Source organism: Acetobacter senegalensis, assembly GCF_001580995.1.
Lineage (GTDB): Bacteria > Pseudomonadota > Alphaproteobacteria > Acetobacterales > Acetobacteraceae > Acetobacter > Acetobacter senegalensis.
Genome location: NZ_LHZU01000130.1, coordinates 1 through 57,671, shown reverse-complemented (window position 1 = coordinate 57,671; position 57,671 = coordinate 1). Strand labels below are relative to the sequence as shown.

Sequence of the window (57,671 nt, the reverse complement as noted above, 5' to 3'; positions counted from 1 at the left end):
GTTGCGGTTCTCCCACATCAAGTCCGAACCATTCCGCCAGTCTGGGCCAGACGTGGCACCAGCGAAAGACGTCACCATTAGTAATGTTAAAGGCACCGTCCACATCTTTTTCGGCAGCCCACAATGCGGCCTCGCCCAGCACTTCAGTACTGACAATATTGACCAGCACGTTACGATAGGCGGCCTCCGGGCCGGGAAACTGCATGGCGGTCTTCGTCTCTCGACACAGAGCACCGTATAGCCCAATCAAATTACCCAGATTCATGGAAGAGCCCAATGAATGACCGATGACGATATCGGGCCGTAGAGCGGTCCATTTCAGTCCTTCGCGTTCCTGCGAACGAGCAAAGTCCTCATGTCGGAAATAAAGATTGGGCGGGAAGTGGCGGCTGTCGTCCTCTCGGGCTGGTGTCTTGTAAACACCCAGATGGGCGCCATAAACTTTGCCACCCTGAATGAAGATAAGCCGTTGAAGAGACGCGCCAGATTTTCTGAGGGCAGACACAAGGTTTTCCAACATCGCGGCATTCTCATCCGCTTCGATGCCTGGATCTGGGTTTGGCTTGAGAGCAGCATAAAAAAGATGCGTAACTCCCTTCAAAGCATTGCCCTGCGAGGTCAGACTTTCGGTATCCAGAAGGTCGGCACTGATGTGAGTGCCACTGCCGGGTCCTTTCGGTGCACGGCTGAGTGTGGAGATAGTCCATCCCGCATTCTGAAAAGCATCAAGCGCTGCGAGCCCCACGCCCCCCTGGGCTCCGGCAATCAGGACATGTTGAGCACTCATGACGTCTCCATAGATGAGGTCTTCTCTGCCGAGGCATGACGTTATTCCGTCGGCAGCCAAAGTAAAAACAGATCAAAATGGTCTGACTGATTATGATTTTTTGGCGTATAAAGAAGAATTGACTTTGGAGTGAAGGCATTATGCACTTTATATGCATGATGGACGTCCTTGCTCATATCCGTATCTTTCTTGACATTGCTGATAACGGTAGTCTGGCCGCTGTGGCACGGGCGCGGCGTCTTGCTCCCTCAGCCGTAACAGCCAGCCTTCGGCGTCTTGAAGAGTATGTTGGCGCAAGGCTGGCGCTTCGGTCCACCCCAAGGCTGTCACTAACCCCGGAAGGCGAGCAATTCGCGCGGCAATGCCGCGAACTGCTTCTGACGCTGGATGACGTCATTGATCAGGCAGGAGGAGACGGCCCCCTAAAGGGCGTTATCCGGATCACCTCCCTGAGCGATTTCGGGCGTACCCGACTGTGGGAAGTTATTGATGGTTTCATCGCACACCATCCAGCCGTGCGTTTTGACCTTTCTTTAAGCGATGACGTAACCGATCTGATCAAGGGGGGATATGATCTGGGCTTACGCACAGGCCCCTTGTCGGACTCACGCCTGAAGGCCCGCCTGATCATGCGCGGAGGACGGTCAGTCTGTGCCGCGCCATCTTACTGGGGCATTCACGGCAAGCCTGACCGCCCGGAGGATCTCGCCAGCCACAATTGCCTCGTCCTCTCACGCAAGGGGGATCCACAAAGTATCTGGCGTTTTCACGACGGCAGCACTCTGGTTTCAGTGAATGTGTCTGGTGATAGAACAGCCAATGATGGTGCCTTGCTGCGGCAATGGGCTATTGCTGGCGCTGGTGTCGTGCTGAAGACGGATTACGATGTCGCTGCAGATCTGCAAGCAGGACGGTTGGAGACGGCATTGGACGCTTTCAAGCAGGACGATATCAACATTTATGCCGTGCACGCTGCTGGTCAGAATCTTTCACGACGCGTGCAGGCCTTTCTGGATTATCTCGTTGACGTCTGCTGAGGGGAGGGATCAATATCCGGGCCTCATGGGGGACGGTTACTGTGGGACGTTTTTCTCTAACATCAGGAAACAGGCATGTTGTTTACCCCCTATCGCCTTGGCGAGCTTGCATTACCTAATCGGATTGTCATGCCGCCGATGACGCGGTGCAGAGCGGGTGACGGTGACGTTCCCACAGCGTTGATGGCTGAGTATTATGCGCAACGAGCAAGTGCCGGACTCATTGTCAGCGAAGGCACACCCATCAGTCCACAGGGGCGCGGTTATGCGTGGACGCCAGGAATTTACAGCGAGGCCCAGATAAACGGTTGGCGACTGGTCACGGATGCAGTGCATGCGAAAGGCGGGCGTATTTTTGCTCAATTATGGCATGTAGGGAGACTGTCTCATGTGTCCCTCCAGCCGGGGGGTGCTGCACCTGTTTCGGCTTCAGCTATTCAGGCCGAAGGAGTGAAAGTCTATGTGGATCTTAACCATAAAGGCGCAGCTTCGGGTGCCGGACAGATGGTGCAGAGTTCTATGCCGCGCGCCCTGACGCTTCCCGAAATCCGCCAGATCATCGCCGATTACGCGCAGGCTGCGCGCAATGCGATTGCGGCAGGCTTCGACGGTATCGAGCTTCATGCGGCTAATAGTTATCTTATCAGCCAGTTTATCTGCTCGGAATCCAATCATCGGGATGATCAGTATGGCGGAAGCCTCCGCAACCGGCTGCGTCTGCTTGAAGAGGTGACGGAAGCAATGATCGGGGCCATAGGCGCACGCCGCGTCGGGGTGCGCCTGGCGCCGCTTACGACCCATCAGGGCACGCGTGATGCCACGCCGCAAGCCACCTACGTTGCGGCGGCAAAACTGCTGGACGATCTAGGCGCTGTTTATATCCATATCGCAGAAGCGGATTGGGACGATGCACCGGACATGCCCGTGACGTTCAAGGAAGCCCTTCGGATCGTCTATCGTGGAACGATGATTTATGCTGGCCGTTACACGGAGGCGCGTGCTGAAAATGCATTGCAGGCTGGATGGGCCGATCTGATAGGCTTTGGTCGTCCGTTTATTGCCAATCCTGACCTGCCTTGGCGGCTGGAACACGGGGTTACCTTAAACCCCGTGCGGGAAGACTATTATTACGGTGGAACGGAAATTGGCCTGACGGATTACCCATTCGCCCAGGCTAAGGAAGGGGGAGATGCATGAAAATCGGCTTTGTCGGACTTGGCGCCATGGGGCATGCAATGGCGGAGCGGTTGCTCAAAGGTGGTCATGCTCTCGTCGTCTATAACAGGACACGTAGCAAGGCAGATGATCTGATCGATCAAGGGGCTGTATTTGTCGAGACACCTGCAGACGTTGCCCGTCAAGCTGAGGTAACTTTCTCGATGTTGTTTGACGACGCAAGCACGGAAGAGGCCACGTTTGGCAAAGACGGTGTCGCAACAGGGCTGTCTCAGAACGCAATCCATGTCTGCTGTAGCACCCTGTCTCTGGCGCAGGCGCGCCGTTTGCGAGATGGACACGCCGAGCGAGGCCAGACTTATGTGAGCGCCACTGTGCTGGGGCGCCCGCCGGCAGCTGCGGCGGGAGAATTGTTCGTCATCACGGGAGGCGCAGAGGAGGCGGTGAAGCACCTGCGCCCGCTACTCGAGTGTTTTGGAACCCAGATATTTGATGCCGGACGGGACCCTGTGCAGGCCAACCTCGTGAAACTTTCCCTCAATTTCATGATTTACTCCACGATTGAGCAGATGGCAGAAGTTTTTGCACTCAACGAGAAGGCAGGAACAGATCCGCGCAAGATCTTTGAAATCATGACCAATAGTTTTTATACGGCACCCGTTCATAAGAATTACGGAAAGCTGATGGTAGAGCATGAATACGATCACCCAGGCGCCCCGCCGGTAACACTTGGCCTCAAGGATATGAAAATGTTTCTGGAAGCTGGCGGCGACTATGACGTTCCTCTGCCTTACGCTTCCGTGGTGCGGGATCGTCTTCTAAGCGCTATCAGTGCAGGCGATGCCGATCGGGATTTTGTGGTGCTTATGGAACGGGCTCGGCAGGATAGCGGGCTGAAATAATCATGGTTTGTAATGGGTCTGTGCCGGCTTACGGGCCCTATCTGTTCGGTTGCCATCCTCCCCCCATGGCGCGAACGAGGTCAATCCCTGCAACCAGACGGCGTGTCATGAGGGTGATCATATCCTCACGTGCCTGCAGTTCAGCCGTCTGAGCAATAACAACCTGCAAATAATCCACAGCACCTTCACGATACTGGATTGAAGCCAGTTGGTTTGTACGAGTGGCGGCGGTAACAGCCTCGTTCTGGCGTGACGAAGCATCAGCCAGATGATTGAGCAAGGCGAGTTGATCTTCCACTTCCCGAAAAGCACGTAACGATACCTGCCGATAATTTGCGGCTGCTTCGGTGTAGGCGGCATGCATGGCAGCCAAATCGGCAAAACGTCGTCCACCGTCAAAAATAGCCAGAGTGGCGAGGGCAGGGCCGAGTGCCCACACACCTGTCCCGGCGGAAAAAAGTGTGCTGACGGTTGTTTCTGACCCGCCTGACGATCCGAGCGTAATGTTGGGGAAAAAGGCTGCTCGGGCCACACCGATCCGGGCATTTGCTGCTGCCATACGGCGTTCTGCTGCCGCCACATCAGGCCGCCGTTGCAGTAATAAAGACGGCGCAGTAATGGGAATGACAGGAACAGCCGCCAGGGACTTAACGGGCGGAAGCGAGAAAAGTGTTGGTTCTTCGCCAATCAATACAGCAATGGCATGTTCAAGCAGGGCACGATCGGCTGCTTGCTGTTCCAGTCGGGACTGTGTGGTCGCCAGTTGGGTTCTTGCTCGCCCGACATCAAGTTCACTGGCGGCTCCCCCCGTAAACCGATTGGTAGTCAGCTGGAGTGCTGCCTCGTAGGAGGAGACGGTCTGCCGCAATACCTCCATGCGAGCATCAAGGCCGCGAAGCTGAAAATAATCATCGCCCAGTTCAGCTTGCAGGCTGAGACGCATGGCCGCGAGATCATCTGCGCTGGCCTGAGCCCCTGAACGCGCGGCAGAAACGAGGTTGCGGATACGCCCCCAAAGATCTGGTTCCCAGGAGACAGTTCCTCCTGCAGCATAATTACGATAATCGAAGTAGGAACCGGTTTGTAAAAACAGGGTTTGTTCCCGTTCTGCACTCGCTGTAGCGTTAATCTGAGGAAAGAACTCAGCACGTGCCCTTCGCACCATGGCGCGTGCCTGATCGTATCGAGCAATGGCGGCCGCCAGTTGTGGGTTACCTGTGTCGATCCGTGCTTCAAGTCCGTTCAATTGCTCATCTTGCATGACGGTCCACCAGTCGGAAGGCGGTATCGCCATCTCAGGGCGTGTGGGCGTCCAGAGGCCACTTTCCTTGAATGTAAGCGGGAGGGCGGTCTGCGCCGGTTTTTGGTAATGCGGCGCAAGGTTGCAGCCAGAAAGGGCGGACAACAGCATAATCACAACCCCACGCCCTGTCAGATCGGCAGGCATGAAAATTCTCGCAAACCACAGGCGCTTTTTATACTTCTGATGCCGCGCGGATTGTCCTTGCCGCTCAGCCTCAACTGTCATGCCCATTCTCCTGAGGTTTCACCTCGTCACCGTCGCGCAGATCATCTCTCGGATTATCGATAATGGCGCTTTCAGAAGACAGTCCCGTGACCTCAAGCTCTGTGCCGAAATCGGTTAGAATGGTAATAGGATGGATCTTGACGTGATGATTGGCCTCCATGACCGCAATGGTTGGGCCTGCGCGCCGGAACAGAAGACTGCTGGCGGGAATGCGCACGGCGTTCGTGGTGCTGGTGCCGGGAAAGGTGAAGGCAATTTGTGCATAAGATCCTGGCTTCAGCAAATTCTCCGAGTTTTCGTAGAGAAGCTGAACAAGCATCGCACCTGATTGTGGGTCAACGGCATCAGAAGAACGAATGAGATGGGCCTGAAAGGTTCTGCCCGGATAATCTGGCACTGTGAACGCAACGTCCATACCCTCGCGCATACGGGCAATATAGGCCTGCGGAACACTGACATAGATGCGAAGCTGTGAAACATCCGAAACAGTGAACAGCGGCTGTGCAGAAGACGCGCCGGCGACGATCAATGCGCCGATATCCGTCGCGCGGCTGGTGACGACGCCCGTAAAAGGGGCCACGATATGTTTGAACCCGGAGAGGGTTTCAAGCCGTCCCACTTCAGCCGAAGCCTCACGCTGCATTGCCTCGCTGGCTGCAAAATTTCCGCGCCGCTCATCCGTTTCCTGTTGCGATACCGCATTCTGTGCGTTGAGGCGGTCCCACCGGCGGGTGGTAATTCCAGCCAGATTGCGCTGCGCGGCACGGGTTGCCAGCGCGGCGCGTGCCCCTTTCAGTTGCAGGTCCACATCTGGAGTATCGATCTCCGCCAGTAGCTGACCTTCGTGTACCTTTTGGCCGATATCGGCATACCACCGCAGGAGGTAGCCGTTGGTGCGTGCATAGACAGGTGCACTGTACCACGCTTGCAGCCGTCCCGGCAGAACCAGCTTATCTGGGGCCATGCCACCCGGATGGACAATGGTCACGGTAGGAATAGCTGCGGCAGCAGTGACTGCGTGAAGCTGATGGCGTGCATGTACGCGCAGAAAAACACCGCTGGCCAGAATCAGGCCAAACGTTAGTCCCGCAGCCAGAATGAACCAACGAAGGCGCGGAGGACGCCCTGTTGTTTGTGATCTGCTGTTTTCCTGTGAGGGGCGGGGCATGACATCAGGCATGGGGTGATGCTCCATGCTCTTCGCCCTGTCTACGGCGATGGTAGATGATGGCGAACAAGGTCGGGACCAGAAAAAGCGAGGCACAGGTTGCAAAGATAAGGCCACCAATGACAGCCCGGCCAAGAGGCGCGTTCTGTTCACCCCCTTCACCAAACCCCAGCGCCATGGGCAACATTCCGATAATCATGGCCAGAGCCGTCATCAGCACTGGGCGCAATCTGGTTTTTCCTCCCACCAGCGCCGCCTGCAATGCATCACCATGCTCGCTGAGTTGCTCACGGCAGAATGCTATGACAAGGATGGAGTTCGCCGTCGCGACCCCCATGCACATGATGGCTCCTGTCAGTGCCGGGACAGAAAGAGGCGTTTCAGTTGCAAACAACATCCAACAGATTCCGGCCAACGCCACCGGCAAGGCAAGAATGACGATGAAAGGATCTATCCAGCTTTGAAAATTGACGACAATCAGGAGATAAATAAGCACGATAGCGCCCAGAAGACCCGCACCAAGACCGGAAAAAGCCGTTGTCATGGATTGGTACTGGCCTCGTAATACGACACTTACTGTAGCTGGCCGCTGATGATCCAGCCGCGCCAGAACAGCTTGTACATCAGAGGCCACACCACCAAGATCACGTCCATCACTGCCCGCAAAAATGTTGATGAGCGGACGAATGTTATACTGCCCTTCAACAGGAGACGTTGTACCGCGGGTAATCTTGCCCAATGCCCCCAACACCTGAAGCCGCATGGTTGACACAACGCTGCCCGTTACAGGCAAGCCAATTACATCCGCCAGAGCCGCAATCCGGTATTCCGGCATCTGCACCGCAATGGGATAGGTCACATTGTTTTGCGGGTTCAGCCAATAGAGTGGTGCGGTCTGTGTCGTCCCCGCAATTGATGTTGCTATGCTGTTGGTGACATCGTTTTCCGTTAAACCAAGCTGACTGATCCGCGTGCGGTCTACATCAAAACGCAGTTCTGGATAATTGGCGGGTTGCTGAATGCGTGCGTCAACCAGGCCGTCAATGTGGCGTATCGCACGTAGCACCAGTTCAGCGAACTGGCGTGTTTCCTCCGGCTTGGGCCCGACAATCTGAATATCGATAGGGGCGGGTGCGCCGAAATTGAGGATCTGACTGGTGATATCGGCGGGAAGGAAGGCGAATTCAGCCTGAGGGAAAAGCCGACGCAGGTCAGCGCGCAATATGCGCACATAGTGTTGGGTGGGATGATGATTCTCCTTGAGCGCAATCAAGATGTCACCATCTTCCGGGCCGATCGTGCCGGAGGCGTTATACGCGACGTTGATGGCACTATTCGGCAGGCCGATCGTATCAGCAATAGAGTCTACCTCATCGGCAGGAATACGTGCACGGATCTGTTTTTCGATGTCGAGAAACAGGGCGCTGGTTTCTTCGATCCGCATGCCGATGGGCCCCCGCACGTGAAGTGTCATCGCACCTGCATCTACCGTGGGAAAGAAGTTGCGTCCCAGAAAAGGTAGAAGCGCCAGACTGAGAAACCCGAAACAGAGAAAGCCAAGCACAAATCGCCAACGATGCTCCAGCGCCACTTCCAGCACGCCGCCATAACGCTCTTTAAACGCTTCAAAGTAATGCTCGAACCTCTGCTGAAAGCGCGTGAAAATACCCGGACGCGCTTTGTTTTCCTTGTCATGCGGCCGTAGCAGGAACATGGCCATCGTCGGGACAAGTGTGCGCGACAGAAGGAAAGACATCATCATGGCGAATATGACGGCCAGCGCCATGGGCACGAAGAGAAAACCCGACACGCCGGGCAGATAGAACATCGGTACAAAAACAATGCAGATGCAGAGCAATGAAAGGAAAGCAGGAACGATAATTTCGCCTGAGCCGTCAATAATGGCGGCATGGACATCCTTACCCATCTCCAGATGTCGTTCGATATTCTCGATTGTGACCGTTGCCTCGTCCACCAGAATGCCAACGGCCAGCGCCAGCCCCCCCAATGTCATGACATTCAGTGTCTCGCCAAGCGATGAGAGAATGGCAATTGCGCCCAGAATAGACAACGGAATGGAGGTTGCTACGATCAGGGTGGAACGCCATGAACCCAAAAAGAGCAGGATCATTAAACTGGTCAAACCGGCTGCAATCGCCCCCTCACGCAGAACACCACTTACGGCAGCCCTGACAAAGAGCGACTGATCATTGACGGGGGTGACCTGAAGCTGTTTTGGCAGCCCGCGCACAGCATCGGGAATGGTTGCCCTGATCCCCTCTACAATGGCGATGGTGGAGGTTGCTCCCGACTTGAGAACAGTCAGCATGGCCGACCGCTGACCATCCACATGCACAACATTCTGCTGTGGCAGGGAGCCATCACGCACATGAGCAACATCACGCACACGCACCACCGCTCCATTCACGGTCTTGATAGGCAACATATTGAGTTGCTCGACAGACAGCGGAGCGTTGTTTAACCGGAAATTATATTGATATTCCCCAATCTTGACAAAACCGGCTGGGGTGATCTGGGTTTGCATCGCCAGTGTGCTGGCCACGTCCTGTCCAGACACACCACGCGCTTGCAATTGGGAAGGATCGAGATCCATCTGGATCTGCCTCACACGGCCACCATTAGGGAAGGGGAGGGCGGCGCCTGGCACCATGACCAGCCGGGTACGGATGAAGTTGAAGCCGTAATCATAGAGCTGCTGTTCGGTCAGCCCGGCCCCAGACAGACCAAGCTGAAGAATGGGTACGGTTGAGGCATTGTAATTCAGGATCAGGGGAGGGGTTGTTCCGACCGGTAACTGACGCAGCAATGTCTGCGCAATCGCGGTAACCTGAGCGTTGGCAAGGCGGATATCTGCGCCAGGCTGAAAAAAAATCTTGGTAATACCGATACCCGTCAGCGCCTGCCCCTCAATATGTTCGATGTCATTAACCGTTGTGGTCAACGACCGCTGAAAAGGAAGCTGGATACGGCCTGATACGTCCTGCGGGGCTAGGTTGGTATAGGTCCACGCAACCGCAACAACTGGAATAGCGATGTTGGGGAAAATATCCTTTGGCGTACGGATTGCCGATAGAACACCCGCAATCACGATCAAGATCGCCATAACAATAAATGTGTAAGGCCGCGAGAGCGCCAGACGAACAATGGCGTTCATGGCGACAGAAGGCTATTCCGTGGAGGAGGCTGTAACCGCACGGTGACAACGAACGCACTGTCTCCTGAGTTACAGGCCTGTTTGCCACTCCTTTGATGATGCATGAAGTGGTGTCTTTCGATGATGTAGAGAGAGGACCGTTTGCACTTGTGTGAGATGGTCCACTTTAAAGAGAGATGTCGACCCCAGTGCGTGGCACCTGATGATTCACCTCTGAACGATCATGGCGCATTTCCGATCATATGTAGAAGCCTCGTCTTCAATGGAAAGGCTTTGAGCGGGTTCACATTTGGGTGAAAAAATAGAGAGAACCTCGGCCTTCCATGAGCAACTTTCTCTCATCTATTCTTTACACAGAATGGGTTAAACGATTTTCCTGCGATCAATGCTCTTGGTGCACAGTGTCTGATCTGGTCTGACGGCAAGACATGATTGCCGTGAGGAAGAACTCTCGTGTCGATAGGTCGTTCCCCATAATCATGCCGCAGGAGCATAATAATGGACAAAAATGGACCTGCGCCTCTGCACCCAGAGAACTCTGCGTCTACTGGGGGTGAGAGCTTAAAAAATACAAAATCGACATCTGCGGCAGAGATAAGCTCAGCAGAAAGACTTTTATCTGCTCCAGTCTTTCCGGATTTAGCTGATAGTACTCTCGCCCGCATCGTCCAGGACATGAACCAGAACGGCTTCGGCATGGTGGAGAAGTGTATTGACGAGGCACACCTGTCTTCCCTGAGAGCCTTCATTATGCAGAAGGTTGTCGAGCAACGCGGCGAATATGGTCCTTTTGATCCCGGTCACTCTGGCAGCGATTCCTTACTGAACGCGCTGTCTCTCTCCTCCGAATTCAATCGGGCCTGCCGGACAATCTATAGATTAGGAACGGGAAAAACTGGTCCTGATCAAACATTTTATCACATCCTACGCTGGTTTTCCGGCGACACGGGGGAGCAGCACGCTTATTTCTTTCATTACGATTCCTATGTCCTTACAGTGCTGATACCGGCCATCATGCCATCAAGAGGCCCGATGGGCGATCTGATCATGTTTCCTAACCGACGACCGATCAGAAACACTTATCTGACTAATCTTTTCGATAAGGTTCTGCTGGATAATCGACTGACGCAACGCCTGTTGAAAAAAGCGATGCTTTTGAAGCTCATAAAACCGGTTCGCGTGCAGCTAGAACCCGGGAATGTCTATTTCTTTTGGGGATATCGATCCGTGCATGCCAACGAGCCTTTTGATCACGATCAGATCCGTGCCACAGCCGTCTTCCATTATGTCAATCCACATGCGGATAGCCGGATACGGGCTTTCATAAAGCGCTAGAAACCGGGGTAACGGGCGTAATATGGCTTTATACAAGGAGCAGAGCGTACCACGTGTTCTGCATGGGAAAAGCTATCAAATTTACAGCTTTAACAGCATGCTGGTCGCAAATTTCGTAAGATCGGTGCGGGACCCCAAAAAGGCCGATTTAGCGCGCACGTCTTCATACATATCCCCGTGAAAAGCGAGATTATCTCTTGAAACCTTTTCCTGACAAAAGGAAGACTGAAGGGGCAAGAGAAGGAGTATGAACAATGAAGAGACGCTTTTTCAATTCCGTCCTTGCCGGGCTTGGCCTTTCTCTGGGCGAGGGAGGCGTTCGTGCCGCAGGTGCGGCGACCCCAGTGCGGGTTGAAAGTTTCATTTTGCATCCAAATAGCTGGGTGCCTAACAATTCTGTATTACCCGTTATCCTCTATCGTAATGCGCTGCCCACAGGTGGGGATGATCCGGCTGCGGCGTTTGAAGAACTCTTTCAGAAGAATGGATGGCCGCCCCAGTGGCGGAACGGCGTTTATTCATTTCATCATTACCATACGTTGGGGCATGAAGTGCTTGGTTTTTCCAAAGGAACGGCGAAGCTCATGCTCGGTGGCCCGGGCGCGCGTGAGGTAGATGTGCAGGCTGGCGATATTGCGCTTCTCCCGGCCGGAACCGGGCATATGAATCTGGAATCGGATGCTGCGTTTGAGGTGGTAGGGGCCTATCCACCCGGCCAAGAGTTCGACATTGTCCGTCAGAAACCTGACGCTGCACAACGTCTTCGTTTGGAGAGTTTGCCGTTCCCGGCATCTGACCCTGTTGAAGGGGCGGGTGGCTCGGTCAGTAAATTATGGAAATACCAGTGACTTATATTACGCGACGAACAATGCTTGTCGGGCTATCCAGCCTTATCTTCCCATGGCTCTGTCGGGCAGAAAGCGCACCGTTAAAAATCGGATTGATTGGTGCAGGCCAGGTGGGCAGTACACTTGCCAAGTTCTGGGTGGACGCAGGATATCACGTCATGCTCTCAGCCCGATCATTGGATGAAGCGCAGCAGCAGGCGGCACAACTTGGCTCCCTTGCTTCCGCGGGTACACCGGAGCAGGCATCTGCATTTGGTGACGTTGTGGTGTTGGCCGTGCCTTACCGAGCAATTCCAGCACTTGGTAAGCAACTAAGTGGGGTAGTAAAGGGGAAAATTCTGCTTGATCCGAGCAATTTCTATCCGTCTCGGGACGGTGCCATTGCCGCTACTGCCGCGCATGATGGAGCAGGCATCACGACCCAGCATTATTTTCCCGGCGCTCGCGTCGTGCGCGGTTTCAACTCCATTGATATGAGCGTTCTGCGCACGGAGGCTCATCGTCATCCACCTCTGCTGGCTGTTCCGATTGCAGGTGACGATCCTTCTGCTGTGGGGATTGTCGCAAATCTTGTGCGTGCAGCAGGGTTTGACCCGGTTATCACAGGGGATCTGGCAAGCTCCATTGCGTTTCAACCCGGAGGCCCCGGCTTTGAAGTGAAAACGGACGCGACCAGACTGAAAGCTGTGCTTGCCCGAAAATAGGAGTGTTTTGCCCGCATTTCAGACCGCAGGCAGGAAAACTTAAGATGCTTTTGCCTAGCCCCCGATGTTGGGACGGTAACACTGACATTCTACTGATATGCACACTTAGGTTCTGTAGGTTCATGCGTAAACAACGAGAGACCAAGACTGCGTGGCGCTTAGAAAATTTAAGAATATCCCATTGAATTAAAAAGAAAAACCCGCCTCCCTCGAAAAAACAGTCTCCGTGCCAGGTAGAAAAGAGCCCGATTTCACAAAGTTGCCAGCAACTCGCCTGAAGGGAAATATGACGATGGACGAGAAGATTTCGGCAGTTCTCGATCGCTATCACGCACGGATGCACGAGGAGCGTGCCGGGCCCCGGACAGAAGCACCCGGAGGTCGCGATGGAGGTCAGGATCAGCGCATGCGTGCTATTGGGCCGGAGACCGGGCAGATCCTGAATATCCTTGCCCGAAGTCTGGAGAAGCCAACCATCCTCGAACTTGGCACGTCTTTTGGTTATTCCGGTATCTGGCTGGCAGACGCTGCTCGCGCGTCCGGAGGACGGCTGATTACGATGGAGTTGCACGAATACAAAAGCGCTTACGCAAAGAAGATGGCCGAACAGGCTGGTCTGGCAGGGTGGATCGATTTCCGTATTGGCGACGCCGTGCAAATGATCAGGGAATTGTCTGGAAAGGTAGATTTCGTTTTCGTCGATCTGTGGAAGGATCTGTATGCTCCCTGCCTGGAGGCATTTTACCCCTACCTCAATGAGGGCGCGATTGTTGTGGCTGACAACATGATCCGGCCCGGAACGGAAGACGTGAAACGTTATGGCCGTGCAATTCGTGCTTTGCCGGGCATGTCCAGCGTTCTTTTGCCGGTCGGCACAGGAATTGAGGTGAGCCGCTTTGAAGATACTGAGAAATAAGAGATAAGACTATGTGAGAAACCAGCGCCGGAGTGGCTTCGCCTTTCCGGCCCGAGGAATGAAGATGTAACTGACTGTAGGTCAGCACAATGGTGTAGGAATTTGATGCGGAACTCTATTTTTGTGGTTAGCGGACTGGTTCCAGTTATCACGTTTATTACGGCATATGGGTCACCCGCATTAAAGGCTGAATCGCTCCCAACATCTTCGGTAACAAACATGCCCGCTAATCAGACGCAATCTGCGATGACGGCAGCAAAATCATTTCTGACAACCCTTGATGCGCAGAAACGAGCCTCTGTGCAGTTTCCGTTTACCCCACTTAAACACGGCACCTTGGCCCGCTTCCGCAGGAGGGCACCCAACCAGCCCGTGCAACCCGTGACGGATGTGAAGGCCGCGTCCCCAACGGCACGCGGGCCGGGAATGGGGCCGCCGGGTGGTTTTATTGGTGAACAATACGGGATAGCAGTCTGGTCAAATTTTCCGGTCAGTGATGTGCCGCGTCCGGGCATAAGAATGGGGCAGCTAACAGCAACGCAGCGTGAAGCCGCGTTGCATCTTCTGGCCACCCTTCTGAGCACGAAGGGGTATCAGAAGGTTTTGGACATCATGGGGTCCGATCAAGCGCTTGCCGACGGTGGCACACCTTTTGCTTCAGGCAAGGCAGCCTATACCATTGCAATCTTTGGTCAGCCGTCAGAGACAGCTCCATGGATGGTTCAGTTCGGCGGCCATCATCTGGGATTGAATATTGTTATCGACGGTGCGCACGGCGTGATGACCCCAACGCTGACTGGGGCGCAGCCAGCACTCTATCAGGCCGGCGGCAAGACAGTGCATGTTCTGGCTGGTGAGAACGACAAGGCTTTCACGTTTCTGGACTCTCTGAACGAGAAACAACGCCAACAGGCTATTTTGAGCTACAAGGTAGAAGATCTGGTTCAGGGGCCAGGCCATGATGGTGAGACGATTGTTCCCGAAGGATTAAAGGGATCATTCCTGACAACTGCTCAAAAGGACATGTTGATGGGAGTGATCAGCGAATGGGCAGGAATCATTAATGATACGTATGCTGCACCACGCCTGAAGGAGATCAGAGGCGATCTGGACGAAACCTGGTTTGCATGGAGCGGTCCGACGACGCATGAACCGGGCCGAAATGGTTCATCCTACTACCGGATACAGGGGCCGCGCCTCCTGATCGAATTCTCGCCGCAAGGTGTCGGTGATGATCCCACTATGCATGTGCATACGGTCTATCGTGATCCGACAAACAGCTATGGCAGCCGGTTTACGCTCCCATGAGCCTTGGGAAAAAGGGGCTGCTCGCTGTTATCGCTCTCATGACGTCGTTTTCTTCGGCATCAGCGCATCGGCTGGACGAATATCTCCAAGCTACCACGATTGATCTGGCGCAGGATCTTATTACACTCCACCTAAGGCTGACGCCGGGCGTGGAGGTGGCTGAAAGAGTGCTCAAGCAAATTGACCAAAACGGCAATGGAATTCTTACACCCCAAGAGCAACATGCGTATGCTTTGCAGGTAGCCAAGGGGCTGTCTTTTTCGCTGAATGGAAAAACTCTCCCGCTGCGGCTGGCGATAAGCACGTTTCCCGCCATTGCCGAACTAAAAGCAGGAACCGGCGTGATCAGTTTGCAATTTAACGTCCAGACTTTTCTAAAGAGAGGCTCATATCATCTGGCCTATCTCAATCATGGCTCCGGTCCTGATACAGTCTGGCTGGTGAACTGTCTGGTCCCTCATGACCCATCTCTACATATTTTGGGGCAAAAGCGATCAGTCGATCAGGCATCCTACGCGCTCGATTTCTTGATTGACTAAGACGAAATCTCCGCTCGTTCATCCTTATGAATTTGCTCTCATCTGATAGTTGTTTCTTTGGTAATCAGATGAAGACGCTCTCTTAATCTCTGTGAGGTTGGGAACACACGTCCTTCGCCCATTGCTGGGGGCAGGGTAGGATGCTGCCACATATGTTATGGTGACGGCTACTGCAATGTCGCCTCTTCATGAGGGAGGCTGCATGCTAAACAGCACGACAGATATTATAGTGATCTGAAATTTCTGACTGATCATACTCTTGAACGGAAAAGCAGAAGGAACTTACTTTGCATAATGCGGATTTTAGTTCGTGGCATAGCACCCTGATAACCATTATTGGGCTGGTCTTACTCACTTTGCTTGGCGTAGGTGTTCGGCTGCTCATGATGCTGACAATTCAGCAGCGCAGAGAACGTTTAAACCGGCAAATCAATGAGCGCGTCAAAACGTTGATTGCGGCTTATAAAACATTGGGAGGCTCCTTTACGGGCGATCTTAGCGTTAGTCCGCTCCACTTAAAGGATATAAAAGAGCGTAACGGTGACGTACCGGATATAGCCTCCCTTGAGCTATCAGGCAGTTCGGAACGTGCCCGGCGCATCCGAGACGCGGTTGAATCCGCTCTTTCAGATATCATTCTCCTTGGAACAGAAGAGCATGTACGTCTGGCCGTGCGGGCTGCCTCTGAGCTAGCTCAGGGCCGAAATGTTCATACACATGATCTGGTTGTGGCTTTGCGAGATTTCATTCGTAAAGCACTGGATATTGAACGCATACCGTCGGACCTTGAGCTTCCCCGCCAAGGCCCCAGCCGCCCTTCCGGCGGCTCCGGAGGGCGTGAAAAAGGAGCAGGTAGTCAAGATGGCGGAGGAAAAGGTGGCGGCGGTGCTGGAGGAATGGGAGGAGGAGGCACGGGCGGAACTATGGGTGGTGGCCTTTCGGCCGATGGAGACGCGGACACTTCTACCAGCCATCACCCATAACGTGCATGATGGCACTTCGGCGATGATTGCTACTTTTTTAAGTAATGTTACTCTCCGGTCCACACGTTAGGCTTGTCGCAGCAGGTGAGTGCTTGCACGCACCTGGAGAGATCGAAGAACCGTTTTTTTGAACTCCTGTTTCCTGATTTCAGGGTTATGGCGTTTTGCCTGACATCGGGAGATAACCAACGTTCCGTAGGGGGCGTCAAAGCGATTGAACAGACCATTGATCGCACCCGCCTGTGTCATACGCTCGCGAAAGAGCCAGACCGTTTTGGCATCCGGTACCCGGTCCGACAGGCCCAGACCAAGGAAACGCATAAAAGACTGGCGGTCGTTGATCAGGTATTCCGTCCGCTCGTCTGAAAGGTTGTTCAGCGTCTGGATCATCAGGATTTTGAACATCAGAACTGCATCAAAGGGCGGACGCCCGCCTTTGCTTCCATCCGAATAGGCCAGAGCCTGATCCAGATCAGGGCGGAACACCTCAAAATCCACAGTCCGGGAAAAGGCTTCAAGCTGATCGCCAAGCCCGCTCAAACTTCAACATCAAAGAAACCCGGCTGCTTGATTATTCATCCACCCAATCACCACAGGTGGCATGGAATCACAGATACGCACACAAAACCACGGAGTTTTTAGAACTCTCCAGGTCTCATTTTTCATTCCGCAATTTGAGAAAAACATATATTTGTGTTGAAAAAATAAAACAAAATAACCAAAAAGCGAAATCGTGTATGCATTTATGTCCATCATGAATAAATAAAACAAGCATGCATAAAAAAGAAGTAATACAGACAGCGGCGGATATTTTATATCTATACATGGTCATTTCTTAACTCTCCAACGCAATGAATATGACTGTATTATGACAAATTTGCAATAGAATATATGAAAATTTAATCCCAGCAAACAACGTGGGCGAACATATGATCGTCAGCAGAATGGAGGCATCAACCTGAACTTCCGGTCGATGGAAGCATGGGATTTATAACCAAAGAACGGGATGGCGAGATCCATTGAGGGGATCGTTCCGTCATTCTGCCGTTTCGCCTTGGTAAATTTCAGCGTTCAGCGCGCATGGCGGTCCTTGTGGGACAGCTTCGCCGTTTTGTCCTTCCATGCCTGAGGAATACGGCCGGCCCGGAGATCAGCCTTCTCAGCGTTGGTATTGCGCTGCTTTGGAGCCGCCACCAGCGTTGCGTCCAGGATCTGGCCTGACATTGGGAGATAACCAGCGTTCCGCAGGGTTGCGTCAAAGCGATTGAACAGCCCAATCACCATAGGAGGTATGAAATCATAGACACGCATATAAAACCATAGGGTTTTTAGAACCCTACACCTCATTCAACATGAGTAAGAAGAGTAAAAAACTCTATGCGCTTTCCAAAGTTACGAATGATAGACCACGGAAGAGCATCTCAATTATCTTTCAAAGAGTAATGATAACCAGATGTAATACCCCGTCATCGCGCAGGAGAATGGTATTTGTATTTTCCAGCAAAACATCGTCCACCACAATGGAGCGAGGTGTGTTGTTGCTTACTCCGTTAGGGTTTTTGATCAGGAGTTTATACTGAGCACTTCGCCAGCGGAGTGTCACCTCAAATTCGGGCCATTCCCTGGGAATACAGGGGGTGATTAAAAGTTTTTCACCTTCAATGCGAATACCAAGAATGGATTCAATTCCTACGCGCTGCATCCATCCTGCTGATCCAGTGTACCATGACCAGCCACCTCGTCCATTGTGCGGGGGCTCAGAATAGATATCAGCTGCAACAACATAAGGTTCCAGTTTGTAACGGTCAGACTGCTCCTGCGTCAGGCTGTGGTGGATGGGATTAATCATGCTGAACAACGCGTGGGCCTGATTACCGTCACCCAACGCGGCAATGGCCATGACGGTCCAGAGGGCTGCATGCGTATACTGACCACCATTTTCGCGCACACCAGGCGGATAGCCCCGGATGTAACCTGGGTCGGGTGTCGCTTTATCAAAGGGGGGCGTGAGAACGAGGATCAGTCCGTCATCCGGGCGAACGAGACGCTGAAGGGCGGAGTGGATGGCGTGGTGCGCCCGTTCTGGAGAGGCCGCGCCGGACAGAACAGCCCACGATTGTGAAATGGCATCAATCTGGCATTCCGTGTTGTTATGAGAACCGAGAGGGGTGCCGTCATCAAAGTAGGCACGGATATACCAGTCTCCATCCCATGCACGTTCCAAGGCACAGGCGAGTTTTTCCGTGTGGTTCTGCCATCGTGTAGCGCGTACGGTATCATGGCGTTCAAGAGCAAGAGGGATAAACGTCTTGAGCGTGCTGTAAAGGAACCAGCCAAGCCAGACGCTTTCTCCACGGCCTTGTTCTCCCACCCTGTTCATGCCGTCGTTCCAATCCCCGGTGCCCATTAACGGTAGTCCGTGCGTGCCAACGGAAAGGCTATGATCAAGTGCTCGGGCACAATGCTCGAACAGCGTGGCTTTTTCAGAAGAGAGGGCAGGAACCATAAAGTGGTCATGTTCTGTCAGGGGGAGAGGAGGGGCTTCAAGGAAGCCGACCTTTTCGTCCAGAACCGCGGTCTCTCCTGTGGTCACAACGTAATGGGCAACAGTGCAGGCAAGCCAGGTGCAGTCATCGGAAATATGGGTGCGCACGCCTGCACCGGTTTGGGGAAGCCACCAGTGTTGGACATCTCCTTCAGGGAACTGACGGGATGCAGCACGGAGAAGATGATTCCGAACAAGCGCCGGAGAGGATAAGGCAAGCGCCATTCCGTCCTGAAGCTGATCGCGGAAGCCAAAGGCTCCACTCGCTTGATAAAACCCTGCGCGTGCCAAGACGCGGCTGGAGAGGGTCTGATACAAAAGCCAGCCATTCAGCATGATATCCATGCTTCTATCAGGCGTTCTAACCTGAACGGCATGGCATATTGTGTTCCATTTTTCCGTAACCGTTTGAAGAACGACATCAAGATCTGCATTACGATACTGGGTGATAAGATTTCTTGCTTCGGTCTCATCCGCAGCTTCCCCCAGAAGAAAGACAATTTCCACACGGCCATTTGCAGGAAGAGTCACAAGAGTTTGCGCGATACCACATGGGTCAAGCCCTGCTCCTGTCACGCTTTGCAAGCCATCTGGATGCGTAAAGGCTCTGGGATTGTCCAGTGAGCCATTACGCCCAATAAAACCAGTCCGATCACCAGCAATTGTTGTGACGTAGCTACCAAGATCGGCGAACGCCACGCGGGCCCCATATGTGTCATCCCAACGGTTTTTCGCAAAAAGCGCCCCCGTTTCAGGGTCAGTTTCCGTTGTTATGAAAGATGCAGCTTTCGTGCGGGAACTCCCCAGCACCCATTCCACATAGCTTGTTATGGACAAGGTGCGGGGATGTCCGGAAAGGTTATGAAGCTGAATGCGCGAGAGCTTTACAGGATCTATTGTCGGGACATACTGCAGCAAGGTGCTGGCAATACCGTGGGCTATCCGCTCATACCGCGTATAACCTCGGCCATGATGGGTGACATAAGTCGCTGCGGCATCTCGTCGCGTGGCCGCTGTCAGACACCAGAGGGTACGTGTTTCTTCATCACGAAGGTAGAAAACTTCTCCTGGCGGGTTGCTCACCGGGTCATTGGACCAAGGTGTGATCTGATGTTCCCGGCTGTTGAGTGCCCATGTATGGCCACTTCCCTCTGCCGTTGCCTGAAAACCAAAGTTCTCGTTGGCGATGACATTAATCCAAGGAGCTGGCGTCGTTTTTCCGGGCGCCATCACCACAACGTAGGCCTTACCATTGTCTGCAAACCCACCGTAACCATTGAAGAATTCCAATTCAGGAATACTCGGAATATCAAACACTTCCGGAGTAGAAGATGAACTGGGTAGAAAGGATGGCGGGATTTGAGCGGCTAGGGATTCAGCCAGATCAAGCTGTTCTGCAAGACTATCCCTTGCTTTTAAAACAACGCGGGCGACAGACAATAGCAACGCCAAAGCGCTTGGAGCAAGAAGGTTGGTTCGCAAAATGCGAACCGAGCCACCGCCTGTTGCCGCTTTAGGAAGAGAACGCACCAGATTTTCCAGCGAGGTCTGAAGATCCTGCATATAAGAAGACGGATGATCGTTTAGAATAACAAGATCAATAGCCAGTTGTTTCAGGCGGAAATATTCATGTGCCAGCAGGATCTGCCGAACAATATCTGTATCTGTATTTTCCTTCACACTCAGAACAACAAGAGGAAGATCGCCTGAAATGCCATGTTCCCACAACGCCTTCTGTGGACCGGCTCCGAGCCTGATTTTTTCGGAAGGAGCCCGCAAGGAAGAACCAGAGAAGAGAACATGCGCAGCCAGACGTTGAAACAGATCTGCCTCAGGGGGGGTAATATCGAGATGCCTTAACTGGATCTGTGCCTGTGTCCAGGCAAGTGTCCTTACACGGTCAAGAGCGGCAGCGTCCTTGTGCGTATCTATCAGGTCAAGAAGCTTTTCGCGTGATGAGGCAGCCATTGTCCAGAAAGAAATCCGGGTTGTGCTCCCAGGTTTAAGTGTTGCCCGGCAGCGAAGAGAAAAAGACGCATCAAGAACGGTGCCTGTCCGCCCGGACAAAGCATTTTTCCCGATCATGGCAGCAGGTGAGCGAAGTGTTTGGCCTCGACCAATAAAGGCTGCACGGTCTGTTTCCATACTGACAGCAAGCTTGGAGACAACCAGATGTGCGACCCAAATTTCCGGCTCATCCGGGCTGCGCCGTCTGCGCGTCCCAATAAGGGCTTTGGTTTCGGGCAGATATTCAGTCTGCACGAACAGTTTCGTAAAGGCGGGATGAGCAAGATCCGCATCCTGAGAGAGTAGAGCCAACTCAGCATACGATGTGATATCGATTTCCACTGTCTCATGACCCGTATTGGAAAGCGTGAGGTGCCGGACCTCAGCATCATCCTCCGCTGAAACCATGATATCCAGCGTGGTTGTCATAAAGCCATCCCGGCGTGAAAATTCTGCACGATCCTCATGAAACGCGACAAGATAGTCATCTGGTATCGTGCCGCAAGGCTGGATACCAGATGACCAAATATAGCCTGTCTTTAGATTTTTCAGATAAAAATAGGCCCCGTAATGATCGAGAGTTCGGTCTTCTCTCCAACGGGTTAGCATTTGCCCTTGCCAGTTGCTGTAGCCAGAACCGGCAGATGTCAGCATAACGGTGTATCGTCCGTTTGAAAGAAGGTGTGTAACAGGCTCCTGCGTGTAAGCTGTGTCATAATAGCGGCCGGCACGCGCAGCCGTATTCGAAGCGACAGGCGGAAGAGCTTGTTCGGTAGGTAGAGGGCGGGCAACCGCACCCTTGTCAGGTGCACGTTCCTGCAGAAGCAATTCTGCAGATGCAATGACAGGATCATCATGAAAACGTGCTCTCATGATGCCGTTCAGGACGGTATCGGCAACGGCAAGAATGGACATTCCTTGATGATGCGCCATGTAAGCGTGAACAATCGCGACTGTCTGATCTTCCGGAACCCGCTCAGGAGTATAATCCAGCGCTTCATAAAATCCGTATCGACCGCGTGCACCGATTTTTTCCAGAATGATCAGGTTGGCCACGGCTTTCTGCGGATCAATCATAGCGGCCAGCATGGTGGCATAAGGCGCGACAACCATATCCTGTGCAAGACCGCGCTTCAGACCTAGTCCGGGTACGCCAAAATTTGAATACTGATAGGTGTATTCAAGATCACGCACGTTATACGCCGATTCAGAAATACCCCACGGAATATTCCTGCTTTGTCCGTAAGCAATCTGACGTTGAACAATCAGCGCATTGGTTTCCTGTAGAAGGCTGCCTATGGGCGCGCGCATGACCAATGAGGGCATGAGATATTCAAACATAGAGCCGGACCAGGATATAAGGGCTGCCCCGCTGCCAGAAGGCGTAATGGCTCGCCCTAACCGAAACCAGTCCCTTGCGGGCACATCGCCTTTGGCAATGGCAAAATAGACAGCCAATCGCGCCTCGGAAGCTAGAAGATCATAACAATTGCTATCCATAGCGTCTTCCGGAACCAGAAAGCCTATGGAGAGCAGTTTTCGGGAAGAATCTCTCAGGAAACTGAAATCCATGTCATCAGCCAGTTGACGGGCTTGGTGCTCCAGAGCCTGCAGGCGCCTCGATAGCCCTGCTTGCAGAGACGGACTGAGATCACGAAGATGGCTTTCCAAAGCACGCAAGGGAGTGGTAGCCCAGAATAAAGGGTCTGGAGACGATATTTCAGCCAGATTTTTAGCTGCTGGAAACAGATGCGCTGCATGCGTGGCAATCGTTTCAGCCCGTTTGATAAGAGCCGCCAAAGAACGATCTGTTTTATCTTTGGGAGCAGACAAAACATCACTTTTCAGTTTTCCAAGAGATCGAAGAAGAACACGCTGCTGTTTGGTAAGCGGCAGGCGCTCTCCGTTTCGGAAAGTTATTTCCATAATGGCGATTGTAATGCCATCAGAGAGCCCCGCCCGCCAGTCGTCACTGGGGGGTGTTTGGGTCAACCATTCCCGGCATGTGCTGGCAACAGTTATAAGATGGCCAGCCAGATTACCGCTATCAACTGTGGAGACATAAAGCGGGTTTAGGGGAGAAAGGGTTTCCGTACTATACCAGTTATATAAATGACCTCGATATTTCTGTAGTTTTTCAACTGTTTCCAGGGTCGCTTCCAGTCGCTCAACAGTCTCCTGCAGGCCACACCACCCAAAGTCTCGTGCGCTGATGGTGCACAGAAGATAGAGGCCAATATTGGTAGGAGAGGTGCGTCGGGCAAGAACGGGGCTTGGATCTTCCTGAAAGTTGTCTGGCGGCAACATATTGTCAGATGGCGTTACAAACGTTTCGAAAAAAAACCACGTCCGACGTGCTGCAAGGCGTAAGGTCCTGATGTCTGTTCTGGATGGACGAGACTGGGAGGGAATGATTGGAGAACGACTGGTCCATAAGGCAAGCGCAGGCGATAGACCCCACAATACCGCCAGAGGACCGGATAAAAGCAACGTCTCAGGTTCGGACCATGCGACGTAGGCTGTTATCAAACCTGCAAAAACCGGCGCAGGAAGCATCCGGATGTAATAGTCCTTCATGCCGGCTTCCAGTAGGCTGACGGTTTGAGCTGCTGGAACCCATTGCAACAGGAAACGGCGTGTTATGAACACGCGTACAAGTGTACGGCTTATCGCATCAAACATCAGAAAAGCCTGATGAGCCATAAAAGTCAGGTTAAGCGCAGTCATGATGCCAGCATTCGCTGCATGAGACGCAATGACGCTGAGATAACTACGAAGTGTGATCCATTCCCGCCTAGGAAAAATATAGGGCAATACCGGCAGGAACGCAGGGAGACCGGCCATCACAAGAACAAAAAGCGTCCAGATGGCTGCATTTTCAGGAAGAAGGAACCAGCATGCAAGCAGTGTGAGAAGCGTAAAAGGAGCCCAAAGAGTTCGGCGCAGATTATCAAGCATCTTCCAGCGTGCAATACCGGACAGACGGTCATGCGGGTGGGTTGTTTTGGCTGTACCTGAGATGATCCACGGAAGAAGTTGCCAGTCTCCGCGCGTCCAGCGATGAAGGCGTTGAGAGGAAACCAAGTAATCCGTTGGAAATTCTTCCACAACCTCTATATCAGAAGCCAGTCCAGCCCGTGCAAAAATACCTTCAAATAGATCGTGGCTCAGCAGGGAGGCTTCAGGCACACGTCCCGCCAGTGCTGCTTCAAAGGCATCAATGTCATAAATGCCTTTTCCTGCGTAAGAGCCTTCTCCAAACATATCCTGATAAAGATCTGATATAGCAGCAGAATAAGCGTCAATTCCGCTGGATGTAGAATAAATTTTTTGGAATAATGTGCTCTGATGCCCGACCGGCAAGGATGGGGTCACACGCGGTTGCAGAATAGCGTAGCCTTTTTCCACACGCCTTGTTTCCGGGTTAAACTGGGCGACGTTAAGCGGGTGGGCAATTTTCCCGACCAGTCGCCTAACCGTTTCCAGCGGCAGGCGTGTATCTGCATCCAGCGTGATGACGTAGCGGACACCCTGCGGTATGTGACGGTAAGGGTCTTCAAGAAACGTGGTGTCTGTTGCACCTCGGAGAAGGCGGTTGAGCTCATGAAGTTTTCCGCGCTTGCGTTCCCACCCCATCCAGACTCCTTCGCTCTCGCTCCAGATACGACGACGATGAAGAAGCAAAAACCTGTCGCCGCTCTCGCAAGAGCCAAAACGCTGATTGAACAGCTTTATACCGTCAGCAGCCTGTTGCAGAAGCACGTCATCGTCCGGAGCATGCTCATCATCAGAATCTTTCCAGTCTGACAGGAGTGCAAAATGAACACTTTTGTCATGAGTGGCCAAATAATGCATTTCCAGTCTTGCCAGAAGTTCCTTGATAGTTTTTTCATTCGTCAGAAGAACTGGAATGACCACTATAGTCCGCAAATGGCTTGGCACGCCTTGCAACAGTTCAAGGCCCGGCAGCATGGTGACTTTTACTGCCCGAAGAGCCAGCCTATTAATACAGGCTATGGCTGCTTCAGATGTAGGAATACTGGCACATATTATAATAACAGCTAACCAGAGAGGAGGAGAATACTGGCCTTCCGAAATGGAGATGGGGATACTGAGAAAAAAGAAGGAGAGAAGGAAAACAGCAATACTGTAGCCTGTAATTCCATGGCGGCAAAAATTGCGCACAAGCTTTCTGGAAAGAGGAGAACGAAATCCGATTTCTTCTTCAAGGAGAAAACGTTCTTCCATAAGAAGATAATAGCCAGGGTCACTTCTGCGCGGGTCAGCCGGATTTGTTGACTGTGCTTTCTTTGCTAACGCAATTGCACGATACGCAATATCAAGTTCTGATTCCTTGCTACCGAGCGCCAGATCTTCAATGGCTTTGCGATAAAGATCCCGGCTTGCAAAATCGGATTCCGTAAAGCTTGGGTAGTCTGCAAACGCCTTATCAATCAGGCATACCTGTTCAAATATCTCTGACCAGTCCTGCCCAGCAATCATCCTGAGACTGGTTATAATATTGCGAATTGTTGCGTTGAAAGCCCCTTGTTCCTGTAAATCATCCCGAACAGTATCTTCTATACTGCTTTTTTTGTCAGCCAGACGTTGCCCAAGCCAGACGAGAACCGGGTCTTTTTCTGCATCCAGCCTCCTTGAACGGTGAACAAGGCGTGCAACAAAAGCTGGTGTGAGCGTTACAGGGTCAACGGAAGCAAGAACCTTCTGAATATCTGGTTTCTTTTCTTTGCGAGTGTCCTCCAGTGTGTCAGCAAGACTATCCGCAGCGCGGCGGCTGTTATTATTTTCTATAATGGCATGCGCCGTACGGCGCAGATTTTCAATCAGAACAATACGTAATGTAATAGGAACAGCCCAAAGTTCTCCAACTGTAAGAGGCGAAACACTTTGATAAGCCAAAAGATAGCGGCATAAGATATCAGGTTGTAAGTGGCTGTCTGTATGCGCGATAAGGGCCCATGTGACACCAAACACGCGTGGAAGACCCTCAAAAGGCCCACTCGCCAATTTAGGGAGACGCGCATAGTAGGCAGGCGACAGATCAAGGCTTGTTTCCCGGATCTGCATGTCAATAAGCGCATAATTGTCGGCAAGCCATTGTGCGGCGGGCGTAAGTTGCTTTCCTGCTTGCAAGGCTTCAGTAATGGCAAGATCTGTTTTGCGGAGGAATACCCCATTTTCAGCAAGACGATGTTTTAAGGGGTGGCTGCTTGCGCTGGCTTTGTGAGCAATCGTCTGGGCGGTAGCCAAGCTACGAGCATGAGCCTCAAGACGTTCGATGCCGAAGATTTCACTTTTAATAGGCTTGCAATCATCTTGCCAATACTTCGGCATGTTCAATCTGAACATACGCCTCCATAAGGAGGTATTGGAGTAGCCGGAAGTAGGCCCTTCTTGCTCAAGGGAAGCCTTAGAAGCATCCATGCTGTTACTCCGTCCTATTTATGTGGAAAAATGAACTGTTTTTCTCGTTTTTGTTTTCAAAAAAATTATTTATTAAAGTGAGTTGTAAGATTTTTTAACTCTCAGGAACCTGTATTAGAAAGTAACTTTCTAAAAGAGTAATACTACCCAGATCAAAAGATCCATTTATTATAGCGGAAACTGTCTTTTCCAAGAAGGAGTGTTCATCAACAACTGTGCCGGAGACAATTTTGCTCATCATAGGCGGAAGTTTCACTGTGCTTCCTCCCTGATCACATAGCATCACAGAAGAACAAAAAATCTTGGGTTTTAGAGGAAAATCAGAGGCTGATTGTAATTAGGAACAAAGGGTCTAATGGCGCTTATAACGTGCGGGAAGACATATTGTTCCACGTTTTAGGCTGACCAGAAAAAAGAAACTCATAATTCGTTTGATCTGATCATGACGCTCAAGGCGTGTATGATATACGCAGTATATATTGCGGTCAAACAAACGCGTGAATTATCTGATCAATGCCAGCCATCGTGAGGTCAATGGTTAGGAAAACCTTATTCGAATTTTTAGCAATCAATATCAATAAGTTAAGATTTTAAGGTGATAAAAAAGGGGGCGGACCCTCGATATGGTTTTCCGGGTAGGGCCGAATGAGTGTGTGGCCCACATCCATACGGAAGAGTTGCTCTATACATGCCAGCGCTGATGAAGTGCGGTTGCACCAGATTACCTTTATGGTCTCTCGATCAGATGATGAATGCGCTCCCATGCTCAGGAACGATATTTCGCTTTCTGGGTGGTCTCAGGGTTTTCCGAACTAAGCCATGGATAAAGCAGAATAGCTGCAACGCATCCAATAAACCATGAAATACCAGGAAAATCTGACAAGATAGGCAGAAACCCGGAAGCATTGGCAAGACTTGCTGACAAGCAGAGTGTCAAAACCGTAGAGCGGTTTATGCCATTTTCGTACCAATAAAGCCCTTTAGGAGAAAGAGAATATAGATCTGGTACCGAAATTGATCTGTCGCTCACAATAAAGTAATCAGCTATAATAATTCCATAAAATGGGCCAATTAGACTAGCCAGAAAATCCAAAGTGAAATGCATAGCGGCGGGGCTATTGTATAAATTCCAAGGCGTTATAAAAATCGAGAGAAATGCAGCCAATAGCCCAGCTGCTCGCCAACTTATTTTTTCAGGCGCAAGATTTGAAAAATCAAAAGAAGCAGAGACAAAATTCACCACCACATTAATACCAGCCGTGGCAATCATAAAAGCAAGTATCGCGATAATGATAACGGTCACATTATCAGTTTTAGAAACTGTTTCAACCGGATCTGTAATCCGAACACCAAATGCGGGAACAGTCAACGCGATTGTGGAAAGCGTAAGAGCCGTAAAAGCCAGAAAATTGACTGGCAACCCCCAGAAATTACCACGCCGGATATCCTTTGTATTTTTTGCGTAACGCGCGAAGTCACCAAAATTAAGCATGGGAGCCGAAAAATAAGAAATAGTAAGGGTTATCGTCATGATGAAAGCGGAAAAAGCACCTCGGGAGGATGTCCCCACGCTGGTAAAGCTAAGGCTTTGCTCGATGGCATGTAAGCCGTGAATAAAGCCAACGCGTTGCAGAAGATATAAATCCAATGCAAGCATAACAACATAAATAAGGGGACCGGCCCATTCAGTAAAATGTTTTATAGACTCTATACCACGCCAGAAGACGGCAGCCTGAAGTAACCAAAGGGCCAGAAAAGCGAGCCAGCCAAGTGCAGACAGGCCCGCCAAACTATGTTGGCCAATATCAGCCCAAGAGGAGAGAGCGGGAGCGCATTTCAGAATAAGGACGACGAGCGCGTTTGAGGCCAACCACGTTTGGATGCCATACCAGCAAACTGCGATAACACCGCGCACGAAAGCCGGAATAAGAGCCCCCTTAACCCCGAAAGAGGCACGGCAGATAACAGGGAAAGGCGCACCTGTTTGCTGACTGGGAACAGCGACAAGATTACAGAGTATCTGCACCAGGAGAATGCCAACAAGAAGCCCGATGGCAACGGCCATTCCCGGTAGATCACTGGCAAACAGGTTGCCAAGTGTCACATATGTACCAACGCTGTGAACATCAGACATCCAGAAAGAGAGATAATCAAACCACGACCAGGTTCTCTCCGTTGTCGGGAGAAGTGCGCTATTGGAAAGGCTTGCATTAAGTTCAACGTGCCTGCTGTGAGAAAACGAAGCGGGCTCAGACATCAGGAAGTTTCTCCAGCCAGGAAAAAAAGCGGGACAGTTGTGCCAGAACTGTCCCGCGTCACATCAGAAACCAGTACGGAACGTTACGATAGCATAAAAATGACTCAGGGTATTGTAAGTAGGAGCGCTGCCGCTGATTTCAGATCCAAAAATGCCGCGTGTCGTATGTGCATTAAGTTTTACGCTGTTGATTGCAGAATAAGATTTCACGTTGGCAAGGTTGTTGACCCAAAGCATAATTTCTGGAGATTTCATGAAAGAAAGCTGACGCCCAAGCCACGTGTCTTTCTTAAGGCGTGCGCCAAGTGTCAGGTTTTCAGTCACAAGTTTGGGCAAATATTCGTCATTCATAAAAGTGGAATATTGGCGAGAAAAATAAGTGAGGTTGAAATTCCAGAAAAATGTTCCGTTATCCCAGTCTATGCCAAGGGAGGTCGTCCATTTAGGTGCATTGGTGGATGTTTTCCCTTTTGTTGGAAGGTAGTCATTGCCAACACGAATATTATTGTTGATGACGGAGTGAAGATACTGTGCGGAGACGTAAGGACGAAAATGATAAAAGGGACGGGTGCCAAGCTCAACATCCACCCCATCACTGGTCTGGCCACCAGCATTGATATTTTCCGCAATCTGCTGATTACCAAGATAACCGTAAGTTGAAATCTGCCTGTTTGTAAAATTATAGTGGAAATAAGTAAGAGATCCGACAAAAAGTGAGTCGTTATATCTGACGCCTGCCTCTTCAGATATGGAATATTCTTCTTTGACAGAATTACTCCCTTTGGAAGCGTAGGCTCCAGTGTTGGGATTCAGAGTTGTCAGCAGATAGCTATCGGGCGGGGCTTTGGCTCCGGTGGCCACTCCGGCAAAAACCTGCCAGTTACGATTGATCTGGTAGTGTCCGCCAAGTTGCGGCAGTAATTGAAGTTCGTTAAGACCAATCTTGTAAGGCAAGCCGGGCAGGCGCTGTGTCGCATTCCGATTAATCATTGTGACACGCATACCACCATCTATAACAAGTTTATCATGAAATAGTTTAAGTGTGTCCCCTGCGAAAAGAGCGTGTGTGGTCGTTATATCGCTATAATTTGCGGTATAATAATTCTGACCATTGGGCATTTTCAGAGTTTTACTTGACCATCCCCAAGGCGTGGTGGGAGACCCATCGCTGTTAACGCCTGTATAACCGGTGAGTGATGTGGAGTTATCATAATCAAACCAGTAACCAAAATAGGGATGGTTAGCACCAAGATCCAGCGTTGCTTTGGTAACAACGCCGCCACGCATTTCATTCAGGCTTGAATAAGATTCCGCATTGCCCGAATTTGTACCGGGCAACTGCCCCGGAATAACCATGGCGGTAATTTGCTGATTACCATAATAGACCGTGTTCCCAAGATCTGTTCCTGCACCGTACACTTTATAATTATAGGCTGTGTAAGGCGTAACTTCGAATCTGACTTTTCCGACCCTAAATTTTGAGGGTGCAAGAATATTGTATGTGCGTGAATGAAGCCAGTTCTGCTTCCAATAGTCCGTGTTCTGCTCATTGGGATTATAATATCGCGCAAGCTGGTTTCCCCATCCCTGCTTGTGCCAGTTCGCCATGGTGGTGCTCCAATAGGGCTCGTTCCCCGCGAGACCGCGCATGAAACCACCAATAAGAGAGATTCTGTTGTCTGAATCCCACTCTTTCAGAATATGAAAGTCGAGATGTTGAAAACTTTCCTGACCAGGGCCGCGATAAAAAGAATCATGCTGGTTTGAGGCGGAAATAAAAGAGCGAATACCGGAATGGCCCCACTCACCAGTGTCAATGCGAACAAACTGGCGTGTGTAGTCACGTGATCCAGCGCCAAAATCGACAAGGCCGCCAAATTTCCTGGACGGATCACGGGTGGTTAGTGTGAACATGCCTCCAGACCCATTAATGGCGGCTGTATCTAGGTTGGATGAACCTGGCTGGGCGGAAACGGTGCCAATATTTTCACTATCCACAATCCACGCAAGATCAAGATTATAACCGCCCACACTGGAAAGAGGCATACCATTATAGGTATTGGCAATTTCGTCCTGCGTGAGACCCCGCATGGAAAGGGCGGATTTTTCGTGTCCGGCCGGATCTGTGTTGGCGACGACAACTCCGGGCATCATCTTAGCAAAGTTGTAAGCGTTCTGAGCAGGTGCCTGTTTGGCGATGTAGTCCTGTGAGACAGTGCTACGCGCCTTGGGAGCGGTCTGTAACCGGATCAGGCCACCGCCAGCAGCATGACGTGTTACCCCAGAAGGAGAAACCGCAGCACTTACATCGATAAGTTCAGGTGATGTTCTGACAGGTTTGCTAGATTTTGCCCCAGCCATATGTGGTTTGGAAGAAGCCCTTACGCCTACAGCAGAAGAGTGGCGGGGAGTGCGCGTAGTGGCGGCTTTTGCAGTAAGGGGCGGCGAGAGAAATTTTTCGGCTATGGGAGAGAGCATGATGCTGGCCAGAAGGGTCGCATGGAATGTGTTGTTTCGGGGGAAGAGCCGACGCATCCGGGAAATCCTTGCGGCGCGGGGTAAGCGCGAGTGGGAGAAATGAACACCGGAAGTTGTTCCGGACTCCATATATTGCGTTAACAGAATGAACAGTGTTGACGAAATATGTCAACAAACAATGTTAACAATTTTTCTCTTAGATGATGGGACCCTGGAGAAATTGAGACAGCGGAACAGAAAGACCTGTTGTTGTCAGGGGAGCCTGTTTTGTGACCTTGTGCCCAAAGGACGATGCCGCAATATATGCGATGCTCTCAGCAAATGAGCAGTAAACTGGCACTGGTATGCGGGAAGAAAGAACTTTGTCCAATCCGGCAAGACCAGCGCCGGCCACAAGAATGTGATCGGCATGATCGTGGTGGATAAGATCAAGAGCGTTTTCCTGAAGAGCCTGAACAGTCTTCTCCAAGGATTTTGAGGCATGTTCACCGCTTTCAGGCAGTGTCCGGATGCCTGCTATGGTGGGACCAAAATTTGTGGTAGCGACAAGTTCTTCTATTAACGGCTTCCAGGCATCTCCACCTGTAATAATGCCCGTGCGACCGCCTTTGTTACGGCAGGACTGGAGAGAGGCATGCGCCATACCTGTAACAGAACACTGGGTAATCTCCTGTAGGGCAGCAAGACCAGGATCGCCGAAACAGGCAATCAGCACTGTTGTATCGGGTTGGGCAAGGGCAGGATTTCTTTCATATTCACGAGCAAAAGCATCAAGTGTGGCATGCGCCGCAATAGCCAGAGAAGCGCGACAAGCGATATAGGAAGCGCCCAGACAAGCTGTTGTGCTGCTGATAGAGGTGTTGCCGGGAAGCAGCGCCCGTGCGCGGACGGCCAGTTTTTGCGTAAGGCTTGTATCGGTATTGGGATTAAGAATAAGAAGATGCCGCATGGGGTCCGTTTCTGATCTGGTCATTGGAAGGCCGGAACTTTCTCGCCCGGGAAGAAGAAATGAATCGGAAGGCAAAAGACGAATCATTGTTAACAATTATCGTTGACAATGCAAACTGACCCGCACGCGTTTAGGGGGGAGGTTATAAACTGGGGAGAAAGAGAATTATGTTAGGGAGTGGGGTGACGTTGCAGGAAGAAGGGTTGGTTCCTGAAGAAAGCGTTGTGGCACAGGCGCTACGTGACGCTATTCTTGAGCGGAGGCTGGGGCCGGGAAGCCGATTGCCTGAAGAGCAGTTGGCCGAGATTTTTGCGTCGTCTCGCGGGCGTATCCGTCGCGTGCTACTGGCGCTTGCGCGGGAACGTATTGTGGTTATTCAACCGTCACGCGGTGCATTTGTAGCGTCACCAGACGCCGTGGAAGCCCGAGAAGTCTTGGCTGCGCGTCGAATGATTGAGGTTGGCGTCATGGAGCGCCCCTGCCAACCCTTGACGGAAGAGAAAAGGGAGCTCTTGCAACAGGTCATTGAGGAAGAACATCGCGCGCACGCGGCCCATGATTCTGTTGCAATGATCCGTTGGTCCGGTCGGTTTCATCTGGAATTGGCACGTGGCCTGGGTAACACCGTGATTGCCGATATCATTTCAGAATTAATTTTGCGGACATCTCTGATCATAGCCATTTACGAACGTCAGCAGGCCACATGTTGTCTGAAAGCCGATCATGATTTGTTATTGGCTGCCGTAAATGCGCGGACATGGCCCGAAGCTGCCCGGTTAATGTCAAGGCATTTGCTGGAAATTGAACAAAATCTGGATTTTTCAGCTCCAGCTCCCCCCACTATGTCACTAGGGTTAATTTTGCGGCGTTAGACTGATCTTGAGCCCAAAATTGAACGACGCAAGCAAATGATCAGGTCGCGGTAGGGAGCTATGTTACGCGGGTAAGACCCGAAAGCGGGGTTGGGAGTTCACCCGGAAATATTTGGGCGAGCTGGTGTTCAGGTAGCCTCATATGCTCGCAGAGGAGACCTGCCGCCACCGCACGAAGATCTGTTGTAGGAGCAAGATCCCGGTTCTCAAAGAGTTGTGACGGTTTCAGACCCGGCCATGTGCCGCCGATACGTCCTCCTGCTACCGAACCTCCCGCAACAAAGGCGATTGTTCCTGTCCCATGATCGGTACCACCTGTTCCGTTCATACGAACAGTACGGCCAAACTCCGTCATGGCAAGCACCGCTGTATGATTCCAGGCGGCGCCAAGACTATCACGAAGGGCAACAATTCCTCTATCCAGTTGCCCCAACGGACCGTTAAGTCGACCAACCTGTCCGGCGTGTGTATCCCACCCTCCAATTTCCAGCGCAGCGATGCGAGGGCCTTTCTGGTTTGCCATCATCTGTCCCGCTGCTGTGGCAAGTGTTGTAAATGTGTCGCGTTTTGGCCCTTTGCCCGCCTGGGGTTGATGCGAGCGTGTTCCTACCACAACCTCAGAAAACCCACGTGCTTTCAGGGCACTTCGGAGTGCGGGGCCTGTTAGGGGGTCATTTGCATTGAGAGCAGCAATCTGATTGTACAGGTCTGCATCCGGGTGATGGCTTCCTGCTGGAGCATAACTTCCAACCCGGGCTTTCCCACGCAGAAGGAGGGGAACCGTCAGACCCATTGCCAAGCCGTAACCGTCCGGCCCACTTGTTTGGGAGTGTGAGAGAGCCATGACAGCGCGGTTAAGCCATCCGCTCGCCATTCGTTCGTCAGCACCACTTTCAAGGTAATCCTGCGCTTCAAAATGAGAACGACTGCGGTAATGTCCTGCTACCGCATGGATGGGAAGAAGCTGGCCTTGGGTATAGAGCTCGTGCATTCCGGCCAAAGCAGGATGCAGTCCATAAAATCCTCCCAGATCAAACATCCCATGTTCCTGTCCGGGTTCAGGAAGAAGCAAAGGGCTACGATGGGAAGCGAGATAAGGGTCTCCATAAGGCGTTACAGCAGCCATGCCGTCCAGTGCCCCGCGAAGAATAATAACAATAAATCTCGGGTCGTTCAGGTTGGCAGTCTGTCCGGCTAAAGCCAATGAAGTGCTACCAAGTGTCCAACTGGCAGCCACCCCTAGCAGCGCGGTGCGACGGTGGATTTTCATGATGTTAACGCCTCTGAAATTCAGGGGAGGAAAACAGCAGTGTCAAGGCATCCTGCCGAGCCCCCGCCTGACGCATGGCCGTAACCGTTGATTGACGGAGCGCAGGGCCCAGCGTTGCGTGAGCAATGTCCATTGGATCTTCTGATCGGACATGTGCTGCCATACGCCACGCCCAGTCCGTGCGCGCCAGCATATCGGCCGGAGCAGCCCAGTCTGTTGCGAGGTCACTCCAACCATTAGGCAAAGGTGCCGTCCACAGCGGTTGCCCCAGAGCTGCGAACGCAGAAAAGAGGGTGTGGGACGAGGAATGCGGGTCGTCTGGCTGCGTGGAGATATCCTGGAGCGAAAGAGCGCGCATGACTGCTGTTGCATAATCCATGGGAGAACGAAACTTGCCTGGAGGCCTTTGAGCCCCCGGAAGATCGGCCAGGGCCACGGAAGCCATGGTCAAATCGCCTCCCGTATCATGCAACACCCCAGAAATATGGCTCACATCCTGCGGAGAAGGAGTATCGGAAATAAAATGCGTCACAAGTTTTGTTGCAATATGACGATACGTTGCGGGGTGCGTTCCCAGGAAATGCAGCGCCTGTAATCCGCCAACTTCTCCTTCAGGGAAAGTCTGTCCCATTACGGTTTTTTCTCCTGGCTCATGCTTGCCGGGCTGGAATGCAAAACCGGGGCGGCCAGCTTTCATGTCCACAGTCCACCCTGTCAGAATAGCTGCGAAGGAGGTGACGTCAGCCTGAGTATATCCTGCCGCCGGTGATACAGTGTGCAGTTCCAGACATTCTCGTGCCAGATTTTCGTTCAATCCACGATGATAACGCTTGCCCACCGGGCTGGACGGACCAATGGATGAGGCATTATCAAGATACATGAGCATCGCAGGGTGCTGCATGACAGCCACGAGCATATCTACGAACCGACCTGTAATATGTGGCCGAATAGCTTCGCGCATATAAGCTCCAACAATGCCGCGTGTGCTGCCCTGACGAAGACTGACTGTAAAATGATTGAACCAGAACCATGCCAACCGCTCACGAAACGGCTGCTGGGAGGTCAGCACGTTATTGAGTTGAGTTGTCACTTCAGCCTGAAAGATTGGTTTGATCAGCGGATCCCCTTGCATCTTGTTCGTGCGTTGGGTGCGCAACATGATCAGGGCGTCCGCACAACTGCCAACACCAGTGAATGAAGCCTTGTCAGTCGTATGCAGTTGGCTGGCGAGCCAGTCCTTTATGGAAAGTAGCGGCTGTTCCGGACCGCTGGCCCCCAAACCAAATCTGTTTATAGTTCCAAGAGACACCACATCTTCTCCTTCTTCGGAACTGCCGGGAGAGGTATTGCTGGTAATCTTGTTAATAGACACGTGATTACAGCTATTTTGTGTCAATTACGTTGCAGACAGAGGAATGACCTTTTGGAGGCAACGGCTGACAGCGCGTGCAATAAAGATGCTGGCGAGAGATTCAGCCTCTGAATGAACTCTCCACATCTCACATGTTATTTCCAACTATCTGATAAAATTGGAGAAATGGCTGTTTATTAGACGCGTATGGCTTAATGTCATGACCCACTGAAAGCGATCAACTCGCGTATAGACGCTCTTGAGCGTGCGCTGCCTACTACGACCATAGTTACCTACATAATGCACAGGAGATGATAGGCTGGTACCTCTGCCGTCGATATTAAAGGACGCATAATGGCAGACAGAATTTGATAGGTATGACTTTTGAAAGAAATTGAAAGAAAAGTGATGGATAACTCCCCCCAAGAAGGGAGGGGAGGGGTTATCCATCATCTAGATTTTATTGGTGAATGTCTGTCGGCCTGAATGGATTACTTTCTGCCGCAAAGCATTTTTCTGGCCGACAGTATTTGCATTGATTTAGTAAAGTTCTGGAACAATCATGGAATCTGGCGTGGGTTGCCGCTCGTAGTCGGGATGATGAACACGGGGAGGAAGCACAACGTCTGGGTGCTGAACGGCTTCATATGGCACCAAAGACAAAAGGTGAGAAATGCAGTTCAGGCGAGCCCGCTTCTTGTCCACCGCCTGCACAACCCACCACGGAGCTTCCGGTATGCTGGAACGCTCAAGCATGGTTTCTTTTGCCAAGGTGTAATTTTCCCACCTCCGGCGGCTCTCCAGATCCATGGGGGACAATTTCCATTGCTTCAATGGATCTTCAATTCGGGCCTGGAACCGGGTTTCCTGTTCATCATCAGTGATGGAAAACCAATATTTTACGATCTGAATGCCACTGCGAACCAGCATACGCTCGAATTCCGGTACAGACCGGAAAAACTCTTCATACTGGTCATCCGAGCAAAAACCCATAACGCGCTCAACACCGGCGCGGTTGTACCAACTCCGGTCAAACAGAACCATCTCACCAGCCGCAGGCAGGTGGGACACATAGCGCTGAAAATACCACTGGGTCCGTTCACGGTCATTAGGAGCGGGCAGGGCCGCGACGCGGCAGATACGCGGGTTAAGGCGCTGGGTAATACGCTTGATAGCGCCGCCTTTACCTGCAGCGTCTCGTCCTTCAAAAATGACAACCAGACGATGGCCTGTAGCTTTCACCCAGTCCTGAAGTTTGACCAGTTCGCCCTGAAGGCGGATCAGTTCACGAAAGTAGGTACGGCGAAAGGCTCGGTCAGCAGCGCTGGTGGCGCCACCAGCGACTTCCTCTTCCAGAGAAAGTTCAAACTCCTCATCCAGATCATCTATGATTTCGCGTCGAATTTTTTCCCGCTCACATTCGGTTGCAGATGCGAGATTTAAATCCTGATCGTCAGACATTGCTTACCCTTCACCAACACTCTCGTGGCTTTGATATGGCATCTTATCAGGTGGGAAATGATAGAAGCTTGAAACTTCTATGAAACTTCGTTTCTTCCATATATTTCAAAAAGTTGTGGTCATATTCAATCCGGTGACGACACCATTACGAATAGCACGCCCCGTGTCAGGGTCACGGCTGACACCACCCACATTCAGAAAATATTGAAAATCGGGCTGAAGGATCAGATAAGGAGTAACCGCTGCCTGATATGTCAGTTCAATATGGTGCTCTGGCCTTAATTGGTAGGGTACACCCGTCCCCAGACGGACTGCATCATGTGCACTCCGAATGGCCTGATGCCCGTAAAGGCTGGTTCCCCAGGCAAGACCAATTGTATCATCAGGCCGCCCAGGAAGAAGTTCATCAAAAGTCAGGCCACTCTGTATTTCAACCGAAAAGCGGTTTCTTTGACCGTTACTCACAATAGTTCTGACAAACAGATTGATTGTCTTGCCGGACTCTTTTGTTTTACGCCAGATCATCTGATCAAGGAGGGCATATGCCATCCAGTTCCCATGATGATAACGCGGAATACCGGTGCTGATGGCGCTCGCTAACAGATTACCTTGATTATCATATCGCTGATCAGGAAAGCGGCCGGTGTCATACAGCCCGCCTATTTTCCAAGTGCCGGGCAGGGCTGGAGCGTCTTTTCCTGCCAGTCTTCGGGCCATATCCATCCAAAGCTGAGCCTCGCCCATAAAAAGCGTTCCGCCACTTGTTGAAAATAATGTTCCCGTTGGGTCCCGCGTTGTGGGATTGACGTTGCTATAGAAAGGCCCACGGGTAGGATTATCATTGGTAATCGCGCCCATCAGAACCAGAGGAGGGGCAGGTGTCCACTTGACCCGAGCGCCCACAGCAGAGAAAGGCCAGGAAGGCCCCCCGGAATAGAGATTGCTTGATGTTGAAAGAGGCCACCCGAAGCTTGAATTCAGGAAGAAGGACGCGTTCTGGCTGACCAGAAATTCGGTATCCAGATCAATAGTGCCCACCCGGATATCCAGCCGGTTGTTGAAAAAACCTTGCCCATACCAAAGTTCAAAAAGGCGGGTGGAACGCCCAACATCGTAACCACTGACAGCATTGAGTGCACCGAGACGTTCATTGGTAAGTGATCGCCCCCGGATCTGCAACGCACTGACGTTCAGAAGGCCTCCCTGCCACCCGAAGGCCTGTTGAGTACTCAGAGAAACGGCAACGGCGGTCATCCCATCATATGTTGGTCCGGGATGAAGACCTCCGCCAGCAAGCCCCCATAATTCCTCCACATCCTGGATGGTTACTCTTACCCCTTGCCGGGTAAGCCAGTCTCGAGCGCCGCCAGCATTTCCGAGCAGTTCTGTGTTTGAATCTTCAGGAGGCTGCACGAAGCCCGGGGCCGGCGTTGGAAGAGGCACACCGGATGGCAGAATATCAGTGGTAAGGGGTATATCTGCGGCAGACACCACATCAGCCTTGTTCATACTGGCCGCGAGAACAAGAGCTAGAACGGCATGACGTGTGGCCCGGATACAAAATGACCCCACGTGTTCAAAACCTCCTAATGAAATACACAGCAACCAATATCATGCACGAGAGAAGAATGGCAGGAAGTGGGGAGAAAGTCTAAACCGGGTAGGGTACCATCCATGAATGATGATTGCATATCGTGCCTATGCATCCCTGCCTCTGCTTCCTCCCCTACCATCATCCCCACCTACCATTAGTTGGGGAGAGGAAATCTTGAACAAACAAAGAGCTATGTCATATTAAACTATCATGAAACTTCCCTTGTTGCTGGAGAGAAGTCAGGAAAACGTAGGCTCAGAAATCTGCCGTAACAGCCAAACGCGCAGAAATTGGTTCAAGCGGATGGCCAGTCGCACCCGATTGTATGGCTGCTGTTGGTGTAAGACGATAATCATACGCATATTGCGCAGCGTAAGCGCGTGTATTGAAAACATTGAACACGCTGGCTTCCAGCTTGATGGTTTTATTGAAACGATAGCCAAGCGTCATATTCACTTCCTGATACCCTTTGGACCGTAAACTATTGTCCTCCACCAAGGGATAGCCACCGAGCCACCGCACCTGTAAGCCTCCATACCAGGGACCGCGGTCCACCATGACCCCAAATGACCACACAAAACTGGGTGCATTGGTGACATAGGTGCCATCAATACCGTAACTGGCAAGATTTTCTGCGCGATAACGCGCTTTGGCAAATGACAGATCGGTATTGAATTCAAGCCAGGTGAACGGGTTGTACTGGGCGGAAAATTCCACACCTTGTCGGCGGCTGGCAGGGCCGGGAGAAGTGACACCGGCATCACCATCGTAGCTCAGTTCAGAATCAAAATCGATCATAAAGGCCGCAGCCTGAACATGCAGATGAGAAAAAGGCGTGGTGCGTACACCCACTTCTCCACTAACGGCAGATGTCATGAGGGGAACGTGGACTGATCCTTTTGTAAATTCGTCCGACGCATAAGAGCCTGAAACGGACCGGAAATCGTTGGAGTGAAACCCACGCCCTCCGCTCAGGTAGAATTCTGTTTTTTTCCAAGGCCCAAAGACAAGACTACCTTTGGGCTGAAACAGCCATTGATGTTTTTGGGTCAGACTATTATCGACAAGGTTGTTATCAGTGCCGCCCTGATAGTCTTCCCGAAGGCCCACCACTGTTCGCAGCCACGGCAGCCAATGCGTGGTGTTTTGCACAAATAGCCCCACCGCCCCGAGATTGATGGTGTCCGCGTTACACAAATAGGGAACTGTGGCCTCAAGACTGGATGGGCAGTTTGGCAACGTAATGCGCTGGTGTGTGTGACGACGATCCACATACAGAAAATCATATCGCCCCTGCACACCCACCCGTGTTTCTGTTCGGATCAGGCCGACGTAATCCTGACGGGAATAAACGCTGCTTCCCCCAACAGTTGTGCGTGTTTCATCCTGCTGTTGCTGATCTCCATTGACAGGATCATCCAGATAATGGGTAAAATTGTTCCACAATGTCAGCCGATCATGCACAGCAAAGGCGCTGGTCACCCATTTCCAGTTATCCCGTGCAAGATGATAATGAGCAGAAAGGCTATAACGCTCGGAAAAACCTCCATCCGTGGGGTCTAAAGAGCCATAGCGGCCAATCAATCCTTCCCGATATGCATCAAGTGGCTGATCATTGGTTGCTCGCCATTGGCCGCGGTAGAACATGGCGGTAAGATCAAAACCGTTCTTGATGCTTCCGTAGGTATACCGTGAAAGAGCACGGATGCTGCGGGCATTATCTGGATACGTCCATGGACCGTCGGAATGGGAAAGGGTGAAGGCATTGACCCACCGGCCGGTATTGGAAAAATGGGTTGTACCACCGATATAGGCACGATAATCGCCCAGAGTTCCCGCGCTCAGACTGATCTGCCTGGGAATGTCATCCGCCAGTTTCATATGATCTGAACCGGCAACCCCAAAATCTCCAATATCGGCGTGAAATGGCCCTTTTGTATAATCGACGCCTGCCAGCACCTCTGGGATAAGAAAATTGAGATCCGTATAACCTTGACCATGAGCATTGCTGACACCGTTAACTGGCATGTCATCAACAAATGTTGCGAGGTCTGTTCCATGATCCAGATTAAAGCCCCGTAACAGGAACTGGTTCGCCTTTCCTTCACCGGAATGGGAGGTCACCACCAGTCCGGGAACGGCTTCCAGAATTTGACCGACACGATATACAGGCCGAAGCTGGATTTCGCGTGCGGTCAGGGAGCCTTCACTCGCCGTGCCAGCCCGCCCCAACAGATCATGCCGGGAGGCCGTTACCTGAATTGTTTCAGAGGCGCCGTCTGTGGAAGCGACCTTCCTGACATCCTGTGCAGTAGACGGACGGCGGGGCGCGCCTGTTGGGTTCGGGCGATCTTTTTTTGTGGCGAGGGCACCCTGTTCGGCTCTTTTTTTTGTCTCTACCGGCGGTGATAACTCCGCTGCCAATGCATGCCCGAAGAATGGAGTAAGACCAGCAAGGAAAATGGCTGTGGAAAAGATAGATAGCTTGTAACGGACGGTACAATTTGTATGAACAAAGAAAAATGGGAGGTGAAGACAAACGGTCATGATGGTCCTGCGGCACGGCAGAGGCCTGACGGTCTTCTAAAGCGTAAGTACGTATCATGCGTGTATGATGGAACGTTTCTGATCAATTTGACCTAAGAAGAAGGCCAACACAGATTTTCGATAGCAGAGCCAGCGAATAGAAGACCAAACGCGCAGGAAAAAGCAGACGCAGAAGAGCGGGCCATTAGCCATTATAAAAATGGGGAAGAAAAAACGCTGATGTGAATCAGCACAATGCGGCGCTCTGACGCATCTGGATATGGAAATATCTTTGTGTGTGCGGCAAAAGAATGAACGGAACTAAGGTTTCCATCGTTTGTCTTTCTGGAAAACGGCCATCCCCGACCGGTATCCGGGCTTATCACGACGATGGCAGGTCTCCTGACTCGCGGATCACGGAGTTCTGCTTAGCCTTCCCGGTCCAAACGAACCAGTGACCTGTTTCTGCAAGGAAACATAACAAACAGACTCTCACCGCCAACAGTTGCGGGGGCAGTTGCTGACTGACTTCCGGACATCATGTCCAGCCGAAGCATACAGCATTCCCTTTTCATCCGTTTGCACGGAACCATCGACTATGCGCCCTTTATAAGCGTGGAATTACGATGATTTCAATACAGACACGCACGGAAACAAGGATATTCCGCCCGTATTTGAGATTGTCGGCTTGTACCAGAGCGTGTCAGACAGATGTTGTCAGTTCCCCCTATACAGGTCAGGCAGTAAGGGCGGTTACTCAAAGCTCTATGATCGTTTCTATCCCATCATACCAATAATGGCGCAAACCACATCCACCATGCCATTTTTCGTAGCTGATGAAGGGCTTTTATTGTTCTGAGATTTTACGGCGAAGAAGATAGATATCCATGATCCAGCCATGGTGCGCGCGTGCCTGAGCACGAGTGGTAATGATCTCCGGTCCAATTTCCGACAAAGGGCCAGAAAGTAAAATCTGCTCTGGCATACCAACATACGCACCCCAATAGATAATGACATCTTGTGAGGGGATATGCTGGAAAGAACACTCTCCATCCAGCATGACAATGAGCGTATTGCTTCCTTCCGACCAGCCATGATCGCGTAACTGACGCCCAGTTGTGACAGTAAACGGCGTGCCTATATCATTAAGGGCGATCGTATGGGCTGCAGCCAGCATATTAAGAGACATGATTCCCGGAATGCTGCGTATTCTTCGTGCAGGCTGAAGCCTAGAGGCAATGCGCAAAGTACTATCATAAAGAGAAGGATCTCCCCATACCAGCAAAGCAACTGTGCCGCCTTGAGGTAAATTAACCTCCATGGTTTCCTGCCACACGCGGGCAATCGCATCATGCCATTGCAGCACCCCATGACGATAATTCGGATCAGTCACATCACGACGCGGCATTTCGAACTCTACGATACGGCAGGCCGAATTGGTCAGAACCTGCTCACAAATTGTATGTCGCAGATCGGCCAAATCCGCCTTGTTCGGACCTTTGCAGGGAATAAGAATGAGATCGGCCGCATTGAGTTCGCGTACCGCCTGCAAAGTCAAATGGTCAGGATTTCCCGTTCCAATACCAACAAGAACCAGATCAAGCATGAACGATTTTCCCCAGGAGAGTCAGTAGATGTTCCACAAAGGATGCTGTCGAAGGCATGATTGTTTCCTGAAAATACATATGTGCCAGCGCGAGCATGCACTTACGTCGCACATGCCAAACGCCCCCTTTAGATAACCCTTGGAAGGAACTGTTCAGTAAGAATGGCTTGGGTAATGCAGCAGAGAGACGGTGTGCTGCAGTCATCCAGCGAGAGCCCTCCGCCGGGAACAGGTAATGCGGATCATATTGCTGGTGCAATCAGATGGAAAAACGTGCCAGTTGCCAGACCTCGGCGTGAACCCGCCTCCGGCACGGCGTTACCATTCGCATCGATTGCCAGAGCCAGCGTGTTATCAGGTTGACTTGTAATGCTGGCATAATGGAATTCATGCCCACGCAAGCGCTGCCCCGCATTGTAGCCGGGAATGGGGGCAGTAAGGGTGGCCAGCCTGTAACCCAGATGCATACGGCGCTTGGCGAAAGATGTTTCCAGACCAAGCAGCCCTACCATGCGGTGGCTTACTCCTTGCGCGTCAATCAAGCTCGTCCCCATGACCATGTAGCCGCCACACTCCCCATGAACAGGCCGGGTGAGCGCAAATTCTCGCAATTTTTGGTGGAAATGAGTTGCTGTTGCCAGAGTGCCCGCATGCAGTTCCGGATAACCACCGGGAAGCCAGCAGACGTCCGCATCTGGATCTGGTGCTTCGTCAGAAAGGGGGGAGAACGGCACAATTTCGGCCCCAGCAGCGCGCCACCCTTCAAGAAGATGAGGATAAATAAATGAAAAGGCCGCATCCCTTGCCAGAGCAATACGCTGACCCGGAGGAGATATGCTGACGGACGTGGCGCTAAGCTGATGAGTATTGCCGGCCATGGCCAGAATAAGGTCCATATCCACATGCGCGGCAATGAACTGGCCCAGTTCGTCCAACAGTGAGGCGAGGTGAGGTTGTTCTTCAGCCTGCACCAGACCGAGATGCCGTTCGGGTAACGTCACAGCTCCGTGCCTAGGGAGAGCACCCACTATAGGGAGCCCTGCCGTTTCCATGCCAATACGGATCAAAGCTTCATGCCGTGGGCTGGCTACCCGATTGAGAATAACCCCGCCCAGTCTGACATCGGGAGAGAACGTTGCGAAGCCATGGGCGATAGCCGCAGCAGACTGCGCCTGCCCGGAAACATCCAACACGAGCAGAACCGGCCAGCCAGTAAACGCAGCCAGATCTGCGCTGGCACCATTCCCGGCTTCGCCCGCTTCTGCCACACCGTCAAACAGGCCCATTGAGCCTTCTGCGATCATCAGGTCCGCATCCGCCCGATCCCCGATCAGGCCAGAAAGCCGCTCCGCAGACATGGCCCAACTGTCAAGGTTGAAGGAAACGCGGCCAGACGCGGCCTTGTGAAAAGCGGGGTCTATATAATCCGGCCCATTCTTGAACGGCTGAATATCAAGCCCACGAGCCTTCAATGCAGCGATAATACCCAGAGTCACCATGGTCTTGCCCGCGCCGGAAGCGGGAGCTGAAATAATCAGACCTGGACAGTTCGGGCGGTCAGGCATCACGTTGTCTCTGGAAAGCGTGGAGCAGTGCCGAGAGGGCGGAAACGGCGGTCATAATCCGCAGCATAGAGGCGGCTTGTCTCAAAATCCGTAGCCCCCAGTGATCTACCAACCAAAATAAGGGCCGTCCGTTCAAGTTCACTCGCCAGCTCATTTGCCAGTGCACCACCAAGCGTTTCCAAGGTAGCACGAACAATACGCTCATCAGGCCAACTGGCACGCCAGACAATGGCAACCGGACAATCGCTTCCGTAATAAGGCGTCAGTTCCGCCACGACGCGGTCCAGCACATGGATGGACAGGTGAATGGCAAGCGTTGCACCAGTTGCGGCAAATGCTGCCAGGTTCTCGGCTGGTGGCATGGATGTTGCGCGCCCAGACGTACGTGTCAGCACGACCGACTGAACAACGCCCGGCAAAGTCAGTTCGGTTCCCAACGCAGCAGCGGCAGCAGCGAAGGAAGGAACACCGGGCGTTACATCATAAGGAATTCCTAAGGCGCGTAAGCGGCGTAATTGTTCTCCCATAGCCGACCATACGGAGAGGTCACCAGAATGCAGCCGAGCAACGTCTTGGCCGGCTGCATATGCTGTTTCAATTTCCGCAATGATCTCGTCCAGAGAAAGAGGAGCTGTGTTGATGATCCGCGCCCCCGGAGGGCAATAGTCAAGCAGAGCCTCTGGCACCAGAGACCCGGCATAAAGGCAGACTGGACTGGCTGCTATCAGATCGCGTCCACGCAGGGTAATCAGGTCTGGGGCACCCGGTCCGGCACCAATGAAGTGAACAGTCATGCCATGGTGTCCTTCTGAGTCAGATTTTTGGCCATGCTTGATCATGCTAGCTCCGCAATAGCCGCTGTTGCCATGCCATCGGCCGAAACAGTGCGATGCACCATCAGACGCGCCCCAAACCCGGCACCAGCCAATGCCGTAGCTTCTGCAATACAACCAGTTCCAAAACGCAGCATGATGCGCTCTGAGCGGGTAGGCGTGCTGATACCTGCCAGCGTTTCCATTGCGATTGCACGAACAGGCACGCCCAGTTCTTCAGCCAGCGCGATAAACACTGGCGTGCATGCCTTGTGCGCAAGCGTGGCCACAGCCCCAACGCTTTCGTGGCCGCGTGCTGCATCCAATGCATTCCGGAGCGAGGTGAGGGTAGCAGCCTCCCGAAAACCAAAACCAGCAACTTTCATCTTACGATGCTCCATTGCACGATGGGCCGCGCCGGAAGCCAGCCCTGCATAGTTCCTAAAGGGGCAGCATTTGCCAATTCTATCCGCAAAAGATCTCCCCCCTTGTGCCCATACCATGTGGCCAGAAGCGCTTCTGTCTCAAGCGTCACGCCATTGGCTACGATGCGCGTGCCCGAAGGAACATTTCCCCACACATACTCCAGCAGCGCAGAGGTGGCACCGCCGCCAATAAATACGGCATCAGGTGTCGGCAGATTATGAAGTATCTGCGGTGCCCGACCTTCCACCACCTGAATGACCGGCTCTACACCTAAGGCACTGGCTGACGCGCGAATATTTGCTGCACGATCTGCTCGCGGTTCCACAGCAATGGCCTGCCCACTTGCCAGGCACCATTCCAGAGAGATTGATCCGGAGCCTGCACCGATATCCCACAACAAGTCTCCCGGTCGCGGAGCTAGCGTGGAAAGGGTGAGAGCGCGGATAGGCCGTTTCGTAATCTGTCCATCATGAAGAAACGTATTGTCTGGCAGGCCGGACGCCCGGCTTAGCCCCGCGGGACCACACAAAGTAATCGCGACAGCAACGGGAGATCTTACATCAGTATAAGCAAACTGCTGACATATCACAGTGCGAATACGTTCCTGCGGTCCGCCCAGTGCCTCCATTATGTGGAGCGTTGAGGACCCAAAGCCCTGTTCCGTAAGCCATTTGGCCAAGGAACCAACAGCAGAGCCATCCCGTATCAAGCAGATGATACGCCCTTTGGAATGTAGAACGGGCTTTAACCGTTCAAATGGTGCCGCATGCAGGGCTATGCACGCCACATGCTCCAGCGCCCACCCCAGCCTGCTCGCCGCAAGAGAGAAAGTGGAGGGAGCCGGATGCGCAATCCATTCTTCTGGTGAGAGGTTAGCTGCAAGACGGGTGCCAGCACCAAACCAGAAGGGGTCTCCTGATGCCAGCACAACGACCTTCCGACCACGGGCAGCCAGAACGAGATCAATGGAAAATGGGACCGGCCACGGGCAGCCACGGTCGCCCGCATCAACCAATGCCAGATGACGGTGGCCACCAAAAATCAGCTCAGCGTTGGCCAGTTCAGTCTGGCGCGCTACGGGTAAACCTGCCATTCCGTCTTCACCAAGACCGATGATGATAAGCCAAGGGGCAGCCGGGGAGTTAGCCATAATGCGCGTTCTTTTGCTGGGCGGCACCACAGAAGCCAGTCTGATGGCGCGTATTCTGGCGGAGGCCGGCGTGGATACCATATTTTCCTACGCCGGCAGAACCGCTGCCCCACGTCAGCAACCTCTGCCTGTGCGCGTTGGTGGGTTCGGCGGCCCGGACGGTTTGGCGGCCTATCTGCGTGACGCAGACATAACCCATGTAATTGACGCGACCCATCCTTTTGCTGCCCAGATGAGCAAAAATGCGCTTACTGCCTGTGCTAAAGTTGACGTTCCTCTGCTTGCGTTTGAGCGCGCCCCCTGGATACCGAAGCAGGGAGATAACTGGCTTATGGTGCCAGACGCAGTCAGTGCTGTTGCAGCCTTGCCCGTTATGCCCGCCAAGGTCTTTCTGGCTATCGGGAAACAGTTGATCCGTGTGTTTGCTACGCGCCCACAGCATGAATATCTGCTGCGTCTGGTTGACTCCCCAGAGGCTCCGCTGCCGTTGGCCAATGCGAATGTCGTTATTGCGCGTGGCCCGTTTACGGAGGAAGGCGACACGGCTCTTATGCAACACCATTGTATAACCCATGTTGTTGCAAAAAATGCTGGCGGCATGGGCGCCCGTGCCAAGCTTGACGCGGCGCGGGCATTGGGTTTGCCCGTCATTCTGATCGATCGGCCCGTTATGCCGCCGCGTGTCATTGCCCGCACGCCAGAGGACGTTATGAAGTGGCTGGGTCATCCTGCGTGCCTTGGTGTATAAACATACCGCCCGATCGACCGTGTTGAGGCATTCCCTAGCAGAACCACCGTACGCATGTCGGCCATTTCAGGACGCGCTTCCCCCAGTGTTGTTGCCCTGATCTGTTCCTGAGGAGTGGTGACAGCTCGCGCAAACAGAATAATCCGGTCCGGCCCGCACTCTTCCCTTAGAATATCAAGCGTTTGCGCAAATTGATGCGGACGGCTTGCAGAGCGCGGATTATAAAACGCCATTGCAAAATCTGCTTGCGCTGCAAGACGGAGCCTTCGCTCAACAATGGCCCAAGGCTTGAGATTATCCGAAAGATTTATGGCACAAAAATCATGACCAAGCGGTGCGCCTATCTTGGCGGCGGCCGCTAACATCGCGGTGATACCCGGTAAAATACGAACGTCTACTTTAGACAGATGTGGGGCACGTTCCATGGCTTCGAATACTGCAGCAGCCATGGCGAAAACGCCGGGATCACCTGACGACACAACAACAACTTTACGACCTGAAGCGGCCATTTCCAGTGCGTGCGTAGCACGCTCCAGTTCAACGCGGTTGTCCGTAGCGTGCAGCGTCAGCCCCTCACGTTTAGCAATGCGTGCTACATACGGAATATATCCTACCACATCCGTCGCTTCAGCAAGGGCAACGGTCACTTCTGGCGTTATGAGCGCTTCATCGCCGGGCCCGAGCCCGGCAACAATCAAGGTTCCTGTCATTGCGCGGCCTTTTTTTCAAAGTCAGGCCTGCGCCCCTGTCCATGCACCAGCACCGTTGCAAAATAAGGGCAATTGTTAGGATCTGCGTCTGCCAGACGGATGATCTTCTGGTTTGGCATGGTGCCACGTTCAACCAGCCAAGCGTCATGCAGACGGTCGGCCTGCATCAGCGCACGACAGATCTTGGGAAGATTTCTACCCGTTTTCATGACTACCAGCGCATCGGCAGTCTGCATGTGTTCCACCAGATCCCGCTCCTGCATTGTGCCGGTCAACACTGTCAGGACGTCATCCCCCCATGTCATAGGAGTGCCAATGGCGTTCCAGCAGCCTGTCATGCCGGTAATACCAGGGATGACCTCAATCGCGGCACGGTCTTGCAAACGAATATGCAGATGCATGAAGGAGCCATAAAAAAACGGGTCTCCTTCGCACAGAACCACCACTTCATGCTTACATGCCAGATCAGCCAGCCGGTCAGCCCACTTGTCATAAAACTCTGCCAACGCATGACGATACGCTACGCTGGCCACCGGAAGTTCAGTCGTGACGGGATATTCCATCGGATATTCAATCGCGTCAGACATCAGCATGCCGTCAACAATCTGCCGCGCTTGCCCCCTGTGACCCGCCTTATGAAAATATGCGATATGTCGGGCAGAACGGATCACACGGTCAGCTCTTACACTTAGCAGGTCTGGTGCTCCAGGCCCCAAGCCTGCACAGATAATTTTTCCAGCCATCTGCTTATTCCGCTCGGCTGGCCAAGGCGTTGACTGCCGCCACGGTCATTGCCGATCCACCCAGCCGTCCACGCACAGTCAAAAAAGATAGATCAGGCGTTGTAGCAAGAGCCTCCTTTGATTCCGCCGCTCCAACAAAACCCACCGGGCAACCAATAATGGCAGCAGGCCGCGGGCAGGAGGGATCTTCCAGCATATTGAGCAAATGAAAGAGGGCAGTAGGGGCATTCCCTATCGCCACCACGGCTCCCGCCAGATGAGGGCGCCACAGCTCAAGTGCTGCCGCCGAACGCGTATTATTCATTTGTGCGGCAAGAGCGGGAACGGAGGGGTCATGCAATGTGCAGAGAACGGCATTATCCGCCGGGAGACGGGCGCGGGTAATACCTTCGCTAACCATACGGGCATCACACAGAATAGGGGCTCCCGATTCAAGTGCAGCACGTGCGGTAACGGCCATCTTGGGCGAAAAAACCAGATACTCCTCAAGACCAACCATTCCAGCCGCATGAATCATCCTTACCGCGACCCGTTCTTCTTCTGGGCTGAACCGCGTCAGATTGGCTTCCTTACGAATGATAGCGAAGGAGTGACGGTAAATAACCGAACCATTGGTTTCATAGGAATAGGGCATCAGGGTCTTCTAATAGCATTGCAGGGGAGAACGTCCGTTCATAGGATGCAGCGCAGGCATTCCCGTTTCGGACAAGAGCAAAACCACGTTCCTGAGCGACAAGTGTCACTGACGCTGCATTCGGATGGGCACACCCTTTTGAGCAGCCAGAGATATGCAGGCTCTGCCCCTGTGGCACGTACGGGGCCAAAGCATGAGCCAAGTGACGCGTAGGCAGCAAGGCCTGAGAACAACCGGGGGCACCTGTGCAGGCGGCCACACGCAGCAACGGATCATTTTGGCTGGTAATGATATCGTTCAAGGCTGGTGCTTGTGTCTGCCCCTCCAGCAGCAACATACGCCACGGAGTGAGACGCAAAGGAGAGTGTGTGGCAAGCGCTCCAAGTGTGACTGCTTGTAGCTGTCCAAACGCGAAACCAACCAGCACACCGGCAGAAGAAACATGAGGAACCGGCTGAGGTATTTTTCTATGCGAAGCCGCTTTCATAACCGTAAAGGCGGAGGGTAGGACAGCGCCGTCGGCTAGATGTGCGGCCATACGGGTGCGCCCGCCCGTGCTCACAAACCATTCAGCGAGGGAAATAGCTGTTTGGACCAAACTATCCGGCGTGACATGCGCTCCGGTATCCGCTCCATCGGGACGACAAAGGAGCATGCCGTTCGTGTCGCGTTCAATCCGAATATCTGCCGAAACGGCACGCAACACAGGGAAGGGGCCCGTATCAAGAGCAAATCCAAACTTGCCGGGCAGACGGAGCCCCTTTTGTCCCTGCAATGCTTTGGTCAGTCGTTCGGCTAGTTCCGCTGTGCCATCCCCGTTTTCCCAATACGGCGTCACAATACAATTGCGCCTCGCCTCTGCTTCGGGTGTGGGATCAATCAGATTGAGTTCTTTTAGGCCAGTTATCAGCCGATCATAAGTCTGGTCGGTTACGCCACGAATAGTCAGTGTTGCGCGAGCAGATAAATCAATAAGCCCATTGCCACACTGGTCAGCCAGATAGGCAACACCAGCAGCCTGCGTTTGCGTCAGACGCCCGATCAGGGGCTTCACACGCACGAGAAGTCCATCGCCCGATAGCATGGGGCGCAGTCCCCCAGGGCACCATCCTTTCACGATCGGCGTGCTCATGGTGTGCCCTGCAGGCTGGCTGCAATGATGTTGCTTCGCGTGTTCCACAAACCTGCCTCAGCAAGGGCATGAAAACGCTCGCGTATAGCAGTTAGTGCTCCCGGATTTTCCTGCGCCATAAACGCTACCAGATCATCCCGGCCTAACGTGGCCTGATAATAAATATCAAAGAGGTGAGTTGGCACGTCACGGGTCAAATTTGCAAAGGCAGCCAGATTATCAAGCGTTGCGGCAATTTCCGCCGCCCCCCGAAAGCCATGACGCATCATACCATTGGCCCACTGCGGATTACCGGCACGGGCTCGAACAACTCTGGCAATCTCTTCACGCAGCAGGCGGGCACGCGGTGTTTGTGGCTGTGTGGCGTCGATATGATACAGAGTAGGGGCTACATTGCCTATGCGGGCCATGGCAGCAGCGGGACCAGATTCATGGGCCGCATAGTCGGATGAAAGAAGAAGGTCCGTTTCGGCAAGATCCTGAACATGGACAACACTATCCGTTGAAGATAGCCGTTTTTCCAATGCGGCTCGGTCCTGATATATGTCTCCGTTAGCTGCAATGGCCCATTCAGAGGCACTCAGCCATGCCTCTCCCGCAGCATTGCGACCGTCCTCACTATAGTTTTCCAGCGCCCCCTCCATGGCCAGCCCATAGCTTCCCGGCCGGGGACCAAAAACACGGGGGCCGCGCATCCGGTAAGGATTTTCACCTTCCGGTTCGTCTCGTTCTGCCAATGCAGCAGTCGCGGCTTCAAACATCTGCGCCAGACCAGGAAAGACATCTCTGAACAGGCCTGACACGCGCAGCGTGACATCAATACGTGGACGGCCCAGAAGGGCAGGGGGCAAAATTTCAAAACCCGCAACACGATCCGAACCCGCATCCCATTGCGGGGCAAGCCCGGCCAGATGGAGCGCCATGGCAAATTCCTCACCAGCGGTGCGCATGGTGGCAGAACCCCACAGATCAACAATCAGCCCTTGCGGCCAGTCCCCATGATCTTGCAAATGGCGACGTAGCAGTTCCTCAGCCAAACGCACGCCCTGCGCATGCGCAACACGGCTTGGCACGCTCCTTGGGTCAATTGCATACAGGTTACGGCCAGTAGGCAGAACATCGGCCCGCCCCCGATGGGGAGATCCTGATGGGCCCGGTGCAACCTGACGGCCCGCCAACGCCGTCAACAGACCTTCACGTTCGCCGAAGCCTTGGCCATAGATATGCAGGCCATCACCAAACTGACTTTCCTTTATGTCGCATACAAAGCGATCAATGCGCACGATTGCTTCTGCTGCGGCTGCGTTGGCCGGAAGGCCTAAATCCTGCTCCACTCCACTGGCCCGCGCCTCCGCCCGTATCGCGCTTATCAGCCTGTCACGACGTGCAGGATCTAGGCCTTCAGCCGTGGAATATTCGTCTAGTAAGCGTTCCAGCCGTAGCAGTCCCTCCGGCAGGGAACTGGATCGTTGAGAAGGAGGGAGATGGCCAAGTGTTACGGCTCCAATCCGTCGCTTGGCCTGCGCTGCTTCTCCCGGGTCATTGACAATGAAGGGATAGATAACAGGAAGTGAGCCGATCAGCGCTTCCGGCCAACAGGTGCTGGAGAGTGCGACAGCCTTGCCCGGTAACCATTCCAGCGTGCCATGTGCGCCCATATGCACCAGCGCATGCACACCCTGAGCCCTTAACCACAAATAGAAAGCGACGTAAGAATGTCGGGGGATGCGTGTCAGGTCATGATAGTCGTTTTCCCGTTGGCATAAACTCCCGCGCTCCGGTTGCAGGGCCACGAGGATTGCACCCAAACGAACCGCCGGAAAATGGAATGCACCATCCTGCACCAAGGGATCATCTTTAGCGTCTCCCCATGAGGCTTTCAGGTCACGTTGCAATTCTGACGGCAAGCCGTTCAACGCGGCGTAGTAGGCTTCCAGAGGCCAGATCTGCTTAGTCTGCTGAAGAACCTGAGCCAACGGGGGTATCTTTGAAGATACGGCGTACCCTGCCTGCCGCAGAGCGACTAGAATGGCGTCTGTTGAAGCCAGTCCATCCAATCCTACTGCGTGAGCCAACTGCTCCGGCCGTCCGGGATAAGTTGAAAGCACAATCGCAAGTGTTTGCTGCGCCAGAGGCGTTGAGCCGAGCCTGTGCCACGCGGTAACGCGGTCTGCTACAGCCGCAATACGGCTGGCGTCAGCCCGATGCACGACACGGGAAAACTGAAGGTCAGGATCTTGTTCTTCAACAGCTTTAAAACTGATGACACCCGCGAATATACGCCCATCCACTTCGGGCAGGACAACATGCATGGCGAGATCAGCAGGAGAAAGGCCGCGCTCGGCTCTTGCCCAGTCCTGTTGTCCTGCCGTGGAGAGCGCAACCTGAAAAACCGGACACCCCGTTGCATCAAGAGGTGAACGTCCATCTTCCCCCCGGGCAGAAAAGGCTGTCGCATTGATGATAAGTGCCGCAGCGTTTTCACGGAGGGTCTTGTCTATCCAATGGGCCGCCTGAGGATGCTTGAGGGAAGAGGCAAACAGCCCCATTGCGTGAAAACCCCGTTCGCGCAATGCCTTGATCAGCGCGTCAACGGGCTCTGTATCCGCAGCGGTCAAATAAGCGCGATAAAACGTCACCACAGCCAACGGGGCAGCGCTGCGCGAAACGCACGAGACAACGCCTACATCCGGGTCATACCAGCCTGCATCAGGTATGATCTGGGGAGTGACATCGCACCAAGCTTTCAGGCCAGCCGCCACAGCCAAGTGCGCAAGAACTGACTGCGCAGCCTCGGCTCCGCCTATGTCACACAGGGTTGTCACTTCATGCAGGACGCTTTCAGACACAGTGGAGCAGGCAGACAGGCTTGGATCTACCCGTCCGTCTGCCGCGAGCACGGCAAGAGCAATATTTTTTTCGCGAGCCAGTTGTTCAACTTGCCTCAGCCCGTACTGCCAATAACTGGCACCGCCAATCAGCCGAATTAAGATCCCTTTGGCGTGCTCAAGAGTGCTTTCAATATAGGTATCTACCGAGAGCGGATGCCGTAATGCCGCAAGATTGGCCAGCCTCAGGGAGGGGAGGCCTCCTTTGGACGCATGCCACCCGGCAGCAAACGCACCAAGATCACTATCAGAAAAGGAGAGCACCACTAAATCCGCCGGACTCTGCCCCAGATCGACAGGCGTTTCCGTCTCTTCCAGACCGTGCTTTTCTCGGAAGATCACATGCATGCGGGTCAGCCCTTCCGGGGCGTCTGTCCTGTCAGCATGGCACGGATTGCAGCAGCATCAACGTGATCATGCTCCGCGATCACCACAAGGCGCGTTTGCCGGGCTTCCTTACCCCAAGGGCGATCATACTGCGTGCGCACACGTTCTCCCACACCTTGCAACACCATCCGCATCGGCTTCCCGGCGACGGCGACGTAACCTTTCACACGCAGGATATGCTGAGTGCGGGCAAGCGAGCGTACCGCGTCAACCAAGGCAGCAGGATCGGTGGCTTCCGGTAGATCAATCGCCACGCTGTCAAAGTCTTCATGCTCGTGGTCGTCTTCGCCATCATGGTGAGATGGCCGTGCAGCCAGATCGTTCTCAGCCTGGGCATTGAGGCCAAGAACAACCTGCGGATCAATCGTTCCATCCTTGATTGGAATAATGGGCAGGACACGCGGAGTAAGCGAATTGATCATATCCCGTGCGCGATTGAGGCAAGTCTCATCGACCAGATCGGCCTTGGTAAGGAGGACAAGGTCGGCACAGGCAAGCTGGTCTTCAAACACCTCAGCCAGGGGTGTGTCATGGTCCAAGCTATCGTCTGCTTGCCGCTGTGCATCCACCGCCTCCGTGTCTGGAGCAAAACGCCCCTCGGCTACCGCCTCTGCATCGGCCAGCGTGATAACGCCATCTACCGTGATACGAGAACGGATAGTAGGCCAGTCAAACGCCTTCAATAACGGTTTGGGCAGTGCCAGACCGGATGTTTCTATCAGAATGTGGTCGGGCCGTTCGGGAAGCGCCATAAGCCGTTCGACCGTAGGAATAAAATCATCTGCCACCGTACAACAGATACAGCCATTTGCCAGTTCAAGAATATTTTCGGCAGGACAGTTTTCATCGGCGCAGGATTTGAGAATTTCTCCATCTACCCCCAACGTCCCGAATTCATTGACCAGAACAGCTAACCGTCGCCCTTGAGGATGGCTCATCAGGTGGCGAATCAAGGTGGTCTTACCTGCGCCTAGAAACCCGGTAATGATGGTTACCGGAATTTTTTCAAGGGTGCTCTGGCCTGTTCCGACGTGCGGCATGGCTGTCATCTCAATTCTCCTGCGGGGGAAGGCGGGCAAGACTTTGTTTGCGAAATATCTGTGGGCGTTGCCGCCAGGGCACCAGACCATCAGGTGTAGCGGCATAGGCTTCCGCGCCGGCAAGAATGTCAGGGGCATCCTGTTCCGTCAGCCTGCCATATACGTAGCTCCATCGGCCAGAAGCACTTAAGGCAATCACACACCCATTGTTGCAGGCGGAGAGACATTCCACAGGAATGATTTCCAGGCCGGAGGATCGGCTTTGGGAGGTAAGAAGGGTATAAAGACGTCTTCCCGGCACCGGTTGCCCTTCCACTACGGGCTCCCCCACACGGCACGTTGTGCAAACAAAGAGTTTTGCGGTCATGACCCAGCCTTGCTTGCAACCTGGGGCACCACGGGCGGAACTCTAGCTGTCAAGGGCAGCAAGAAACGTCCAACCGGTTGCAGCACACCCCGGCTGCCCGTTGAATAGTCTGCTGGCAGGTCTCCCGGCTTGCGGAATCAGGGTTTCCCCAACGATCACCCACCTTCCCGACGATTTGTCAGTGGCATAGAGCGATCTTTCCGGTCACGGTCGCGGGGGCGGCTGTGCTTGTAGCTCCCTTTGATCAGGAGCCTTGTCACATTCCCTCTTAGCCGCTTTACAGACGTATCTATGAAGCGGAACCAACGTGCAACGCTGTTGCGGCAAAGTGCCGATCATGTCAAGCGATGGAGCAATCATGGCTCCATCAACGGCCATAGGGTTTTCCAGTCACTGCCCTTATATATCCATTAAATACAATAGCTTGACGATTATGGATTAATCTTCCTGCCGCAATCGCAGTCTCATTCCAAAGAAAATCTTTGCGCCGTTGCCACCCGATTGTAACGGAGACGTTTGCTGTTCATGATCTCCTTTAAATGAACAGGAAAGCGGTCTGGTAGCGGGCCGTATTAAAGCCATGGCTCCCAGCAAAGTGTCAGCTCCGTTGGAAATTGAAGTGAAGTTTCTTTTCCCATCTGATGCATATCCTTTGCTTGAGAATACCATTGCATTAAAAGCCGCAGAAACGGCACCTGCTCAGATGCATCAGGTAACAGCCTATTATGATACACCAGAGCTTGATCTGCTGCAGGCCGGCTTCTCTCTGCGGGTCAGACAGACCGGTGGGCAGTATGTTCAGACCTTGAAAACTCAGCAGAGCAAACGTCAGTTGAATTTCCATCGTAAAGAATGGGAATGGCATGTAGCTTCAGAACAACCTGACCTTGATCTGCTTTCAGGCACGCCTTTACGGAACTGGATGAAGGATTTCAGAGGAAAACTGGCTCCGGTCTGGACGAGCGACATTCGCAGAACAGTCCATACGTTTGAACATAACGGAGCATTAGTGGAATGTTCCCTTGATGACGGAATCCTTCGGAGCGGAGAGAAGGCTACTGATCTCCAGGAACTAGAATTGGAGCTCAAAAGGGGTCCAGTAACGGCTCTTTATGATCTTGCTTTGGAAGTTGTGGCTGATAATCCGCTCCGCTTGGGCGTTCTCTCAAAGGCAGAAAGAGGATATTTCCTACTAACGGGATCGGCGCCCCCTTCGAAAAAAACAAAATTTCAAAACTTAAGCCGGAAAATTACCTTACTCGGAGGGTTCCGGAGTTTGGCTAGAACAGGCCTGAACGGAATAATACTGAATCTGCCTGCTGTAGAAAAAAGCGAGATGGAAGGCATCCATCAGATGCGGGTCGCGATCCGTCAGGTTCGGACGATCCTGCGCTTGTTCGCCCATTATGAGGACGATCATGCTCTTAAGCATTTCCAGAAAGAGTTGCGTCGTATCGGACGCTTACTGGGCAAGGCGCGTGATTGGGATGTCTTTTGTCAGGCTACGCTTCCAAACATGTTAATGGAAATTGCTGACAGTAGCCTTAAAAAAAATCTGATTGATATCGCACAAGAAGAGAGAAGAAAATCTCATGAGTTATTACATCAAGAACTGAAGTCCACACCGTTAACAATCTTGATAATTTCACTTTCGGCGTGGATAGAAGGTCACCCCCTCCTTGGCAAAAAAATGTTCCTGAGAACACCTTTGCACACTCATGTTCCAGACCTTCTTAAACCGCTTGATCATAAAATAACAAAACAGGGAAGCCATATCCGCCGCCTATCAGCAGAAGAGCTTCACACTCTTAGAAAAACCTTAAAAAAACTGCGTTATAGTGCAGGTTATTTTTCCAATTTTTACGCTAGAAAAAACGTAAAACCGTACATGGATCATTGTAAAAAACTGCAACACTATCTTGGAGAAATCAACGATACAGCTATCGCCGACACTTTATTAAAAGAGATAGGAAAAACACATACTAAAATCTATTCAACCGTCTCTTCAGTCAGAAGCCTGAATAAAAAACGCAGAAAATCGGCATTGCATGCCCTTGAGCATGCCTGGAAAAAATTTAGAGACACGAAACCTTTCTGGGCATAATGTTCATTTTTTTCAAAAAATTCTATATTTTTCTCTATTTATAAAAAATGCCGGGATTTTTCCCCGGCATTTTTGTGTGTTGACGTCGTTTTAGAAATCGACGCTTGCACTGCCCATGACCATGAAGGGGGCCGCGATGGAGTAGGTGCTGCTGCCTCCCTTGATCTTGGTGCCATACACGCCGGTGGTGGCCAGAGC

Annotated in this window: 38 protein-coding genes, 3 pseudogenes and 2 riboswitches (1 of these 43 running past the window's edge); of the genes and pseudogenes, 13 read left to right on the top strand and 28 right to left on the bottom strand. The window is 52.6% G+C overall.

Annotated features, from left to right (window positions below; all coding sequences use genetic code 11):
• Positions 1-787, bottom strand: partial view of an SDR family oxidoreductase gene (locus tag AD948_RS09085; RefSeq protein ID WP_061471559.1) — the 5' portion only. It extends 257 nt beyond the left edge of the window; the window shows 787 of its 1,044 coding nt (coding positions 1-787); it begins with the start codon at positions 785-787; its stop codon lies off the left edge, out of view.
• A gap of 155 nt (positions 788-942) precedes the next feature.
• On the opposite strand from AD948_RS09085, the gene AD948_RS09080 reads away from it, so the two are divergent.
• The 3 genes from AD948_RS09080 to AD948_RS09070 all read left to right on the top strand — a co-directional run bounded on the left by AD948_RS09080 (position 943) and on the right by AD948_RS09070 (position 3,902).
• Entirely contained in the window at positions 943-1,824 is an 882-nt protein-coding gene (locus AD948_RS09080; RefSeq protein ID WP_061471579.1) for a LysR family transcriptional regulator, read from the top strand.
• A gap of 75 nt (positions 1,825-1,899) precedes the next feature.
• A complete protein-coding gene (locus AD948_RS09075) occupies positions 1,900-3,021 on the top strand; it encodes an alkene reductase (RefSeq protein ID WP_061471558.1) in 1,122 nt (373 codons plus the stop codon).
• Positions 3,018-3,902 (top strand): NAD(P)-dependent oxidoreductase, encoded by an 885-nt coding sequence (locus tag AD948_RS09070; protein WP_061471557.1) that lies wholly within the window; start codon positions 3,018-3,020, stop codon positions 3,900-3,902. Before AD948_RS09075 ends, AD948_RS09070 begins: the two co-directional genes overlap by 4 nt.
• 37 nt (positions 3,903-3,939) lie before the next feature.
• Here AD948_RS09070 and AD948_RS09065 read toward each other — a convergent pair whose 3' ends face one another.
• From AD948_RS09065 to AD948_RS09055, 3 genes are read right to left on the bottom strand one after another with little or no spacing between them, the layout of a single operon-like run.
• Positions 3,940-5,430, bottom strand: coding sequence for an efflux transporter outer membrane subunit (locus AD948_RS09065; RefSeq protein ID WP_248845979.1), 1,491 nt, complete (start codon positions 5,428-5,430; stop codon positions 3,940-3,942).
• Positions 5,420-6,610, bottom strand: a complete 1,191-nt coding sequence (locus AD948_RS09060) for an efflux RND transporter periplasmic adaptor subunit (RefSeq protein WP_248845978.1) — start codon at positions 6,608-6,610, stop codon at positions 5,420-5,422. The genes AD948_RS09065 and AD948_RS09060 overlap by 11 nt, the downstream gene beginning before the upstream one ends.
• Positions 6,603-9,773, bottom strand: coding sequence for an efflux RND transporter permease subunit (locus tag AD948_RS09055; RefSeq protein ID WP_061471556.1), 3,171 nt, complete (start codon positions 9,771-9,773; stop codon positions 6,603-6,605). Before AD948_RS09055 ends, AD948_RS09060 begins: the two co-directional genes overlap by 8 nt.
• Before the next feature lie 498 nt (positions 9,774-10,271).
• Here AD948_RS09055 and AD948_RS09050 point away from each other — a divergent pair, with 498 nt between their 5' ends.
• The 7 genes from AD948_RS09050 to AD948_RS09020 all read left to right on the top strand — a co-directional run bounded on the left by AD948_RS09050 (position 10,272) and on the right by AD948_RS09020 (position 16,406).
• Complete coding sequence (locus AD948_RS09050) at positions 10,272-11,108, top strand: hypothetical protein (RefSeq protein WP_211264465.1); 837 nt, start codon at positions 10,272-10,274, stop codon at positions 11,106-11,108.
• Positions 11,109-11,362: 254 nt separating this feature from the next.
• The gene (locus tag AD948_RS09045; protein WP_058988835.1) at positions 11,363-11,956 is read left to right on the top strand and encodes a hypothetical protein; all 594 of its coding nucleotides are present in this window, start codon (positions 11,363-11,365) and stop codon (positions 11,954-11,956) included.
• Positions 11,953-12,660: an NADPH-dependent F420 reductase gene (locus AD948_RS09040; protein ID WP_338076680.1), complete on the top strand. Its 708-nt coding sequence runs from the start codon at positions 11,953-11,955 to the stop codon at positions 12,658-12,660. The genes AD948_RS09045 and AD948_RS09040 overlap by 4 nt, the downstream gene beginning before the upstream one ends.
• Positions 12,661-12,946: 286 nt before the next feature.
• Positions 12,947-13,576: an O-methyltransferase gene (locus tag AD948_RS09035; protein ID WP_211264464.1), complete on the top strand. Its 630-nt coding sequence runs from the start codon at positions 12,947-12,949 to the stop codon at positions 13,574-13,576.
• A gap of 219 nt (positions 13,577-13,795) precedes the next feature.
• Entirely contained in the window at positions 13,796-14,884 is a 1,089-nt protein-coding gene (locus AD948_RS09030) for a DUF3500 domain-containing protein (RefSeq protein ID WP_408736064.1), read from the top strand.
• Entirely contained in the window at positions 14,881-15,423 is a 543-nt protein-coding gene (locus tag AD948_RS09025; RefSeq protein WP_061471553.1) for a hypothetical protein, read from the top strand. Before AD948_RS09030 ends, AD948_RS09025 begins: the two co-directional genes overlap by 4 nt.
• Positions 15,424-15,710: 287 nt before the next feature.
• Complete coding sequence (locus AD948_RS09020) at positions 15,711-16,406, top strand: hypothetical protein (RefSeq protein WP_248845977.1); 696 nt, start codon at positions 15,711-15,713, stop codon at positions 16,404-16,406.
• A gap of 163 nt (positions 16,407-16,569) precedes the next feature.
• Here AD948_RS09020 and AD948_RS09015 read toward each other — a convergent pair.
• The 6 genes and pseudogenes from AD948_RS09015 to AD948_RS08990 form a co-directional block, all read right to left on the bottom strand.
• A pseudogene (locus AD948_RS09015) lies at positions 16,570-16,981 on the bottom strand (transposase); the annotation flags it as partial.
• A gap of 376 nt (positions 16,982-17,357) precedes the next feature.
• A pseudogene (locus tag AD948_RS09010) lies at positions 17,358-17,681 on the bottom strand (IS5/IS1182 family transposase); the annotation flags it as partial.
• A 157-nt stretch (positions 17,682-17,838) separates the two neighbouring features.
• Positions 17,839-26,403, bottom strand: a complete 8,565-nt coding sequence (locus AD948_RS09005) for a GH36-type glycosyl hydrolase domain-containing protein (RefSeq protein ID WP_061471552.1) — start codon at positions 26,401-26,403, stop codon at positions 17,839-17,841.
• 766 nt (positions 26,404-27,169) lie between these two features.
• Positions 27,170-28,660: an NCS1 family nucleobase:cation symporter-1 gene (locus AD948_RS09000; RefSeq protein WP_061471551.1), complete on the bottom strand. Its 1,491-nt coding sequence runs from the start codon at positions 28,658-28,660 to the stop codon at positions 27,170-27,172.
• A gap of 63 nt (positions 28,661-28,723) precedes the next feature.
• Entirely contained in the window at positions 28,724-31,195 is a 2,472-nt protein-coding gene (locus tag AD948_RS08995) for a TonB-dependent receptor (protein WP_061471550.1), read from the bottom strand.
• Positions 31,196-31,334: 139 nt separating this feature from the next.
• Positions 31,335-32,111 (bottom strand): aspartate/glutamate racemase family protein, encoded by a 777-nt coding sequence (locus AD948_RS08990; RefSeq protein ID WP_156478998.1) that lies wholly within the window; start codon positions 32,109-32,111, stop codon positions 31,335-31,337.
• A gap of 158 nt (positions 32,112-32,269) precedes the next feature.
• On the opposite strand from AD948_RS08990, the gene AD948_RS08985 reads away from it, so the two are divergent.
• On the top strand, positions 32,270-32,959 hold the full coding sequence (locus AD948_RS08985; RefSeq protein ID WP_237938565.1) for a GntR family transcriptional regulator: 690 nt from the start codon (positions 32,270-32,272) through the stop codon (positions 32,957-32,959).
• 58 nt (positions 32,960-33,017) lie between these two features.
• Here AD948_RS08985 and AD948_RS08980 read toward each other — a convergent pair whose 3' ends face one another.
• The 10 genes from AD948_RS08980 to AD948_RS08935 all read right to left on the bottom strand — a co-directional run bounded on the left by AD948_RS08980 (position 33,018) and on the right by AD948_RS08935 (position 46,720).
• Positions 33,018-34,229, bottom strand: coding sequence for a DUF1501 domain-containing protein (locus AD948_RS08980; protein ID WP_061471547.1), 1,212 nt, complete (start codon positions 34,227-34,229; stop codon positions 33,018-33,020).
• Between the two features lie 4 nt (positions 34,230-34,233).
• Positions 34,234-35,601, bottom strand: coding sequence for a DUF1800 domain-containing protein (locus AD948_RS08975; protein WP_248845976.1), 1,368 nt, complete (start codon positions 35,599-35,601; stop codon positions 34,234-34,236).
• A gap of 519 nt (positions 35,602-36,120) precedes the next feature.
• Entirely contained in the window at positions 36,121-37,041 is a 921-nt protein-coding gene (gene ppk2, locus AD948_RS08970; protein ID WP_006557193.1) for a polyphosphate kinase 2, read from the bottom strand.
• A 105-nt stretch (positions 37,042-37,146) separates the two neighbouring features.
• Positions 37,147-38,613 (bottom strand): carbohydrate porin, encoded by a 1,467-nt coding sequence (locus tag AD948_RS08965; protein ID WP_061471546.1) that lies wholly within the window; start codon positions 38,611-38,613, stop codon positions 37,147-37,149.
• A gap of 277 nt (positions 38,614-38,890) precedes the next feature.
• Positions 38,891-41,182, bottom strand: coding sequence for a TonB-dependent receptor (locus AD948_RS08960; protein ID WP_248845975.1), 2,292 nt, complete (start codon positions 41,180-41,182; stop codon positions 38,891-38,893).
• A 354-nt stretch (positions 41,183-41,536) separates the two neighbouring features.
• Positions 41,537-41,770, bottom strand: a riboswitch (cobalamin riboswitch).
• A gap of 238 nt (positions 41,771-42,008) precedes the next feature.
• Positions 42,009-42,767 carry a precorrin-6A synthase (deacetylating) gene (cobF, locus tag AD948_RS08955; RefSeq protein WP_061471545.1) on the bottom strand — a complete coding sequence of 253 codons (759 nt, stop codon included), beginning with the start codon at positions 42,765-42,767 and terminating at the stop codon, positions 42,009-42,011.
• A 242-nt stretch (positions 42,768-43,009) separates the two neighbouring features.
• Entirely contained in the window at positions 43,010-44,332 is a 1,323-nt protein-coding gene (locus tag AD948_RS08950; RefSeq protein ID WP_061471544.1) for a cobyrinate a,c-diamide synthase, read from the bottom strand.
• The gene (cobM, locus tag AD948_RS08945) at positions 44,332-45,126 is read right to left on the bottom strand and encodes a precorrin-4 C(11)-methyltransferase (protein WP_061471566.1); all 795 of its coding nucleotides are present in this window, start codon (positions 45,124-45,126) and stop codon (positions 44,332-44,334) included. The genes AD948_RS08950 and cobM overlap by 1 nt, the downstream gene beginning before the upstream one ends.
• Before the next feature lie 41 nt (positions 45,127-45,167).
• Positions 45,168-45,530, bottom strand: a complete 363-nt coding sequence (locus AD948_RS08940) for a cobalamin biosynthesis protein (protein WP_061471543.1) — start codon at positions 45,528-45,530, stop codon at positions 45,168-45,170.
• Positions 45,527-46,720: a bifunctional cobalt-precorrin-7 (C(5))-methyltransferase/cobalt-precorrin-6B (C(15))-methyltransferase gene (locus AD948_RS08935; RefSeq protein ID WP_061471542.1), complete on the bottom strand. Its 1,194-nt coding sequence runs from the start codon at positions 46,718-46,720 to the stop codon at positions 45,527-45,529. The genes AD948_RS08940 and AD948_RS08935 overlap by 4 nt, the downstream gene beginning before the upstream one ends.
• 1 nt (position 46,721) lies before the next feature.
• On the opposite strand from AD948_RS08935, the gene AD948_RS08930 reads away from it, so the two are divergent.
• Entirely contained in the window at positions 46,722-47,468 is a 747-nt protein-coding gene (locus AD948_RS08930; RefSeq protein WP_061471541.1) for a cobalt-precorrin-6A reductase, read from the top strand.
• On the opposite strand, the gene cobJ is transcribed toward AD948_RS08930, so the two are convergent.
• The 7 genes from cobJ to AD948_RS08895 are packed head-to-tail and all read right to left on the bottom strand — an operon-like array spanning position 47,444 to position 55,369.
• Positions 47,444-48,178, bottom strand: a complete 735-nt coding sequence (gene cobJ, locus AD948_RS08925; protein WP_061471540.1) for a precorrin-3B C(17)-methyltransferase — start codon at positions 48,176-48,178, stop codon at positions 47,444-47,446. The two genes, AD948_RS08930 and cobJ, sit on opposite strands and share 25 nt — an antisense overlap.
• Positions 48,175-48,921, bottom strand: coding sequence for a precorrin-2 C(20)-methyltransferase (locus AD948_RS08920; protein WP_061471539.1), 747 nt, complete (start codon positions 48,919-48,921; stop codon positions 48,175-48,177). The genes cobJ and AD948_RS08920 overlap by 4 nt, the downstream gene beginning before the upstream one ends.
• A 4-nt stretch (positions 48,922-48,925) precedes the next feature.
• Complete coding sequence (locus AD948_RS08915) at positions 48,926-49,555, bottom strand: precorrin-8X methylmutase (protein ID WP_061471538.1); 630 nt, start codon at positions 49,553-49,555, stop codon at positions 48,926-48,928.
• Positions 49,539-50,687, bottom strand: coding sequence for a precorrin-3B synthase (gene cobG / locus AD948_RS08910; protein ID WP_082782379.1), 1,149 nt, complete (start codon positions 50,685-50,687; stop codon positions 49,539-49,541). Before cobG ends, AD948_RS08915 begins: the two co-directional genes overlap by 17 nt.
• Positions 50,684-53,923 carry a cobaltochelatase subunit CobN gene (gene cobN, locus AD948_RS08905; RefSeq protein WP_061471537.1) on the bottom strand — a complete coding sequence of 1,080 codons (3,240 nt, stop codon included), beginning with the start codon at positions 53,921-53,923 and terminating at the stop codon, positions 50,684-50,686. Before cobN ends, cobG begins: the two co-directional genes overlap by 4 nt.
• 5 nt (positions 53,924-53,928) lie before the next feature.
• The gene (gene cobW / locus AD948_RS08900; protein WP_082782378.1) at positions 53,929-55,011 is read right to left on the bottom strand and encodes a cobalamin biosynthesis protein CobW; all 1,083 of its coding nucleotides are present in this window, start codon (positions 55,009-55,011) and stop codon (positions 53,929-53,931) included.
• A 1-nt stretch (position 55,012) separates the two neighbouring features.
• Positions 55,013-55,369, bottom strand: coding sequence for a DUF1636 family protein (locus AD948_RS08895; protein WP_061471536.1), 357 nt, complete (start codon positions 55,367-55,369; stop codon positions 55,013-55,015).
• 97 nt (positions 55,370-55,466) lie between these two features.
• A riboswitch (cobalamin riboswitch) is annotated at positions 55,467-55,691 on the bottom strand.
• A gap of 258 nt (positions 55,692-55,949) precedes the next feature.
• Here AD948_RS08895 and AD948_RS08890 point away from each other — a divergent pair.
• Positions 55,950-57,473 (top strand): CYTH and CHAD domain-containing protein, encoded by a 1,524-nt coding sequence (locus tag AD948_RS08890; RefSeq protein WP_061471535.1) that lies wholly within the window; start codon positions 55,950-55,952, stop codon positions 57,471-57,473.
• A 90-nt stretch (positions 57,474-57,563) separates the two neighbouring features.
• On the opposite strand, the pseudogene AD948_RS18975 reads toward AD948_RS08890, so the two are convergent.
• Positions 57,564-57,671, bottom strand: a pseudogene (locus AD948_RS18975) (TonB-denpendent receptor); the annotation flags it as partial.

Excerpts from the sequence above, each read along its gene's own strand:
- AD948_RS09080 (WP_061471579.1), top strand. The coding sequence starts at position 943 with ATGATGGACGTCCTTGCTCATATCCGTATCTTTCTTGACATTGCTGAT.
- AD948_RS09075 (WP_061471558.1), top strand. The coding sequence starts at position 1,900 with ATGTTGTTTACCCCCTATCGCCTTGGCGAGCTTGCATTACCTAATCGG.
- AD948_RS09070 (WP_061471557.1), top strand. The coding sequence starts at position 3,018 with ATGAAAATCGGCTTTGTCGGACTTGGCGCCATGGGGCATGCAATGGCG.
- AD948_RS09065 (WP_248845979.1), bottom strand. The coding sequence starts at position 5,430 with ATGACAGTTGAGGCTGAGCGGCAAGGACAATCCGCGCGGCATCAGAAG.
- AD948_RS09060 (WP_248845978.1), bottom strand. The coding sequence starts at position 6,610 with ATGCCTGATGTCATGCCCCGCCCCTCACAGGAAAACAGCAGATCACAA.
- AD948_RS09055 (WP_061471556.1), bottom strand. The coding sequence starts at position 9,773 with ATGAACGCCATTGTTCGTCTGGCGCTCTCGCGGCCTTACACATTTATT.
- AD948_RS09050 (WP_211264465.1), top strand. The coding sequence starts at position 10,272 with ATGGACAAAAATGGACCTGCGCCTCTGCACCCAGAGAACTCTGCGTCT.
- AD948_RS09045 (WP_058988835.1), top strand. The coding sequence starts at position 11,363 with ATGAAGAGACGCTTTTTCAATTCCGTCCTTGCCGGGCTTGGCCTTTCT.
- AD948_RS09035 (WP_211264464.1), top strand. The coding sequence starts at position 12,947 with ATGACGATGGACGAGAAGATTTCGGCAGTTCTCGATCGCTATCACGCA.
- AD948_RS09030 (WP_408736064.1), top strand. The coding sequence starts at position 13,796 with ATGCCCGCTAATCAGACGCAATCTGCGATGACGGCAGCAAAATCATTT.
- AD948_RS09025 (WP_061471553.1), top strand. The coding sequence starts at position 14,881 with ATGAGCCTTGGGAAAAAGGGGCTGCTCGCTGTTATCGCTCTCATGACG.
- AD948_RS09005 (WP_061471552.1), bottom strand. The coding sequence starts at position 26,403 with ATGGATGCTTCTAAGGCTTCCCTTGAGCAAGAAGGGCCTACTTCCGGC.
- AD948_RS09000 (WP_061471551.1), bottom strand. The coding sequence starts at position 28,660 with ATGTCTGAGCCCGCTTCGTTTTCTCACAGCAGGCACGTTGAACTTAAT.
- AD948_RS08995 (WP_061471550.1), bottom strand. The coding sequence starts at position 31,195 with ATGCGTCGGCTCTTCCCCCGAAACAACACATTCCATGCGACCCTTCTG.
- AD948_RS08990 (WP_156478998.1), bottom strand. The coding sequence starts at position 32,111 with ATGACCAGATCAGAAACGGACCCCATGCGGCATCTTCTTATTCTTAAT.
- AD948_RS08980 (WP_061471547.1), bottom strand. The coding sequence starts at position 34,229 with ATGAAAATCCACCGTCGCACCGCGCTGCTAGGGGTGGCTGCCAGTTGG.
- ppk2 (WP_006557193.1), bottom strand. The coding sequence starts at position 37,041 with ATGTCTGACGATCAGGATTTAAATCTCGCATCTGCAACCGAATGTGAG.
- AD948_RS08960 (WP_248845975.1), bottom strand. The coding sequence starts at position 41,182 with ATGACCGTTTGTCTTCACCTCCCATTTTTCTTTGTTCATACAAATTGT.
- cobF (WP_061471545.1), bottom strand. The coding sequence starts at position 42,767 with ATGCTTGATCTGGTTCTTGTTGGTATTGGAACGGGAAATCCTGACCAT.
- AD948_RS08950 (WP_061471544.1), bottom strand. The coding sequence starts at position 44,332 with ATGCCTGACCGCCCGAACTGTCCAGGTCTGATTATTTCAGCTCCCGCT.
- cobM (WP_061471566.1), bottom strand. The coding sequence starts at position 45,126 with ATGACTGTTCACTTCATTGGTGCCGGACCGGGTGCCCCAGACCTGATT.
- AD948_RS08940 (WP_061471543.1), bottom strand. The coding sequence starts at position 45,530 with ATGAAAGTTGCTGGTTTTGGTTTTCGGGAGGCTGCTACCCTCACCTCG.
- AD948_RS08935 (WP_061471542.1), bottom strand. The coding sequence starts at position 46,720 with ATGGCTAACTCCCCGGCTGCCCCTTGGCTTATCATCATCGGTCTTGGT.
- AD948_RS08930 (WP_061471541.1), top strand. The coding sequence starts at position 46,722 with ATGCGCGTTCTTTTGCTGGGCGGCACCACAGAAGCCAGTCTGATGGCG.
- cobJ (WP_061471540.1), bottom strand. The coding sequence starts at position 48,178 with ATGACAGGAACCTTGATTGTTGCCGGGCTCGGGCCCGGCGATGAAGCG.
- AD948_RS08920 (WP_061471539.1), bottom strand. The coding sequence starts at position 48,921 with ATGGCTGGAAAAATTATCTGTGCAGGCTTGGGGCCTGGAGCACCAGAC.
- AD948_RS08915 (WP_061471538.1), bottom strand. The coding sequence starts at position 49,555 with ATGCCCTATTCCTATGAAACCAATGGTTCGGTTATTTACCGTCACTCC.
- cobG (WP_082782379.1), bottom strand. The coding sequence starts at position 50,687 with ATGAGCACGCCGATCGTGAAAGGATGGTGCCCTGGGGGACTGCGCCCC.
- cobN (WP_061471537.1), bottom strand. The coding sequence starts at position 53,923 with ATGCATGTGATCTTCCGAGAAAAGCACGGTCTGGAAGAGACGGAAACG.
- cobW (WP_082782378.1), bottom strand. The coding sequence starts at position 55,011 with ATGACAGCCATGCCGCACGTCGGAACAGGCCAGAGCACCCTTGAAAAA.
- AD948_RS08895 (WP_061471536.1), bottom strand. The coding sequence starts at position 55,369 with ATGACCGCAAAACTCTTTGTTTGCACAACGTGCCGTGTGGGGGAGCCC.
- AD948_RS08890 (WP_061471535.1), top strand. The coding sequence starts at position 55,950 with ATGGCTCCCAGCAAAGTGTCAGCTCCGTTGGAAATTGAAGTGAAGTTT.